The sequence below is a fragment of the Streptomyces sp. NPDC059989 genome (assembly GCF_042736975.1).
In the GTDB taxonomy this organism is placed as follows: domain Bacteria; phylum Actinomycetota; class Actinomycetes; order Streptomycetales; family Streptomycetaceae; genus Streptomyces.
The window spans coordinates 196,158-253,327 of sequence record NZ_JBHWUO010000001.1; the positions used below are offsets into that span (position 1 = coordinate 196,158).

Genomic DNA, 57,170 nt, shown 5'->3' on the forward strand with positions numbered 1-57,170 from the left:
CACGCGACCCCCTACGGCCGCCCCCTCTACGAGGAACTCGGCTTCGAGACCACGGGCCGGGCGGAGATGGTCACGGGCACCTTCCGCCCGGACCCCGCCGAAGTCACCGCCGGGGCCCTCGCGGACACGGGCCGCGTCCGGCCGGCCACCGCCGAGGACCTCCCGCGGATCGTCCGTCTGGACACCGAGGTCTTCGGTGTCGACCGGACGCACATGATCACCCGGCTCCCCGCCTTCACGGACCGGCTGCTCGTCGCCGAGGACGGCGCGGGCGACCTCACCGGCTACGCCGCCATCTGGCCCAACATGGACACCCATGTCATCGGCCCGCTGATCGCCCGCGACACGGCCGGCGCCCAGGCACTGGTGACCGCCCTCGCCGCGTCCACCGACCGGCCGCTGCGCACCGATGTCGACGTACGCCACGAGGCGCTCCTGGCCTGGCTCAAGGACCGCGGGCTGGCCTCCGTGGCCTTCAACGCCGTCATGACCCGGGACATCCCCGGCCTGCCCGGCGACTGGACCCGCCGCTGGGCACCGCTCACCGTGGCCGCGGGCTGAAAACCGTGGCCGCAGGCTGAAAGAGGAGAACCGTGCCATGACCGACGCCCCCGACCTGGCCATCCGCCCGGCCACCGAGGCCGATCTGCCCGCCATCGTCGCCATGCTGGCCGACGACCCGCTCGGTGCCACCCGGGAATCCCCGGAGGACCTGACCCCGTACCTCGCGGCCCTCAAGCGCCTGACGGAGGACCCGAACCAGCACCTGGTCGTCGCCGTCCGCGCGGACCGCGTCGTGGGCACCCTCCAGCTCACGATCGTCCCGGGCCTCTCCCGCAAGGGGTCCACCCGCTCCATCATCGAAGGGGTCCGCGTCCACGCCGACGAGCGCGGCAGCGGCCTGGGCACCCGCTTCATCGCATGGGCCGTCGAGAAGTCCCGCGCCGAGAACTGCGACCTGGTCCAGCTGACCTCGGACGCGACCCGGACCGACGCCCACCGCTTCTACGAGCGACTCGGCTTCGCCGCCTCCCACGTCGGATTCAAGCTTCAGCTCTGAGCGGCGGCACCGTGGACCGGGCCGCCGTGTCGGCGGCCCGGCCTACGATCGGGAGGATGAGCCCCAGCCTTCCCCTCGTCAGCACCGCCGAGCGCCGCCACCGGCTCGGCCGTCGCCACCGCCTGGCTCCCTCGACCCGCGCCGCCACCGTTCCCGAGGCGGCCGACGCCGTCGTCGCCCTGCACGCCACCGACGCCGCGACCGTCTTCCTCTCCGCCCGTGCCCGGCTCGCGGCGGGCGGACCCGAGACGATCGAACGGGCGCTGTACGAGGACGTCGACCTGGTCCGGCTGCTCAGCATGCGCAACACGCTCTTCGCGGTGTCCACCGGCCTCGCCCCGTACGTGGACTCCTCCACCGCCCGGGGCATCGCGCTCAAGGAACGGCGCACGCTCCTCAAGCACCTCGACGAGGACGGACAGGGCCTGGACGCGGACTGGCTGGCCCGGGCCGAGAGCGCGGCACTCGAAGCCCTCGACAGCCGTGGCGCCTCCACCGGAAGCCAACTGTCCGCGGCCGTACCCGCCCTGCGCCGCAAGATCACCATCGGCCGGGGAAAGAAGTACGAGACGCAGACCGGTGTCGCCACCCGCGTCATCCGCCTGCTGGCCGCCGACGGCCGGATCCGGCGCGACCGACCGCGCGGATCGTGGACCTCCAGCCAGTTCCGCTGGGTCCACACCGAGCCCTGGCCCGCCCTGCCCGCGGCCGAGGCCCGCGCCGAGATCGCCCGCCGCTGGCTCCACGCATACGGACCGGCCACCGAGGCCGACCTCAAGTGGTGGACCGGCTGGACCCTCACCGACGTCCGCAAGGCCCTCGCGGCCGTGGGCCCCGATCAGGTGCGCCTCGACGACGGGACCACGGCCCTCGTCGGCCCCGGCGACACCGGGCCCGAACCGGCCCCGGAGCCCTGGGCCGCCCTGCTCCCCGGGCTCGACCCCAGTGGCATGGGCTGGGCCGATCGCGGCTTCCACCTCGACCCCGCGCACCGGCCCGCCCTCTTCGACTACGCCGGCAACATCGGCCCCACCGTGTGGTGGAACGGCGAGATCGTCGGGGGCTGGGCCCAGCGCACCGACGGCGAGATCGTCTGGCGGCTGCTGGGCAGCCCCGGCCGGGACGCCGAGGAGGCGATCACCGCCGAGGCCGACCGCCTCGCCGCATGGGTGGGCGACGCCCGCATCACCCCGCGCTTCCGCACCCCTCTGGAGCGCGAACTCGTCGCCTGAGCAACGGCGTCAGCCGATGCCCCGCCAGCCCTGCGGGTCCACCCCGCCGGGCACCGGGGCCTGGGCGTCGTACGGCTCCCGCGTGAACACGAAGGACGCCAGATCGAGGTGGCTCACCGAGCCGTCCGCCCGGCGTACCGCCCGCAGCGTCTCTCCCGCGTAGTAGCCGTTCAGGCCCGTCCACGTGCCGTCCGGCTCCGCCCGGAAGCGGGCGGAGCGCCCGGTCGCCCCCACCGGACCCAGCTCCAGCGACCCGTCCGCCTTCAGCCGCACCACCTGCGGCGAAGTGCCCCAGTACCAGGGGCCGCACACCTCCAGCGGGACCCGGTCGGCTTCCCGGAAGGGCCGCCACGGCTGCGGGAACCGCGGCTCCGCGTCCGCCACGATCGCCACCAGGTCCGCGGCCACCGAGGAGGCCGGCAGTCCCGAGGTGCAGTTCGCGAGCACCACCGCCGCCACGTCGTCCGCCTCGCTCAGCCACAGACCCGCGACGAACCCCGGCAGCGATCCGCTGTGCCCCGCGAGCCGGCGCTCGCCCTGGGCCGTCAGCTGTACGCCCAGCCCGTACCCGAGCTCGGCGATGCCCGGCTCCGGCGGCGCGGCCGAGGTGCGCATCTCCCGTACGGACTCCGCGCTCAGCACGCGCGCGTCCCCGCGCAGCAGGAAGTCCGCGAACCGCGCCAAGTCCCTGGTCGTGGACCACAGCTGACCGGCCGGAGCCATCAGACCCAGGTCCTGCAGCGGCTCGGGCAGCATCACGTCCGCCCACGGGTGCACCGCCCAGCCGCCCGCGTGCGGGGCCTGCGGGAGCGCGCTCGTACGGTCCAGGCCCAGCGGCTCCAGCACCTCGGCCCGCAGCGCCTCTTCCCACGGCTTGCCGCGCAGTGCCTCGACGAGCGAACCCAGCAGCGTGTAACCGGGGTTGGAGTAGTGGTGCCGGCTTCCCGGCGTGTGCCGGAACGGCTCGTCACCCAGTACGTCGGCGAGCTCGGGGCGCAGCGCGCCCGGCGTGCGCTCCCACCACTCGCCCGGAGTCTCCGCCGCGAGACCGCCGGTGTGGGCCAGCAATTGAGCGATGGTCACCTCGCCGGCCCCGGTACCCGGCAGGTGCTTCTCCAGCGGATCGGCGAGCCCCAGCAGCCCCTCGTCGCGCAGCCGCATCACGAGGACCGCGGTGAAGGTCTTGGTGATCGACCCGATCCGGTACTGGACGTTCCCGTCCGGGCCGTGCCCCTCCACGGAGGTCCGCGAGCCCTCCCAGACCACTTCCCCGCCCCGCGCGACGGCGGCCACCACGGACGGCGCCCGCCCTTCGCTCTGCGCGACGGCAATCCGGTGCCTCAGCGCCCGCCGGGTGGCAGGGAGAAGTTCAAGATCCTCAGAAAGCTCATCCATGATCGGATGCTACGTGTTGGCCATGTCCACGAACCGCGAATAGTGGCCCTGGAAGGCCACGGTGATCGTCGCCGTCGGGCCGTTACGGTGCTTCGCCACGATCAGGTCGGCCTCACCCGCGCGCGGGGACTCCTTCTCGTACGCGTCCTCACGGTGCAGCAGGATCACCATGTCGGCGTCCTGCTCGATCGAGCCCGACTCACGCAGGTCGGAGACCATCGGCTTCTTGTCGGTGCGCTGTTCCGGGCCACGGTTCAGCTGGGAGAGCGCGATCACGGGGACCTCGAGCTCCTTCGCCAGCAGCTTGAGGTTTCGGGACATGTCCGAGACCTCCTGCTGGCGGCTCTCGGGACGGCGCGAGCCGCCCGACTGCATCAGCTGGAGGTAGTCGATGACCACGAGCGAGAGGTCGTTGCGCTGCTTGAGCCGGCGGCACTTGGCCCGGATCTCCATCATCGACAGGTTGGGGGAGTCGTCGATGTACAGCGGGGCCGCGGAGACGTCCGGCATCCGGCGGGCCAGCCGGGTCCAGTCGTCGTCCGTCATCGTGCCCGAGCGCATGTGGTGCAGCGCCACCCGGGCCTCCGCCGAAAGCAGGCGCATCGCGATCTCGTTGCGCCCCATTTCGAGGGAGAAGATCACGCTCGGCAGGTTGCTCTTGATGGAGCAGGCCCGGGCGAAGTCCAGCGCCAGCGTGGACTTGCCCATCGCGGGACGGGCGGCGATGACGATCATCTGGCCCGGGTGCAGGCCGTTCGTGAGCGAGTCCAGGTCCGTGAAGCCGGTCGGAACGCCCGACATCTGGCCGCTGCGCGACCCGATCGCCTCGATCTCGTCGAGGGCGCCCTCCATGATGTCGCCCAGCGGCAGGTAGTCCTCGGAGGTCCGCTGCTCGGTGACGGCGTAGATCTCGGCCTGGGCGCTGTTGACGATCTCGTCGACGTCGCCGTCGGCGGCGTAGCCCATCTGTGTGATCTTCGTACCGGCGGCGACGAGGCGGCGCAGGACGGCCCGCTCGTGGACGATCTCCGCGTAGTACTCGGCGTTCGCCGCGGTCGGGACGGACTGCACCAGGGTGTGCAGGTACGAGGCCCCGCCGACCTTGCTGATCTCGCCGCGCCGGGTCAGTTCGGCGCCGACGGTGATCGGGTCGGCCGGCTCGCCCTTGGCGTACAGGTCGAGGATGGCCTGGTAGATCGTCTCGTGCGAGGGCCGGTAGAAGTCGTGTCCCTTGAGGACCTCGACCACGTCGGCGATGGCGTCCTTGGAGAGCAGCATGCCGCCGAGGACCGACTGCTCGGCGTCGAGGTCCTGCGGGGGGACGCGCTCGAAGCCGCCACCGCCGCCGTCCCAGGAGCCGCCCTCGCGGCCCCGGTCGTGCTGTTCGTCCCCGCGGCCGCGGCCCTCGCTGTTGCGGCGCGGACGGGCGGGCAGACGGTCACCTGGACCGCTGTCGGCCCAGGGGTCGTCCATGGGCTCGGGCATGGTCACCGGGCCGCCTCCTCCCGTCCGCAACGCGGACCTCGCCGTGCCACTCTTTCTACGACACGGCTCTGACATTTGGGGCACCCGAATCGGCTGTCGGCGAGTCGGGCAACGCACCACGGTAGGGCCGCGAGCGGCGTCAGCCAATCTTGTTATCCACAGGCTGTGTGGATGAGGTGTGGACGACGGCGCCAATGCTGTGGGTAAGTCGCCTGAAGCTGTGCACGGACCGGGGGACGACGCTGTGGACAAAATCACCCGACCCACCCTTCCACCGCATCTGACCTGGCATTTCACGGTCCAGAGCCGGCCGACAGGAAAAATCTTGGCCACTGTCTCAAGATCACCTCCAACGGGTCGGGAGGAACGTGCAAGTCAGGGCCTCAGTAAGGATCCAAAGGACCTTGTATCTATTACCTGTGGAAGATTAGATTGAGCACATGACACAGGCCCCCGCAGCACCGAAGGCTGCGCCGAGACGGCACGACCGCGAGATATTCGCACTCGCCGTACCCGCCTTCGGCGCACTCGTCGCCGAACCCCTCTTCGTGATGGCCGACAGCGCCATCGTGGGGCACCTCGGCACCCCTCAGCTCGCGGGCCTCGGCATCGCGGCCGCTCTCCTCACCACCGCCGTCAGCGTCTTCGTCTTCCTCGCCTACGCCACCACCGCGGCCGTCTCCCGCCGGGTCGGAGCGGGCGACCTCCAGGCCGCGATACGCCAGGGCATGGACGGCATCTGGCTCGCCCTGCTGCTGGGCGCGGCCGTCATCGCCGTGGTCCTGCCGGCGGCACCGTGGCTGGTCTCCGTCTTCGGGGCCTCCGACACCGTCGCCCCGTACGCGATCACGTATCTGCGGATCTCCGCGCTCGGCATCCCGGCCATGCTCATGGTCCTGGCCGCCACCGGTGTCATCCGCGGCCTCCAGGACACCCGCACCCCGCTCTACGTAGCCGTCGGAGGGTTCGCCCTCAACGCGGGCCTGAACGCCCTCCTCGTCTACGGCGCCGGCCTCGGGATCGCCGGCTCCGCCTGGGGCACGGTCATCGCCCAGTGCGCCATGGCCGCCGCCTACCTGGTCGTCGTCGTCCGCGGAGCCCGGCGGCACGAGGCCTCGCTCCGGCCCGACCTCGCGGGGATCCGGGCCTGTGCACAGGCCGGCGCACCGCTGCTGGTCCGCACCCTGTCCCTGCGCGCCATCCTAATGATCGCGACGGCCGTGGCGGCCCGGCTCGGCGACGCCGACATCGCGGCCCACCAGATCCTGCTCTCCCTGTGGAGCCTGCTCGCCTTCGCCCTGGACGCCATCGCGATCGCCGGGCAGGCCATCATCGGCCGCTACCTGGGCGCGGGCGACACCCAGGGCGCCAAGGCCGTCTGCCGCCGCATGGTGCAGTGGGGGATCGCCGCGGGAGTCGTGCTCGGCCTGCTGGTCGTCCTGGCCCGCCCGGTGTTCATTCCGCTGTTCACCAGCGACCCGGCGGTCGAGGACGCGCTCCTGCCCGCGCTGCTCGTCGTGGCCCTCTCCCAGCCCGTCTCCGGCATCGTCTTCGTGCTCGACGGGGTCCTGATGGGTGCGGGCGACGGCCGCTACCTGGCCCGGGCGATGCTGCTGACGCTGGCCGTGTTCACCCCGGCGGCGCTCCTCGTCCCGGCCCTGGGAGGCGGCCTGACGACGCTCTGGTGGGCGATGACCCTCATGATGCTGGTCCGGATGGTCACCCTCCAGCTGCGCGCCCGCTCGGGCCGCTGGCTGGTCGCGGGGGCCACCCGCTGAGCGTCGATGTTTCACGTGAAACACCATGGCTCAGCTTGTTTCACGTGAAACATCGCCTCGGCCGACAACGGCGAAGGGCCGCACCCCAGTGGGGTGCGGCCCTTCGCGTGCAGCCCTTAGGCGGCGACGACCTCGATGCCCACGTTCGCGGCCACGTCGGCGTGCAGACGCACGGAGACCTGGTACGAACCGAGGGTCTTGATCGGGGAGCCCAGCTCAACGCGGCGCTTGTCGACCTTCGGGCCACCCGAAGCCTCGATCGCCGTGGCGATGTCGGCCGGGGTCACGGAACCGAAGAGACGACCGGCGTCACCCGCGCGGGTGGCCAGACGGACCTTCACGCCCTCGAGCTTGGCCTTGACCTCGTTGGCCTGCTCGATGGTCGCGATCTCGTGGATCTTGCGGGCGCGGCGGATCTGCGCCACGTCCTTCTCGCCACCCTTGGTCCAGCGGATCGCGAAACCACGCGGGACCAGGTAGTTGCGAGCGTAACCGTCCTTGACGTCGACGACATCGCCGGCGGCACCGAGGCCAGAAACCTCGTGGGTCAGGATGATCTTCATTAGTCGGTCACCCTTTCCTTATCGCGCGGTGGACGTGTAGGGCAGCAGCGCCATCTCACGGCTGTTCTTGACGGCCGTGGCGACGTCACGCTGGTGCTGCGTGCAGTTGCCGGTAACGCGGCGGGCACGGATCTTGCCGCGGTCGGAAATGAACTTCCGCAGCATGTTCGTGTCCTTGTAGTCCACGTACGCGGTCTTGTCCTTGCAGAACGCGCAGACCTTCTTCTTAGGCTTGCGCACAGGCGGCTTCGCCATTGTGTCTCTCCTGTGTGATCAAGAAGTGGGGATGCGAGCTGCCCTAGAAGGGCGGCTCGTCCGAGTAGCCACCACCGGAGCCGCCGGAGCTTCCGCCCCAACCGCCCCCGCCGCCGCCCTGCTGCTGCTGGCCACCGGCCGGCGCGCTGGACGCCCACGGGTCGTCGGAGGGAGCTCCGCCGCCCTGCGGCGCGCCGCCGCTGGGGGCTCCGCCCCAGCCACCGCCGCCGCCACCCTGCTGCTGCTGACCGCCGCCGTATCCACCCTGGCCACCGCGACCGGTGGTCTTGGCGACCTTGGCCGTGGCGTTCTTCAGGCTGGGGCCGACTTCCTCGACGTCCAGCTCGTAGACCGTGCGCTTGACACCCTCACGGTCCTCGTACGACCGCTGCCTCAGCCGGCCCTGCACGATGACGCGCATGCCTCGCTGGAGGGACTCGGCGACGTTCTCCGCCGCCTGCCGCCACACCGAGCAGGTCAGGAACAGGCTCTCGCCGTCCTTCCACTCATTGGTCTGACGGTCGAAGGTGCGGGGGGTGGACGCGACACGGAACTTCGCGACCGCCGCACCCGAGGGGGTGAAGCGCAGCTCGGGGTCGTCGACGAGATTGCCGACGACCGTGATGACGGTCTCGCCTGCCATGGATGAACCTCTCGGCGGGGATTGCTGCTGGGCTGCTGTGTGCTACTCGATCCCGATTACCGCTGAACCGAAGTTCAGTGGGTCTCGGGGCGAAGGACCTTGGTCCGGAGAACCGACTCGTTCAGGTTCATCTGTCGGTCAAGCTCCTTGACGACCGCAGGCTCGGCCTGAAGGTCGATGACCGAGTAGATGCCCTCGGGCTTCTTCTTGATCTCGTAAGCGAGACGACGACGGCCCCAGGTGTCGACCTTCTCGACCTTTCCGTTGCCCTCACGGACGACGGAGAGGAAGTTCTCGATCAGCGGGGAGACAGCGCGCTCCTCGAGATCGGGGTCGAGGATGACCATCACTTCGTAGTGACGCATGTGGAACCCACCTCCTTTGGACTCAGCGGCCACGGTCGTTCCGTGGCAGGAGGGTCGTGATGCGTGCGCACGGTGCCAGCAGAGCAGACACCGCGCAGCTGTACAGACTACCTGCTCGCCCCCTTCCGGTTGAAATCCGACGGCAAGGGGACACAATCTGTATCCATCGGGTGTGCTCGGTGCTATGCCTTCCGGCCCCTCGGGAGGCGGCCCCCAGCACCGCTCTGCTTCAGCCAGGAGGTGCCTTCCGATGGCACAGGCAATGCGACCGCAGTCCCAGATCTCGCTCCTCGCGACGGACGGCAAGCCCCACCCGCTCCAGGACACCCTGCTGGCGGCCACCCTGATCCTCGGCGCCGTGGCGTTCGTCACGGCGTTCTTCCACAACCTGCACCTGCTCAGCTCGTGGACCGGGCTCATCGGGATCCTGACCGGCGCGTACGGACAGTTCATCTCCGTCACGACACGCGAACGCTTCGCGCTGATCATCGGCCTTGGCGCTTCTGCCATCGGCTTCTTCCTCGGAATGGCGCACGGCGGCCTCTTCGGCGGCTGGCTGGGCTGACCGGGGGAACCTCCGCGACGGGGCGCCGGCCTCCCGCCGGCCCAGGCTCCGGCCTGTCCCCCAGATGGGTGGCGCCCCCGTCGCAGTAGGCTTCGCGCCATAGCCAGCGAAGCCGCCGGAGGAGACACCCCGCATGAGCCTGTCCCTGAGCACCATCAGCCGAGAGCAGCATCTGGCCTACCTCCAGAGCCTGCCGTCGGCTAGCCACTGCCAGGTCCCGGCATGGGCCGACGTCAAGAACGAGTGGCGCTCGGAGAACCTCGGCTGGTTCGACAAGTCCGGTGAACTCGTCGGTGTCGCACTCGTGTTGTACCGCCAGCTGCCCAAGGTGAAGCGGTACCTCGCGTACCTCCCCGAGGGCCCGGTCATCAACTGGTACGCCCCGAATCTGGAGGAGTGGATCCAGCCGATGCTGGCCCACCTCAAGAACCAGGGCGCCTTCACCGTGAAGATGGGACCGCCGGTCGTCATCCGCCGCTGGAACTCGGCCGCCATCAAGGCCGGCATCCAGGACCCGGACGTCAAGCGCCTGCGCGACGTGGAGGCCTCGGTCATCGAGCCCCGCGCCTTCGAGGTCTCGGACAAGCTGCGCCGCATGGGCTGGCAGCAGGCGGAGGACGGCGGCGCCGGATTCGGCGACGTCCAGCCCCGCTACGTCTTCCAGGTACCGCTGGCGAACCGCTCGCTGGACGACGTCCTCAAGGGCTTCAACCAGCTGTGGCGCCGCAACATCAAGAAGGCCGAGAAGGCCGGCGTCGAGGTCGTCCAGGGCGGCTACGAGGACCTGCCGACCTGGCAGCACCTGTACGAGATCACGGCCGAGCGCGACAAGTTCCGCCCGCGCCCGCTCAGCTACTTCCAGCGCCAGTGGACGGCCCTCAACTCCGAGGACCCCAACCGGATGCGGCTGTACATCGCCAAGCACGAGGGGGAGCCGCTGGCCGCCGCCACGATGCTCACCGTCGGCCAGCACGTCTGGTACTCGTACGGCGCGTCCGCCAACCACAAGCGCGAGGTGCGCCCCTCCAACGCAATGCAGTGGCGCATGCTGCGCGACTCCTACGCGCTGGGCGCCAGCGTCTACGACCTGCGCGGCATTTCTGACACGCTGGACGAGAACGACCACCTGTTCGGTCTGATCCAGTTCAAGGTCGGCACGGGCGGCGAGGCCGTCGAGTACGTCGGCGAGTGGGACTTCCCGCTCAACAAGGTGCTGCACAAGGCGCTCGACATCTACATGTCGCGTCGCTGATCCCAGCCCCACCACCCACGCACCGCTGCACCCGCAGCTTTTCAGGAGAGGTTCCGGACGGGCATGGCGCTCACGCTCTACGTCGACACCGCGCGCTGGCGTGCGCACCAGAAGCAGATCCAGGACCAGTTCCCCGGGATGATCCCGGTCTGCAAGGGCAACGGGTACGGCTTCGGCCACGAGCGCCTGTGCGAGGAGGCGACCCGGCTGGGCTCCGACGTACTGGCCGTCGGGACGACGTACGAGGCCGCCAGCATCAAGGACTGGTTCGGCGGCGACCTGCTCGTCCTCACCCCGTTCCGGCGGGGCGAGGAGCCGGTGCCGCTGCCCGACCGGGTGATCCGCTCGGTGTCCTCGCTGGACGGGGTCCGCGGTCTGGTCGGTGCCCGCGTGGTCATCGAGTGCATGAGCTCGATGCGCCGCCACGGCATCTCCGAGCAGGACCTGGGGCAGCTGCACTCGGCGATCGAGGACGTCCGGCTGGAGGGCTTCGCCCTGCACCTGCCGCTGGACCGCCCGGACGGCTCGGACGCCGTCGAGGAGGTCATCGGCTGGATGGACCGGCTGCGTGCGGCCCGGCTGCCGCTGCACACCATGTTCGTCAGCCACCTGCGGGCCGAGGAACTGGCCAGGCTCCAGCAGCAGTTCCCGCAGACCCGCTTCCGCGCCCGTATCGGCACGCGGCTGTGGCTGGGCGACCACGAGGCCACCGAGTACCGCGGCGCGGTCCTGGACGTCACGCGGGTCGCCAAGGGCGACCGCTTCGGCTACCGCCAGCAGAAGGCCGCCTCCGACGGCTGGCTGGTCGTGGTGGCCGGCGGCACCTCGCACGGTGTGGGGCTGGAAGCGCCCAAGGCCCTGCACGGCGTGATGCCGCGCGCCAAGGGCGTCGCCCGGGCGGGCCTGGCCACGGTCAACCGGAACCTGTCGCCGTTCGTGTGGGCGGGCAAGCAGCGCTGGTTCGCGGAGCCGCCGCACATGCAGGTGTCGATCCTGTTCGTGCCGTCGGACTCGCCCGAGCCGAAGGTCGGCGACGAGCTCGTGGCGCACCTGCGCCACACCACGACGCAGTTCGACCGGGTGCTCGACGCCTGATCCGCTCCGCCGCCTGATCCGCCCCCGCGCCGGCCCACGACGGGCCGGCCCGGTCAGTCCCTGGGGCTCGTGCCCCAGTCGACCCGCTGTCCCTCCGAGGGCGCCGCGTACCGCGGCGCCCTCGCCGCGTCCGACAGCACGAACACGTCCTCTGCCCCGTCCAGGACACCACCGGACGGATCGTCCGAGCCGTCCCGGCGCACGACGTCCCGCTCGGGCATCAGGATGTCGCGGACGATGACCGCGCACAGGTAGACGGTGGCCAGCAGGTGGGCGGTGATCGCCAGCTGGTAGCCCTCCACGGGCAGTCCCTGGTGCTTGTCCCCGCTGGTCGTGTAGGCCAGGTAGAACCAGATCCCGAGGAAGTACAGGACCTCGCCGGCCTGCCAGATCAGGAAGTCCCGCCAGCGCGGCCGGGCCAGCGCGGCGAGCGGGATGAGCCACAGCACGTACTGCGGCGAGTAGACCTTGTTCGCCAGGATGAACGCGGCGACGACCAGGAAGGCCAGCTGCGCGAAGCGGGGCCGCCGGGGGGCGGTCAGGGTGAGCAGGCCGATCGCCCCGCACAGCAGGAGCGTCAGCCCCGTCGCGTACGTGTTGGCGTCTTCCAGCGGGTTGCCGGAGCGCTGGGAGATCAGCAGCCACACGGAGCCGAAGTCGATGGGCCGTTCCTGGCTGAAGGTGTAGAACTTCGTCCAGCCCTCCCAGGCGGGGATCATGACGGGCAGGTTCACCACCAGCCACGCCGCGGCCGCGCCGAGCGCGGCGGAGCCGAAGGCCCGCCACTTCCCGGCCCGCCAGCAGAGCACGAACAGCACCCCGAGCAGCAGTACGGGATAGAGCTTCGCGGCGGTGGCCAGGCCGATGAAGACGCCGAAGAGGAACGTCCGGCCCCGGGACCACATGAGCATCCCGGCGGCGGTGAGGGCGATGGCCAGCAGGTCCCAGTTGATCGTCGCGGTGAGTGCGAAGGCCGGCGCGAGGGCGAAGAGCAGGGCGTCCCAGGGGCGGCGGCGGTGGGTGCGGGCCACGCACACGGCGATGACCGCGGTGCAGGCCATCAGCATGCCCGCGTTGACCATCCAGTACATCTGTTCGCGGTGCTGCATGGACCCGGTGCTCGGGGTCAGCCAGGAGGCGATCTCCATGAAGAGCCCGGTGAGCACCGGGTACTCCAGGTACTCCATGTCGCCGGGCAGCCGGTCGAAGTAGGGCGTCAGGTTGTCGGCGAAGCCGCGTACCGCGTACAGGTGCGGGATGTCGGAGTAGCAGGCGTGGGTGTACTGCGAGCCCGCTCCCCGGAACCACGCCCAGTCGTAGCAGGGCAGCTTCTGCACCATGCCCAGGGCGAACATGCCGATGGCGACGAGGGCCACCACGCGGACGGGCCCAAGCCAGTGGCCGCCCAGCCGGGCGTAACGGCCGAGCGGGCCGCCGATGAACTCACTGCCGGCCGCCGCGACCTCGTCCTGCCGGGTGGGCAGTACGGGGCGGTCCTCGTGCACCTTGGTCATGGGCTCATCCTGCCGTACCGGGCCGGACATGGGGGAAGGCCGTCGCACCTCGTGCGACGGCCTTCCCCAGCGGTGGGCGGTCCGGCTACTGGCCGAAGGTGGGCCAGCCGGTCGGGGCGCTCGGTCTGCCGCTGGGCGTCAGGGACGGCGATCCGCTGGGTCCGCCGTCCGCTCCGGTGCTGACGCCGCCGTTGTTGCCTCCCTGGTTGGTCCCGCCCGTGGGGTCGGGGCAGAGCCTCCACGGCTTGCAGGTGGGCTTGCCGCCCTTGGAGGGGGTCGGGGAGACCGGCGGGGCGGAGCTGGTCGGGGGCATCGAGGGAGTGGCGGACGGAGACGGCACGGCCGAGGGGGTGGGGGAGGGGGCTCCCGCGGAGTCGGCGGTGACGCCGATGTCCTCGGCCTCCGGGAACTGCTTGACCGGGGCGTCCTTGAGCGCCTCGCGCATGTACTCGGTCCAGATGACGGCCGGGATGTCACCACCGTGGATGGAGTCGGTGCCGCCCACGCCGTTCATGGAGATCAGCTTCTTGTCCGCCGAGTTGGGGTCGGTGCGGAAGAGGGTGACGGACGTGGAGAGCTCGGGGGTGTAGCCGACGAACCAGGCCGACTTGTTCTGGTCGGTGGTTCCGGTCTTGCCCGCGGCCGGCCGGCCCAGCTTCTTGACCTTGGTACCGGTGCCGTTCTGGACCACGTTCTCCAGGACCTTGGTGACGTTGTCTGCGACGTCGCTGTCCATGGCCCGCATGTCCTTGGGCGCCTCGAAGCCGCTCAGCGCCTCGCCGTCCTTCTCGACCTTGGTCACGGAGAAGGGCTCGCGGTGCGTGCCGGAGGCGGCGAAGGTGGCGTACGAGTCGGCCATGCGGATGGCACTCGGGGTCGAGGTGCCCAGCGCGAACGAGGCGGTGTTGTCCTTGTCCATCGAGTCGGGGAGGATCCCGGTCGACTCGGCCACCTCACGCACCTTGGCGTGGCCGACGTCGAAGACGAGCTGGGCGAACGGGACGTTGATGGACTTCTCCATCGCCTCGTTGAGGGTCACGTAGCCGTAGGCCGTGGGGCTCTCGTTCTTCTGCCGGAACGGCTTGCTGTCCGGGCCCATGAGGGGCTTGCCCGCACGGTTCTTGATCACGGTCAGGTCGTCGGCCATGTACTTGCTGTCGGTCGAGATGCCCTGGCCGTTGGAGTTCTGGGTGCCGTACTGCATCGCCGCCGCCAGCACGTACGGCTTCCAGGTCGAGCCGACCGGGACACCGATGGTGTTGGCGTTGTTGGTGAAGTGCTTCTGGTCCCAGCCGGGCCCGCCGTAGAGGGCCACGATCGCCCCTGACTTCACATCGACGGAGGCGGCGCCGAACTGCACGAAGGTGTCGTACTCGGGGCGCTTCTTCTCGTCGAGGAAGTCGTTGCGGGTGTCCTCGACCGCCTTGACCAGCGCGTCGACCCTCGGCTTCTGGAAGGTGGTGTGGATCTGGTAGCCGCCCAGGGCCATCTGCTCGGCCGTGATGTTCTTGGTCTTCATCACGTACTGCTTGGCCGTCTCGACCAGGTAGCCGATCTGGCCGGACATGCCGCGGGCCTGCTCGGACTCCACCCGGGCGGGGAAGTCGGTGGGCTTGTACTTGGCCCGCTCCTCCTTGGACATCCGGCCGACCTCGACCTCGCGGTCCAGCACCCAGGCCCAGCGCTTCCTGGCCCGGTCCTCGTTGAGGACGGGGGTGGCCGCGGCGCCGATGCCGCCGTCCGGGTTGTACAGGTTGGGGCCCTTGAGCACGGAGGCCAGGAAGGCGCACTCCGAGGGGGTCAGGTCCTGGGAGTCCTTGCCGAAGTAGGCGCGGGCCGCGGCCTGGATCCCGTAGGCGTCCCGGCCGTAGTAGGCGGTGTTCAGGTAGCCCGCGAGGACCTTGTCCTTCTCTTCCGAGACGCCCAGCTTTATCGAGATGAAGAGCTCGGTGACCTTGCGCTTGAGGGTCTGGTCGGAGTCCAGGAAGTTGTTCTTCACGTACTGCTGGGTGATCGTCGAGCCGCCCTGGGTGGAGCCGCCCGTGGCCATGTTCCACACGGCGCGGGCGATGCCCATCGGGTCGACGCCCTTGTCCGTCTCGAAGGACTCGTTCTCCGCGGCGATCACGGCGTCCCGCATCGACCGGGGGATCTTGTCGATGGTCACGATCTGCCGGTTCATAGAACCGCCGGTCGCGACCATCTGGGTGCCGTCCTGCCAGAAGAAGACGTTGTTCTGCGCCTGGGCCGCCTTGTTCGGGTCGGGCGTGCCCACCATGGCGATGCCGACGCCGGCCCCGGCCGTGATGATCGCGAAGAAGCCCAGGCACGTACCGCTGACGAGCTTCCAGGACGGCACGAAACGCTTCCAGCCGGACCTGTCGGACCGCGGGTAGTTGATGAGCCGCTTGTCCGGGCGCCCCGAGCCGCGAGCGGCCTTCGCGGAGCCGCGTCCGCGGCCCGTGGAACCTCTCTGTGCGGCCCGGCGGGCCCCGGCTCTGGTGCCCTGCGCGGAACGTTCCGCATGGGGGCCGCTGGGCGACGCGGTGGGGACGTCACGTCCGGCCCCGGCGCCCCGGCCGGGGCGCTGCTGGGCGGCCCGGCGGGCCGAGGCTCGCCCACCGCCCTCGGACTGCGGCGGTTTACGGCGGTGCTCGCTCATCGAACGACTACTCCTCGGGCAGGCGAGTGGCCTGGAAGCGGCAGATGAATTCCGGTTCCCCCGGTGTCATGGCGCACAGACTACGCACGGTCAAAACCCGAACAGTGCCGAAGTTCACCCCAAATCAGGCAACTCGACTCGTACGAATTGGTGATGTGATGCCGGTCACCACGTCACCCCTTGTCGCCGGACCCGGCCCGTTCTATCGTCTGGATGTATCGAGCCGATACATCAGCTCGGTATAAAGACTCAGAGTCGGAGGAGAGGCAGGCGGATGAGCAGACGCTCAGGCATCCTCGAATTCGCCGTCCTCGGCCTGCTTCGCGAATCCCCCATGCACGGCTACGAGCTGCGCAAGCGGCTCAACACGTCACTGGGGGTCTTCAGGGCCTTCAGCTACGGGACGCTCTATCCCTGCCTCAAGACGCTGGTCGCCAACGGCTGGTTGATCGAAGAGCCGGGCAACGCCCCGGAGGACGCTCTCGCCGCTTCACTCGCAGGGCGCCGCGCCAAGATCGTCTACCGGTTGACGGCCGCGGGCAAGGAGCACTTCGAGGAGCTCCTCTCCCACACGGGCCCCGATACCTGGGAGGACGAGTCCTTCGCCGCCCGCTTCGCCTTCTTCGGTCAGACCGAGCGAGAAGTGCGCATGCGAGTGCTGGAGGGCCGCCGCAGCCGGCTCGAGGAGCGCCTGGAGAAGATGCGCGCCTCACTGGCCCGCACGCGGGAGCGCCTCGACGACTACACGCTCGAGCTGCAGCGACACGGCATGGAATCCGTGGAGCGCGAAGTGCGCTGGCTGAACGAGCTCATCGAGAGTGAGCGGGCGGGACGGGATCGGATGCGACCCGGTCCGTCCGACGAAACTGAAAAATGAGGCCTGCATCTCGCAGACCTCGTCCGAGAACAAACAGGGAGCAACCGGAATGGGTTCGGTTCGCGTAGCCATCGTCGGCGTAGGCAACTGCGCCGCCTCGCTGGTGCAGGGCGTCGAGTACTACAAGGACGCCGACCCGGCGGCCAAGGTCCCCGGTCTGATGCACGTCCAGTTCGGCGACTACCACGTGCGTGACATCGAGTTCGTCGCCGCGTTCGACGTCGACGCGAAGAAGGTCGGCCTCGACCTTTCGGACGCCATCGGCGCCAGCGAGAACAACACCATCAAGATCTGCGACGTCCCGAACGCCGGTGTGACCGTCCAGCGCGGCCACACCCTGGACGGCCTGGGCAAGTACTACCGCATGACGATCGAGGAGTCCGCCGAGGCTCCGGTCGACGTGGTCCAGGTCCTCAAGGACCGCGAGGTCGACGTCCTGATCTGCTACCTGCCGGTCGGTTCCGAGGCCGCGGCGAAGTTCTACGCCCAGTGCGCCATCGACGCCAAGGTCGCCTTCGTCAACGCCCTCCCGGTCTTCATCGCCGGCACCAAGGAGTGGGCGGACAAGTTCACCGAGGCCGGTGTCCCGATCGTCGGCGACGACATCAAGTCGCAGGTCGGCGCCACCATCACGCACCGCGTGATGGCGAAGCTGTTCGAGGACCGCGGTGTCCGTCTTGAGCGCACCATGCAGCTCAACGTCGGCGGCAACATGGACTTCAAGAACATGCTGGAGCGCGACCGCCTGGAGTCGAAGAAGATCTCCAAGACGCAGGCCGTCACCTCGCAGATCCCCGACCGTGAGCTCGGCGAGAAGAACGTCCACATCGGCCCGTCCGACTACGTGGCGTGGCTCGACGACCGCAAGTGGGCCTACGTCCGCCTCGAAGGCCGTGCCTTCGGCGACGTCCCGCTGAACCTCGAGTACAAGCTCGAGGTGTGGGACTCCCCGAACTCCGCCGGTGTCATCATCGACGCGCTGCGCGCCGCGAAGATCGCCAAGGACCGCGGTATCGGCGGCCCGATCCTGTCGGCGTCCAGCTACTTCATGAAGTCCCCGCCGGTGCAGTACTTCGACGACGAGGCCTACGCCAACGTCGAGAAGTTCATCAAGGGCGAGGTCGAGCGCTAGCCGAACCCCCAAGGGTCCCCTGGACACCTGGACTTCGGCTGTTCTTCCGCGGAGGGTCCCCGGGCAATGTGCCCGGGGACCCTCCGCGTATGTGACCCTTTCCCACATGCCTGTCGTACGTGATCTGCGCGTACTCCTGCGCCTGCGGGACTTTCGCAACCTGCTCGCCGTACGGCTGCTCTCGCAGGCGGCGGACGGCGTCTACCAGGTCGCGCTCGCCACCTACGTCGTCTTCTCCCCGGAGAAGCAGACCTCGCCCGCGGCCATCGCCTCGGCCATGGCGGTGCTGCTCCTGCCCTACTCGGCGATCGGCCCTTTCGCCGGCGTGCTGCTCGACCGCTGGCGCCGCCGCCAGGTCTTCCTCTACGGCAACCTGCTGCGGGCCTTCCTCGCCTGTGTCACCGGCATGCTGATCGTCTCGCACGTCCCCGACTGGCTCTTCTACGCCTCGGCGCTGTCCGTGACCGCCGTCAACCGCTTCGTCCTGGCCGGGCTCGCCGCCTCCCTGCCCCGCGTCGTCGAGCCCGGGCAGCTGGTCACCGCGAACGCGCTGTCCCCCACCGCCGGAACCCTCGCGGCGACCGCCGGCGGGGGGCTGGCCTTCCTCGTCCGGCTGCTCGCCTCCGACTCCAACGCCCTCGTCATCCTGCTCGGGGCCGGGCTCTACCTGTGCGCGGCCCTGGTCTCGCTGCGCCTGGCCCCCGACCTCCTCGGGCCCGACCATCCGCCCGGCGTGCTCCACCCGTCGGTCGGCGAGGGAATCGCCCTCACCATCCGGGGCATGGCCGAAGGCCTGCGGCACCTGGCCGCCCGCCGTGAGGCCGCCCAGGCGCTCACCGCGATGACCATGATGCGGTTCTGCTACGGAGCGCTCTTCGTCACCCTGCTCATGCTCTGCCGCTACGCCTGGTCGGAAAACGAGTCGGACGGACTGGCCCTCCTGGGCGTCGCCGTCGGCGTCTCCGGAGCCGGGTTCTTCACGGCCGCCGTGATCACGCCCTGGATGGTGGGACGGCTCGGCAGGCTGGGCTGGATCACCGCCTGCTCCGCGGGCGCCGCGGCCCTGGTGCCGGCGCTCGGCCTGTCCTTCGCCCCCGGGCCGATGCTGGTCGCCGCGTTCGTCCTCGGCCTCGCCACCCAGGGCGCCAAGATCTCCACCGACACGGTGGTGCAGTCCCAGGTGGACGACGACTACCGCGGACGGGTCTTCTCGGTCTACGACGTGCTGTTCAACGTCGCGTTCGTCGGCGCGGCGGCGGTGGCCTCCCTCATGCTCCCCACCGACGGGCGCTCCGTGACCCTGATCCTCTGTGTTGCCGCCCTCTACGCCGCGACCGCGGCGCTGCTGGGCCGGCAAGGGGGGCGACGTTTCACGTGAAACATTCGATGTTTCACGTGAAACACAGCCGCCGGCACCCGTACGTCAGGCCTGAGCGGCCCACCACTCCTTGAGAGCGGCGACGGCCGCGTCGTGTCCCATCGGACCGTTCTCGAGCCGCAGCTCCAGCAGGAACGCGTACGCCTTCCCGATCACCGGACCGGGACCGACGTCCAGGACCTGCATGATCTCGTTGCCGTCCAGGTCGGGCCGGATCGCGTCCAGCTCCTCCTGCCCCTGGAGCTGGGCGATGCGCTCCTCCAGCCCGTCATAGGTGCGGGAGAGGGCGTTGGCCTTGCGCTTGTTGCGCGTGGTGCAGTCGGACCGGGTCAGCTTGTGCAGGCGCTCCAGCAGCGGACCGGCATCGCGGACGTAGCGCCGCACCGCGGAGTCGGTCCACTCCCCGTCGCCGTAGCCGTGGAAGCGCAGGTGCAGCTCCACCAGCCGGGACACGTCCTTGATCATGTCGTTGGAGTACTTCAGCGCCGTCAGCCGCTTCTTGGTCATCTTCGCGCCCACCACCTCGTGGTGGTGGAAGGAGACCCGGCCGTCGCTCTCGAAGCGGCGGGTGCGCGGCTTGCCGATGTCGTGCAGCAGCGCCGCGAGGCGCAGCACCAGGTCGGGGCCGTCCTCCTCCAGGGCGATGGCCTGCTCCAGCACGATCAGCGAGTGGTCGTAGACGTCCTTGTGGCGGTGGTGCTCGTCACTCTCCAGCCGGAGCGCGGGCAGCTCGGGCAGGACCCGGTCGGCCAGCCCGGTGTCCACGAGCAGGCCCAGGCCCTTGCGCGGGTTGGCCGAGAGGATCAGCTTGTTCAGCTCGCCCTGGACCCGTTCCGCCGAGACGATCTCGATCCGGTCGGACATGGCCTTCATGGCCGCCACGACCTCCGGTGCGACCTCGAAGTCCAGCTGCGCGGCGAACCGGGCCGCCCTCAGCATGCGCAGGGGGTCGTCGGAGAACGAGTCCTCCGGGGTGCCGGGGGTGCGCAGGACGCCGGCGGCCAGGTCCTCCAGCCCGCCGTGCGGGTCGATGAACTCCTGCTCCGGCAGAGCCAGCGCCATGGCGTTGACCGTGAAGTCGCGCCGGACCAGGTCCTCCTCGATCGAGTCGCCGTAGGAGACCTCGGGCTTGCGCGACGTACGGTCGTAGGCCTCCGAGCGGTACGTCGTCACCTCGATCTGGAAGCTTCGATCGGTGTCTCCGACGCGGGCCGCCTTCTGCGCCCCGACCGTGCCGAAGGCGATCCCCACGTCCCACAGCGAGTCCGCCCACGGCCGGATGATCTTCAGGACCTCCTCGGGCCGGGCATCGGTGGTGAAGTCGAGGTCGTTGCCGAGACGCCCGAGCAGCGCGTCGCGGACGGACCCGCCGACCAGGGCGAGGCGGAAGCCCGCCTCCTGGAACCGGCGGCCGAGCTCGTCGGCGACAGGGGCGACGCGCAGCAGTTCACTGACCGCGCGGCGCTGCACCTGACTCAGGGCACTGGGGTTGTCTTCATTGGCGTTCGGCACAACAGAAAAGGGTACGTGTCCCGCCCGGCCGGAGCTCCCCCGTTTCCCGGCGACCCCGGTACACCGGCACCCCGGGCCGGAGCCGATCATGTGGAGCAAGGCGCGGCACTCGCGCACAGCGGGCCTCGTTACCATGCGTGGACGCACAGACGACGACCACTGACACTTCGAGGGACGGGCTAGCGCGTGGCCGAGGCGGCAGACATCCTGGGGGCGTCCCCCGCCCCTGTCCGGCGCCGATGGCTGCGCAGGGCGGTGGTCCTGCTGGCCGGGACGCCCGTGCTCGCCGCGCTGGTCTACTCTCCCGCCCCCAAGGCCCAGGCCGCCCAGGCGACCGCCGTGGACGTCCAGCTGACCTCCATGGCCCCCGCCGCCCCGGTCAAGGGCGACACCCTGACCATCTCCGGCACCGTGGTGAACACCGGCTCCGAGACGATCAACGACGCCCACGTGGGGCTGCGGGTCGGGCCCGCGCTCACGGACCGGTCCTCCATCGACGACGTGGCGGAACGCAGCGGCTTCCGGGCCGGTGCCGACCCGGGCGAGATCGATCCGGCCTACGCCGTGAAGATCGCCTCGCTGCCCTCGAAGGTCCGCCAGGAGTTCACCCTGACCGTCCCGGTGAACAAGCTGGAGCTGGACAAGGACGGCGTCTACCAGCTCGGCGTCTCCCTGTCCGGGACGACCGAGAGCCGCCCCCTGGAGCAGGTCCTGGGCATCGAGCGGACCTTCCTGCCCTGGCAGCCGGAAGCCGCGGCCAAGCGCGCGCAGCTCACCTACGTGTGGCCGCTGATCTCCACCACCCACGTGACCGCGGAAACCGGCTCGGACGAGACCCAGACCCCCGTCTTCCTCGACGACTCCCTCGCCGAGGAGCTCAAGCCGCAGGGCCGCCTGTGGCAGATGGTCGCGCTCGGCAAGGAGCTGCCGATCACCTGGGTCATCGACCCCGACCTGCTCTACACCGTCGACGCCATGACGAAGGGCTACCGGGTCCGCACGCCGGACGGAAAGTCCACCCAGGGCAAGAACAAGGCCGTCGCCGAACAGTGGCTGAGCTCCCTCGAAACGGCCGTCCAGGGCAAGAAGGTCGTCGCGCTGCCCTTCGCCGACCCCGATCTCGCCTCCCTCGCCCACCACGGCAAGGACGTCTCGGGCACCCTCGGACAGCTGCGGCCCGCCACCGACAAGGCGAAGCAGGCCGTCGAGACGGTCCTGCACGTCCCGGCGTCCACCGACTTCTCCTGGCCCGTGGACGGTGCCATCGATCCCTCGATCGTCAACGTCGCCACCTCGGCCGGCGCGCACAACGTGCTCACCCGGAGCGACAGCCTGGGCGAGACCGGAAGCCTCGGGTACACCCCCTCGGCCGCCCGCCCCATCGGCGCGGGCACCACGGCCGTGGTCGCGGACGCGGAACTCTCCACCGCCTTCGAAGGCGACATGCTGAGCGCCGGGAACTCCACCCTCGCCGTCCAGCAGTTCCTCGCGCACAGCCTCGCCCTGAACCTCCAGAAGACCGACGAGCAGCGCAGCTTCGTCGTGGCCCCGCAGCGGATGCCCTCCCTCAGCCAGGCGAACAGCATGGCCGTCGCCCTGCGCGCCCTGCAGGCCGGCCGCTGGACCCAGCCCGGGGACCTCGAAACCGCGGCCGCGGCGAAGCCCGACCCGCGCGCGGCCACCCAGGTCCCCGGAGCCGGGCAGTACCCCGAGGCCCTGCGCAAGCACGAGCTGCCGGTGTCCGCCTTCGAGAAGATCCGCACCACCCAGAACACCCTCGACCACTTCAAGGTGATCCTCGCCGCACCCGACCGCGTCGAGATCCCCTTCGGCAACACCACCAACCGGGAGATGTCCACGTCCTGGCGCGGGCGCCCGGAAGAGGCCCGGGTCTACCGGGACCAGGTCCAGGACTACCTGATCGCTCTCACCGAGAAGGTCAAGGTCATCCCCAAGTCCGACGCGACCCTGTCGGGACACAGCGCCACCATCCCGGTCAGCGTCCAGAACAGCCTGGTCCAGGACGTCCACGACCTGGTCCTGCGGGTCCGGTCGGCGAACCCCAGCCGCCTGATGTTCGGCGACAGCGGCCAGGCGGAGCAGCAGGTCACCGTCCAGGGCGACCACACCCAGACGGTGAAGTTCCCCGCCAACGCCACCGCGAGCGGCCCCGTCGAGGTCACCGCACAGCTCTTCACCAAGGACGGCGTCGCCTACGGCAAGCCGCGCACCTTCACCGTCGAGGCCACCGAGATCACCCCGACCGTGATGCTCGTCATCGCCGGCGGTGTGCTCCTCCTCGTCCTGGCCGGCATCAAGATGTACGCCAGCCGCAAGCGCGTCGCGGCACGCGCGGCCGCCGAGGAGGGCACGCAGCAGAGTGACGAGTCCCCGGACACCGGACCGCAAAGCACCGACGGGTCCGGCACGGGTGAGACAGTGGACCGTTGAGCGATGCCGTGGCCGGTCGGCCTGGGGACGATGAGGTGGGGTTTCGATGAACGCGCCGTACGACGGTGACCGTGCGCAGGGCACTGGTGGGCCCGCGCCCTCCCAGGGCACTGCCCCGGGCACCCCGGTGCCCGGGCAGGTCCCCGCGCCTGCGCCCGCGCCGGACCGCGACCCGTATGTCCAGGACGCCTACGACCACGACCCGTACCGGTCCCAGGACCTGTCCGCCCAGGATCCCGTCGCCGAGGTGCTCTACGACCGGGCCTCTCACCCCCCGCCGCCGCCCGGCACCTACCGGGAGCCCGACCCGCTCTACGGGGCGCCGACCGCACCCTCGTACGCGCCCGACCCCCGTGTCTGGGCACAGACCCCTCCGCCGGAACCGGACGGCCCGTCCCGCCACCTGCCGTACGGCGACCACGCCACCACCACCCAGTTCGTCGGCGTGGACTCCCTCGTCACCAACGCGGCGGACGAGCAGCCCGAACCCGATGCCTTCGCCCACCTGTACCGGGACCAGGAGGCGGCTCCCCGCACCCCCACCGAGGAGGCCCCCGTCGCCGCCCCGGCGCCGAGCAAGCCCGCGGGACGCGCCTCCAGCCTCCTGAAGTCCAGCGCGCTCATGGCCGCCGGCACGATCGTCTCCCGCATCACCGGCTTCCTGCGGACCCTGGTCATCGCCGGTGCGATCGGCGTCGGCACCTTCAACGACACGTACCAGATCGCCAACACCCTCCCCACGATGATCTACGTGCTGGTCGGTGGCGGCGCGCTCAACGCCGTCTTCATCCCGCAGCTGGTCCGGGCCATGAAGAACGACAGCGACGGGGGAGAGGCCTACGCCAACCGGCTGCTGACCCTCGTCGTGGTGCTGCTGGCCGCCATCACCACCATCTGCGTGCTCGCCGCACCGGTGTTCATCACGATGATGTCGCCGAAGATCGCCTCTGACCCGCACCAGATGGACGTCGCGGTCGCCTTCGCCCGCTACTGCCTGCCCACCATGTTCTTCATGGGCGTCCACGTGGTCCTCGGTCAGATCCTCAACGCCCGCGGCCGGTTCGGCGCGATGATGTGGACCCCGGTCCTCAACAACATCGTCGTCATCGCCACCTTCGGCGCCTTCATCTGGGCCTTCGGCGGCTTCACCACCTCCGGCGTCAACGCCACCACCGTCACCGCCGACGGCGTCCGCCTGCTGGGCCTGGGCACCCTGCTGGGCCTCACCGTCCAGGCCCTCGCGATGCTGCCCTACCTGCGCGACGCCGGCTTCTCCCCCCGCCTGCGCTTCGACTGGAAGGGCCACGGCCTGGGCAAGGCCGCCCGCCTGGCGAAGTGGACGTTCTTCTTCGTCCTCGCCAACCAGATCGGGCTCGTCGTCGTCACCCAGTTCGCCACCTGGGCCGGCTCCGTCGCCGAGAAGCAGGGCCACCCCGGCACCGGCATCACCGCCTACAACTACGCGCTGCTGCTGTGGCAGATGCCGCAGGCGATCATCACCGTCTCCGTCATGACGGCCGTCCTGCCGCGCATCTCCCGCTCCGCCCACGACGGGGACGCCGCCGCCGTCCGCGACGACATCTCCTACGGACTGCGCACCTCGGCCGTGGCGATCGTGCCCTGCGCCTTCGCGTTCCTCGCCCTGGGCGTCCCCATGGCCACGCTGCTCTACGCCGGCTCCGGCTCCGGCGCCCAGAACATCGGCTACATCCTGATGGCCTTCGGCCTCGGGCTCATCCCGTACTCGGTGCAGTACGTCGTCCTGCGCGGCTTCTATGCCTACGAGGACACCCGCACGCCGTTCTACAACACCGTCATCGTCGCCGCCGTCAACGCGGCGGTCTCGGCGGCCTCCTTCTTCGTGCTCCCCGCCCGCTGGGCCGTGGTCGGCATGGCCGCGGCCTACGGACTGGGCTACACCGTCGGAGTCGGCGTCGCCTGGCGCCGCCTGCGCACCCGCCTCGGCGGCGACCTCGACGGCGCGCACGTGATGCGCACCTACGCCCGCCTCACCGGCGCCTGCGTCCCCGCGGCCGTCGTGGGCGGCGGCGCCGCCTACGCGGTCACCCAGTGGCTGGGCAGCGGAGTCGGCGGCTCCGCCGCCGCCCTCGTGGCCGGCGGCATCGCCCTGGCCGCCGTGTTCCTCATCGCCGCCAAGCGCATGCGGATCGAGGAGCTCAACTCGATGGTCGGAATGGTCCGCGGACGACTGGGGCGCTGATGCGCACAACCGTCGCCCCCTTTCGTGTGTCGTGCATAGGGCAAGACTGTGGGCACAATTGGCATGGCTTCGCAGACTGGCCGACAGCGCGCAACGGATGGGGAGGCGGGAACGACGGTGGCGGAACGTAGCACGGCTGCCGTCGACGTGGCCGACAACAGTGGCGACGAGCCGCTGGCCGCAGGAGCGGACAAGGTCACGGCCGACGGGGTGGACACCCAGAACGGACGAGCCGCGGACGGACCCATGGCCGACAAGGACGCCGAGCGCACGACAGCGGCCCCCGCGGCCGCCCCCGAGCTCCACAGCGGCCACAAGCTCGCCCGGCGCTACCGGCTCGAAGAGTGCGTCACCCGTGTGGACGGATTCAGCAGCTGGCGCGCGATGGACGAGAAATTGCGCCGGGCCGTGGGCGTCCACCTGCTGCCCGCCGACCACCCGCGGGCCCGCTCCGTCCTGGCCGCGGCCCGCTCCTCCGCCCTGCTCGGCGACCCCCGGTTCGTCCAGGTCCTCGACGCCGTGGAGGAGAACGACCTCGTCTACGTCGTCCACGAGTGGCTCCCCGACGCCACCGAACTCACCGCGCTGCTCGCCGCGGGCCCGCTGGAGGCCCACGAGGCCTACCAGCTCGTCAGCCAGATCTCCCAGGCCATGACCGCCGCCCACCGCGAAGGCCTCGCCCACCTGCGGCTGACGCCCAGCGCGATACTGCGCACCTCCACGGGCCAGTACCGCATTCGCGGCCTCGCCGTGAACGCCGCCCTGCGCGGGATCACCAGCGAGACCCCGCAGCGAGCCGACACCGAGGCCATCGGCGCGCTCCTGTACGCCGCCCTCACCCAGCGCTGGCCGTACGAGAACGACGCCTACGGCCTCGCCGGCCTGCCCAAGGGCGTGGGACTGATCGCCCCCGACCAGGTCCGCGCCGGCGTCCACCGGGGCCTGGGGGAGCTCGCCATGCGCGCGCTCGCCAACGACGGGGCCACCGCCTCCCGCCAGGAGCCCGCCTGCACCACCCCCGAGGAGCTGGCCAAGGCCGTCGCCGCGATGCCCCGCATCCGGCCGCCGGAGCCCGCCTTCACGGCCCCGCCGGAGTATCAGCACACCACCTACCAGCAGGGCAACTACGGCCGTCCCACGCCCCCCGGTACTCCCCCCACCCAGAACGTCACGGTCGTCCCTCCGCCGCCCCCGCTGAACGGCCGCACCGGTCGGGCCCTGAAGTGGGGCGTCGCCGCCCTGCTCATCGCCGCCCTCGGCCTCGGCAGCTGGCAGCTGGCCGACGCCCTGCTGGAGCACGGCACCCAGGGCGACAACGGCAGCAGCAACACCCAGCCCAAGGACAACGACGCCCCGAAGGAACCGGAGCGCGTCCCCCTCACCATCAGGCAGGCCGCCGAGTACTACCCGGACGGCAAGCCCCAGAACATCGACGGCGTCTCGAACAGCTACGACGGCGACCCCGATTCCTACTGGCGGACCTACGCCTTCAACGACGGCCCCGACCTGGGGATCTACAAGGAGGGCCTCGGCCTGGTCTTCGATCTGGGCTCGGAGCAGGACGTGAGCGGCGCCTCGATAGCGTTCAAGTTCGGCGGCGACCACACGAGCGCGACGATCTACGCGGCCCCCAGCATGTCCTCGTCGACGCCGGTCGGCAGCCTGCAGAAGATCATCGCCGGGACCACCTCCGACAAGCGGATCGACCTCGTCGCGCCCACCGCGGTCAAGACGCGCTACGTGGTCGTGTGGCTCACGGCCATGCCGAAGTCCGGTCCCTCCGACTACAGCGGCGCCGGCTACAAGCAGGGCATCTCGAACGTCTCGTTCTCCCGGACCTCATAACAAGACGGCGCCAACCAGGAGGGGAATCATGAGGCCTGCGGCTGACGACCCTGCCTCGGCCCAGGACCAGGAGCTCCTGGCGATGCACGCAGCCGGAGACCCCGATGCCTTCGGTGAGCTCGTGCGGCGCCACCGGGACCGCCTGTGGGCCGTGGCCCTGCGCACCCTCGGCGACCGCGAGGAGGCCGCAGACGCCGTGCAGGACGCCCTGGTCTCCGCCTACCGGGCCGCCCACACCTTCCGCGGGGAATCCGCCGTCACCACCTGGCTCCACCGCATCACCGTCAACGCCTGCCTCGACCGGGCCCGCAAGGCCGCCTCCCGCAGGACCTCCCCGCTCGACGACACGGACCGCCTGGAGCGCCTCCTGGAGCCCCACGAGTCCGCCGAGGCCCCCGCGGAACGCCAGGACCTCCACCGGCAGCTCCTGGCCGCCCTGAGCACCCTCCCGGCCGAGCAGCGGGCCGCACTCGTCCTCGTCGACATGCAGGGATACCCCGTCGCCGAGGCCGCGCGCGTCCTCGACGTCCCCACCGGCACCGTGAAGAGCCGGTGCGCGCGCGGCCGGGCGAAACTCCTCCCGATGCTCACTCATCTGCGCACGAATGCCGGGGATAACACCGCCGCCGAGCGGGGAAGGAACCGGACGCCGGGGACAGCCGTCCCACCAGCGGCAGAACCGAGTCATCCAGACCCAGACGCAGTGAAGGGCGGAGGTGGACGACCATGACCCCGGCGACTGGCATGCCCGGCACGACCGGCACGATCCGGCACCCGGACGTCTCGGAGATCTCCGACCTGACCGAAGGGCTCCTCTCCCCGTCCCGGACCGCCGAAATCCGCCGCCACCTGGGCGACTGCCCCCTGTGCGCCGATGTCCGCGCCTCCCTGGAGGAGATCCGCTCCCTGCTGGGCACCCTCCCCGGACCGGCCCGGATGCCCGCCGACATCGCGGGCCGTATCGACGCGGCCCTGGCCGCCGAAGCGCTCCTCGACTCCACCAGCCCCCGAACCCGGCCCGCGTCGGCTCCTCGGCCCCGCCCGACCGAGGGCGATGTTTCACGTGAAACGCCCCCGGCTGCCACGGGGAAGCACCCCCAGCCCTCCGCTGCCGGCGGATCCGGCGTCCACCGGCCCTCCGGTCACCCGACCGGCCCAAGCGGACCCGGCCGTCGTCGTGCCCGCCGCCGGATCGCCGTACTCACGGGACTGGCCGGGGCCGCCGCCTGCGCGCTCGGGATCTTCCTGTTCAGCGACCTGTCCGGCACATCCGACCGCCCCACGGCCCGCAGCGAGGCCGCGAGCTCCGCGGCCCGGCCTTCCGCCGAAGCAGGTGCCTACACCGCGCAGGGCCTCCAGAAGAACGTCCAGCAGCTCCTCGACTCCCAGAAGCTCGCCGGAACCGACTCCGGGCAGCAGAACAACACCTACGGGATGGAGAACACCCCGCCCGCCCAGGGGGTAGCCCCCGGCGACCTGCGGGTAGGCACCGTCCCGGCCTGCGTCCAGGCCGCAACCGGCCGCTCCGAGGCACCCCTCGCCACCGAGCGCGGCCGCTACCAGGGCACGGCCGTCTACCTCCTCGTCCTGCCGCACCCAGGTGACTCCTCCCGCGTGGACGCCTATCTCGTCGATGCCGGATGCGAGAACGAGGCCTCGGGAGCCCCCGGAAAGCCCCTGCTGACGAGCACCCATCCCCGGAGCTGACGCGTCGGGACGCACACGGGGACGGGAGGGGAATGCATGCGCCGTAGGATCCGTTGGGTGGGGTGAGAGTCCGCACCGGCCCCCGGTAGGCAGCACGCAGTCCGCAGAGACGAGGAAGAAACCCGTGAGCGACGTCCGAAACGTGATCATCATCGGCTCCGGGCCGGCCGGTTACACCGCCGCCCTGTACACCGCACGCGCTTCGCTCAAGCCCCTGGTCTTCGAAGGTGCCGTCACCGCCGGTGGCGCCCTGATGAACACCACCGAGGTGGAGAACTTCCCCGGGTTCCAGGACGGCATCATGGGGCCGGACCTGATGGACAACATGCGCGGCCAGGCCGAGCGCTTCGGCGCCGAGCTCGTCCCCGACGACGTCGTATCCGTCGACCTCACCGGTGAGATCAAGACCGTCACCGACACCGCCGGCACCGTGCACCGCGCCAAGGCCGTCATCGTCACCACCGGCTCCCAGCACCGCAAGCTCGGCCTGCCCAACGAGGACGCCCTGTCCGGCCGCGGTGTCTCCTGGTGCGCCACCTGCGACGGGTTCTTCTTCAAGGACCACGACATCGCCGTCGTCGGCGGCGGCGACACCGCGATCGAGGAAGCCACCTTCCTCTCCCGGTTCGCCAAGTCCGTCACGATCGTCCACCGCCGTGACAGCCTGCGCGCCTCGAAGGCCATGCAGGACCGCGCCTTCGCCGACCCGAAGATCAAGTTCGCCTGGGACAGCGAGGTCGCCGCGATCCACGGCGAGCAGAAGCTCTCCGGCCTCACCCTGCGCAACACCAAGACCGGTGAGACCTCCGAGCTGCCCGTGACCGGCCTCTTCATCGCCGTCGGCCACGACCCGCGCACCGAGCTGTTCAAGGACCAGCTGGAGCTCGACGCCGAGGGCTACCTCAAGGTCGACGCCCCCTCCACCCGGACCAACGTGACCGGCGTGTTCGGCGCCGGCGACGTCGTGGACCACACGTACCGTCAGGCCATCACCGCCGCGGGCACCGGCTGCTCCGCCGCCCTCGACGCCGAGCGCTTCCTCGCCGCCCTCGCGGACGCCGAGAAGGCCCACGCCGCGGTCTGACCCGGTCCGACCCCCTTACCAGCCCCCCACCCCACACCCCGCAGGAAGAAGAAGGAGGCCGCTGTGGCCGGCACCCTCAAGAACGTGACCGACGCTGACTTCGACGCCGAGGTCCTCAAGAGCGACAAGCCCGTACTGGTGGACTTCTGGGCCGCCTGGTGCGGACCGTGCCGCCAGATCGCGCCGTCCCTCGAGGCCATCGCCGCCGAGTACGGCGACCAGATCGAGATCGTCAAGCTGAACATCGACGAGAACCCGGCCACGGCTGCCAAGTACGGCGTCATGTCCATCCCGACCCTGAACGTCTACCAGGGCGGCGAGGTCGCCAAGACCATCGTCGGTGCCAAGCCGAAGGCCGCCATCCTGCGCGACCTCGCGGACTTCGTCGAGGTCAAGACCGCCTGACGGTTCGATGTTTCACGTGAAACGGGGCCGCCCCCTTCGTGGGGGCGGCCCCGTTCCGCGTTTTTGAAGGATTCAGGTTCCTGCTCACAGCGGGCGCAGCGCGGGCTCCTTGCGCGCCGCACCCAGCAGCCGGTCCAGGGCCAGCTCCACGTCTTCCTTCCACGACAGCGTCGAGCGCAGCTCGAGCCGCAGCCGCGGATGCACCGGGTGGGGCCGCACCGTCTTGAAGCCCACGGCCAGCAGGTGGTCCGCCGGCAGCAGGCACGCCGGGCCCTCCCACCGCGCGTCCCCGAACGCCTCGATGGCCCGGAACCCGCGCCGCAGCAGATCCTTCGCGACCGTCTGGACCATCACCCGCCCCAGACCCTGCCCCTGATACCCCGGCATGATCCACGCGGTGATCAGCTGAACGGCGTCCGGTGAGACGGGACTGGTCGGAAACGCGGTGGCCCGCGGCACGTACGCCGGCGGCGCGTACAGCACGAACCCCACCGGAACCTCGTCCACGTAGACCACGCGGCCGCACGATCCCCACTCCAAGAGGACAGCGGAGATCCAGGCTTCCTTCTCCAGTGCGGGCGTACCCGCCTTCACCGCGGCCTCGCCGCTGACCGGATCCAGTTCCCAGAACACACAGGACCGGCAACGACGGGGCAGGTCCTGGAGGTTGTCCAGCGTGAGCGGTACCAGCCGACGACCCATGAACGCATCGTATCCACTGACCCTCACTCTTTCGACAGCAAAAGGGCGGACCGTACCGGTTCGCACCGGCACGATCCGCCCCTCGGCGGCCGGGGGTCACTCCCCGGAAAGACCCTGCTCCAGCACCCGGCCCTCGCCCGGCGCCAGCGTCCCCAGAATCCGCTCCAGATCCTCCATCGACGCGAACTCGACGGTGATCTTGCCCTTCTTCTGGCCCAGATCCACCTTCACCCGCGTCTCGAACCGGTCCGACAGCCGCGTCGCCAGCTCGCTGAGCGCGGGAGCCACCCGGGCACCCGCACGCGGACCCTTCGGCCTCACGGCACTCGTGGGCTCCGACGCCATCAGCGTCACGATTTCCTCGACCGCACGCACCGAGAGCCCCTCGGCCACGATCCGGTGGGCCAGACGGTCCTGCTCCTCGGAGTCCTCGACCGCCAGCAGGGCCCGCGCATGCCCCGCCGACAGCACACCCGCGGCCACCCGGCGCTGAACCGAAGGCGACAGCTTCAGCAGCCGCAGCGTGTTCGACACCTGGGGACGCGACCGGCCGATGCGGTCCGCCAGCTGGTCGTGCGTGCAGTTGAAGTCCTGGAGCAGCTGGTCGTACGCCGCAGCCTCTTCCAGCGGATTCAGCTGGGCCCGGTGCAGGTTCTCCAGCAGCGCGTCCAGCAGAAGCTTCTCGTCGTCCGTGGCCCGGATGATCGCCGGAATGCTCTCCAGACCGGCCTCCCGGCAGGCCCGCCAGCGCCGCTCGCCCATGATGAGCTCATAGCGACCGGGGGACGCCTGCCGCACCACCACCGGCTGGAGCAGGCCCACCTCCTGGATGGAGGTCACCAGCTCGGCAAGGGCGTCCTCGTCGAACACCTCGCGCGGCTGCCGCGGGTTCGGCGTGATCGCGCCCATCGGAAGCTCCGCGAAGGTCGCTCCCGCCACCCCATTGGTCTCGGGCTCCGCCGGCACCGGCTCACTCACCGCCGCGACCGCAAGCGATGTTTCACGTGAAACATCGGCTTGGGCCAGCGCAGCGAGCTTCGCCGCCGCGATCCCACGCTCCGAGGTCAACACCGGCACCGCCGACGGGGACGTCGAACCGGAACCGATCACCGGCGGCGTCTTCTCCTGCGGAGCCGCGGGAATCAGCGCACCGAGCCCCCGCCCCAGACCTCTACGTCGCTCACTCACTGGATCCCCTCCGCCACATTCTGCGTGCTGTTCATACCCGCGCCCAGGTGGGCCTGCTGGGCCTCGTACTGCATTCCGACCCCTCGATACGCGATCTCCCGCGCAGCCTCCAGATAGGAGAGGGAACCACTGGAACCCGGGTCGTACGTGAGCACCGTCTGCCCGTAGCTCGGTGCCTCGGAAATGCGCACCGACCGCGGGATGCTCGTCCGCAGTACCTCCTTGCCGAAGTGCGTGCGCACCTCCTCCGCCACCTGCGAGGCCAGCCGGGTCCTGCCGTCGTACATCGTCAGCAGGATCGTCGACACATGCAGCGTCGGATTCAGGTGGGCCCGCACCAGGTCGACATTGCGCAGCAGCTGACCCAGGCCCTCCAGCGCGTAGTACTCGCACTGGATCGGGATCAGCACCTCCGCTCCGGCCACCAGGGCGTTCACCGTCAGGAGCCCCAGCGAGGGCGGGCAGTCGATCAGGATGTAGTCGAGCGGCTGCTCGTACGCCTGGATCGCCCGCTGGAGACGGCTCTCACGGGCCACCAGGGACACCAGCTCGATCTCCGCACCCGCCAGGTCGATCGTGGCCGGGGCGCAGAAGAGGCCCTCCACGTCCACCACGGGCTGGACGACCTCCAGCAGGGGCCGGCTGTCCACGAGCACGTCGTAGATCGAGGGCACATCCGCGTGGTGGTCGATGCCCAGCGCCGTGGAGGCATTGCCCTGCGGGTCGAGGTCGACCACCAGGACCCGCGCCCCGTGCAACGCCAGCGAGGCCGCCAGATTCACGGTCGTCGTGGTCTTGCCCACGCCGCCCTTCTGGTTGGCGACCACGATGACCCGGGTCTGCTCCGGTCGGGGCAGCCCCTCGCCGGCGCGCCCCAGCGCCTCGACCGCCAGCTGGGCGGCTCGGCCGATGGGTGTGTCGTTGTCTACAAGGGGCGGAGGCGATGTTTCACGTGAAACATCCTCGCCCGCCGATTCAGAGCGGGGACCGGGGACCGGATCGGCCATCGGCCCCGCGAGGTTGGCGTCGGACCGCACGGTGTCACTCTCCTCGACATCAGGCTCGCGATGAACAGAGCCTGCCATGTCACCCGGGTCGCGAACCAGCGGGGCCCGTACTCCTGTGGATGAATCCACCGATGTGGACAACTCCGTCCCCCTCACATCCTTGCGGAGGCGGGGGGACGCAGCCGCACGACCGCGGCTGATGATTCCGTGCAGCAGAGAGCGACGTTTCACGTGAAACACGATGCCCGGAGGGAGTCTCCCCGCCGCTACGACACTCCGAAATCCATACCTATAGGGCCCAACACAGGCCAAATCTCCTCGGGTACCCCGAGGATCAGAGGCTCAGCGGCGCCGGCGCGTGCGTTGCACCCGGGCAGCCTTAGCCCGCTTGGCCGCGAATCTCACCCCACCGGGGCTCTCTCCGACCTCGACCCGGACCACCGTCGACAGCGGATCGACCACGCCCTCGCCCACATGCAGCACCGAGGTCTTCACCACACCGAGCTTCGTCAGCGCCGCCTTGGCCGCCACGAGCTCTTCCTCCGCGGTGTCGCCCTTCAGCGCCAGCATCTCCCCGTACGGACGCAGCAGGGGAACGCCCCAGCCGGCCAGCCGGTCCAGTGGAGCCACCGCGCGCGCCGTCACCACATGCACCGGCTGCAGCTTGCCGAGAACCTCCTCGGCCCGCCCGCGCACCACGGTGACGTGGTCCAGGCCCAGCAGCTCCACGACCTCCTGGAGGAAGTTCGTCCGCCGCAACAGCGGCTCCAGCAGCGTGATCTTGAGATCACGACGCACCAGCGCCAGCGGGATACCGGGCAGACCCGCGCCCGAACCCACATCGCACACGGTGACGCCCTGGGGCACCACCTCCGAGAGCACGGCGCAGTTCAGCAGATGCCGCTCCCACAGCCGCGGCACCTCGCGCGGCCCGATCAGGCCCCGCTCGACTCCCGCGTCCGCCAGCAGCTCCGCGTACCGCACAGCTTCCGGGAAAAACTCACCGAACACCGCGCGCGCCTCTTCAGGCGCCGGGGGAAGCTCAGCTGCCTCCGTCACGGGGACCGTCCTTCCGTACCGCATGGTTGTTCACATGCCAGGCTGACAAACTTCGGCCCCGTCTGCGACACAGACGGGGCCGAACACGTGCGCTACCGATCAGGCCGGAAGCACAACGACGAAGCGCTGCGGCTCCTCGCCCTCGGACTCGCTCCGCAGACCCGCGGCCGCCACGGCGTCGTGGACGACCTTGCGCTCGAACGGCGTCATCGGGGCCAGCTTCAGGGGCTCGCCGGACGCCTTCACGTCCGCCGCGGCCTTGGCGCCCAGCGCCGCCAGCTCCTCGCGCTTCTTCGCACGGAACCCGGCGATGTCCAGCATCAGCCGGCTTCGGTCCCCGGTCTCCCGGTGCACGGCGAGGCGGGTCAGCTCCTGCAGAGCCTCCAGAACCTCACCGTCGCGGCCCACGAGCTTCTGCAGATCACGGCTGGCGGAGTCGCTGACGATCGACACCGCGGCCCGGTCGGCCTCGACGTCCATGTCGATGTCGCCGTCCAGGTCGGCGATGTCCAGCAGACCCTCGAGGTAGTCGGCCGCGATCTCACCCTCCTGCTCGAGGCGGGTCAGGGTGTCGCCGCCCTCAGCGGCGGCGGTGGTGGTGCCTTCCGTCACGGGAGGGACTCCTTCTTACTTCTTGGGAGAGGGCTTGGTGGGCGTCTGGCGCTTCGACTTCGTCTGCCGCTTCGGCTGCTGCCGCTTCGGGGCACCGCCGCTCGCCGCGTCCGCGTCGGCCGTGGCCTCGGCACTCTTGGCCACGGAGCCGTCGGCCTGAGCGGCCAGACCCTGCTTGGTGAGGGCCGTGATGAACTTGCGCTCGTTGTCGTTGCGGTCCGGGCCCTTGGCCACGATCGCCGCCACGATCTTCTTCTTGGAGCGGCCCTTCACGTCACCGTGCGAGCCGATGTGCTTCAGCAGACGGGTCAGGTACTGGTCCTGCGCCTTGCTGCCCGGCGTCGGGTTCTGGTTGATCACGTACATCTGCTGGCCCATGGTCCACAGGTTCGTGGTCAGCCAGTAGACGAGAACACCCACGGGGAAGTTGATGCCCATGACCGCGAAGATCACCGGGAAGATGTACATCAGCATCTTCTGCTGCTGCATGAAGGGGGTCTTGACCGACAGGTCGACGTTCTTCTGCATCAGCTGACGCTGGGTGTAGAACTGCGACAGCGACATCAGGACGATCATGATGGCGGTCACGACACGCACATCGGTGATCGAGGCGTTCAGGCTCGCGACCTTGTCGGCGCTGTCCGTGAACTTGGCGGCCAGCGGAGCCCCGAAGATGTGCGCCTGCCGGGCACTCTGCAGCAGCGACTCGTTGATGACGCCGATCGTCTTGCCGTTGGCGATGCTCGCGAGCACGTGGTAGAGCGCGAAGAAGAACGGGGACTGCGCCAGGATGGGAAGGCACGAGGAGAGCGGGTTGGTACCCGTCTCCTTGTACAGCTTCATCATCTCTTCGGACTGACGCTGCTTGTCGTTCTTGTAGCGCTCCTGGATCACCTTCATCTTCGGCTGGAGCGCCTGCATGCCACGCGTCGCCTTGATCTGCTTCACGAAGAGCGGGATCAGGCAGATACGGATCAAGATCACCAGGGACACGATGGACAGGCCCCAGGCCCACCCACTGTCCGCACCGAAGATCGCTCCGTACAGCTTGTGGAACTGGACGATGATCCACGAGACGGGTGTGGTGATAAAGCTGAACAGACTGGCAATCGTGTCCACTAATCAGGCTCCTTGAGCATTGCGAGATCTACGCAACGCACTGCGCAGCTGCTCGTGCCAACGCGGGCGTTTACGGGGTGGGACGTGGTCCACACCACCCGGGGACCACGGATTGCACCGCAGGATCCGCCAGGCGGTCAGAACCGTCCCCTTCACCGCACCATGCCGGTCGATGGCCGTGTACCCGTAGCGCGAACACGACGGGTAGTAGCGGCACACCGGCCCGAGCAGCGGACTGATGGTCCACTGGTACAGCTTGATCAAAGCGAGCAGCGGGTACTTCATCGAGCCACGCCTCCCAGGAGCCGCACCAGGGCGGCATCCAGGTCCCGGGCCAGTTCGTCGGGGCCGGCGTCACCCGCTCCGGGCAACGCACGTACCACCACCAGGCTACCGGCGGGCAGCTGGGACAGCCGCTCGCGGACAAGATGGCGCAAACGGCGCTTCACCCGGTTACGGACGACGGCGCCGCCGACAGCCTTGCTGACGACGAAACCCGCACGCGTCGAGGGATCGATCTCCCCCGACTCGTGCGGGTCCGTTGCACCGCTTGTACGTAGGTGGACGACGAGGAGCGGGCGACCAGCCCGACGCCCTCGGCGTACCGCGCTCGCGAAGTCCTCGCGCCGCCTCAGCCGATTTTCGGGAGACAGCACGACGTCACGACCTGCGTGTTGTTACGCGGAAAGGGCGGCGCGGCCCTTGCCACGACGGTTCGCGAGGATCGCGCGACCGGCACGGGTACGCATCCGGAGACGGAAGCCGTGGGTCTTGGCACGACGGCGGTTGTTCGGCTGGAAGGTGCGCTTGCTCACTCGGGGGCTCCAGAGAATGAATCGTTGTGGCGGGACATCGCCTGGCTGTCACCGTGCGCCCACGAGGAAACTCGCGTGTTCGCCCGAGTGGCACCGCTAAACGATCACAAGAAGTGATCTTCGCCCATCGGTAGGCAGGCGGCAGCAGCCATCGACAACTCGACCTCGTTACGGTACGCGCGGCTACGCCATCCGGTCAAACCGAGCCGAGGCTGCCCCACACTGTGCACAGGCTGTGGACAACGACTTGAACCGTACCCGCTGGCCTGACTACCGTTGCCTGATCCCGGATTTTTTGTCCCGACCGTCCCAAAGAACCACACATTCGTGGGACCCCTGTGAGAGAGCGTGCTCTGTGGCTGACGTACCTGCCGATCTTGCCGCAGTGTGGCCAAGGGTGCTCGAAAAGCTCCTCGGGGAGGGACAGCCGGGGATCGAGCCCAAGGACAAGCAGTGGGTCGAGCGATGCCAGCCCCTGGCACTCGTCGCCGACACCGCACTGCTGGCCGTCCCCAACGAATGGGGCAAGCGCGTCCTCGAAGGCCGCCTCGCCCCCCTCATCAGCGACGCGCTGAGCCGGGAATGCGGCCGCCCCATCCGGATCGCCATCACCGTGGACGACTCCGCCGGCGAGCCCGCGCCCCCCGCCCCGCCCGTCCAGCAGCGCGACGCCTACGAGCCCTACCCCGGCCAGCGCCCCGGCGGCGGACCGGGCGGACCCGGCGGGCCTTCCGACGACCAGCTCCCCACGGCCCGCCCCGCCTACCCGGACTACCAGCAGCAGCGCCCCGAGCCGGGTGCCTGGCCCCGCGGCGGGCAGCAGGACGACTACGGCTGGCAGCAGCCGCGCCTCGGCGGCTTCCCCGAGCGCGACCCGTACGCCTCCCCGCAGCCGGGCTACCTCCAGCAGCCCGAGCCCTCCTCATACGAGCAGGGCTCCTACGAGCAGCAGAAGTACGAGCAGTCCCCGTACGAATCCCAGCAGTCGCACCAGCAGCACCAGTACGAGCAGCAGAAGTACGAACAACAGCAATACGAGCAGCCCGCGCCGCGCCAGCCCCCGGGCCGGCCGACCGCGCCCCCGGCCCCGTCCGGCGGCTCCACCTCGGGCCCGCTCGAACCGACCGCCCGGCTGAACCCGAAGTACCTCTTCGACACCTTCGTCATCGGCGCCTCCAACCGCTTCGCGCACGCCGCCGCGGTGGCCGTCGCCGAGGCGCCCGCGAAGGCGTACAACCCCCTCTTCATCTACGGAGAGTCGGGCCTCGGCAAGACGCACCTGCTGCACGCCATCGGGCACTACGCGCGGAGCCTCTACCCCGGCACCCGCGTGCGGTACGTGAGCTCCGAGGAGTTCACCAACGAGTTCATCAACTCCATCCGCGACGGCAAGGGCGACGCGTTCCGCAAGCGCTACCGCGAGATGGACATCCTGCTCGTCGACGACATCCAGTTCCTCGCCAGCAAGGAGTCGACGCAGGAGGAGTTCTTCCACACCTTCAATACGCTCCACAACGCCAACAAGCAGATCGTCCTCTCCTCCGACCGGCCGCCCAAGCAGCTCGTCACCCTGGAGGACCGGCTCCGCAACCGCTTCGAGTGGGGCCTGATCACCGACGTCCAGCCGCCCGAGCTGGAGACCCGCATCGCGATCCTGCGCAAGAAGGCCGTCCAGGAGCAGCTCAACGCCCCGCCGGAGGTGCTGGAGTTCATCGCCTCCCGCATCTCGCGCAACATCCGCGAGCTGGAGGGGGCGCTGATCCGGGTCACGGCCTTCGCGAGCCTCAACCGGCAGCCGGTCGACCTGGGCCTCACCGAGGACGTCCTCAAGAACCTGATCCCGGGCGGCGAGGACAGCGCGCCCGAGATCACCGCCGGCGACATCATGGCGGCCACCGCCGACTACTTCGGCCTCACGGTGGACGACCTGTGCGGCTCCTCGCGCAGCCGGGTCCTGGTCACCGCGCGGCAGATCGCCATGTACCTGTGCCGGGAGCTCACCGACCTCTCGCTGCCCAAGATCGGGGCACAGTTCGGCGGCCGCGACCACACCACCGTCATGCACGCGGACCGCAAGATCCGCGCTCTGATGGCCGAGCGCCGCTCCATCTACAACCAGGTCACGGAGCTCACCAACCGCATCAAGAACGCCTGAGACGAAGGCTCTGCGGCTTCGGCAGAGCCTCTCCACACGCGAACAGAGGGCGCTCCCGGGTCATCACGGGGGCGCCCTTCTTCGTCCGCGCGCCCCTGACCTGTTCGAATACGCCCCCTGCGGGGCAAGTCATCCACAGATTCGCGGACTTTCTTCCGTCCACACCCTGGGGACGGGATCCGTCGCCCACAATTTGTCCACAGGGGTGCGGGGTGAGGCACCATCAGGGCAGGTCAACCCCCTGTGGAATTGTGCGCAAGCTTCATCCACAGCCTGTGGACAGAGAATTCGTCCACAGGGCTGTCCACCACGTTGTCCACCGACCACCCACAGGTTCCCCGATCCTGTGCACAGGATCCGATCTCTTCTCCACACCGTTGTCCACTGTTCGGCAACGCGCCACCCCTCCTCACCGCCCCGAGTGAAAGCCGTCACACCAAGGTGGACGTTTGGGTTGTGGAGTACCGGGGGAAAGCTGGGGACACACCTGTGGAGTAGTGGGGGTCCCCTGGGGACAGCCTGTGCAGAAGTTTTCGTTCTCCACAGAGACACCGTGTTGTCCACCGGTGCCACCCACAGGGTGTGGGGATAAAAAACGCGGGTTGACCTGCGAGAACGGGCTTATCCACCGTTTCCACAGGCCCTACTACTACCCCCATAGAGAGTTAGGCCGGTTTCGGTTTTCAAGCAGGTCCTGTGCACAACTCGTCGATCGGCCGCCCCGACGCCTCGCTCCCGACTTGACCGCCGGCAGCCACGACTGTCGGCGCCGTACGTCAGACTGGTCCCCGGCATCGGTCGAGGCATCGACGAGCCGACGACGAAGGCCGGCAGACGAGCGAGCAACAGCAGGAGGCGGTTCCGGTGAAGATCCGGGTGGAGCGCGACGTACTCGCGGAGGCGGTGGCCTGGGCTGCCCGTAGCCTCCCGGCCCGGCCGCCGGTGCCCGTTCTCGCGGGCCTGCTGCTCAAGGCCGAGGACGGCACGCTGAGCCTCTCCGGCTTCGACTACGAGGTCTCGGCCCGCGTCTCCGTCGAGGCGGACGTCGAGGAGGACGGCACCGTCCTCGTCTCCGGCCGGCTGCTCGCCGACATCTGCCGCGCCCTCCCCAACCGCCCGGTGGAGATTTCCACAGACGGTGTACGGGCGACCGTGGTCTGCGGTTCCTCGCGATTCACACTCCACACCCTGCCTGTGGAGGAATACCCGGCGCTGCCGCAGATGCCGACCGCGACCGGCACCGTGCCCGGTGAGGTCTTCGCCTCCGCCGCCGCCCAGGTCGCCATCGCCGCCGGTCGCGACGACACGCTGCCCGTGCTGACCGGTGTCCGCATCGAGATCGAGGGCGACCGCGTCACCCTGGCCTCCACCGACCGCTACCGCTTCGCGGTCCGCGAGTTCCTGTGGAAGCCGGAGAACCCGGACGCCTCCGCCGTGGCCCTGGTGCCGGCGAAGACGCTCCTGGACACCGCCAAGTCCCTGACCAGCGGTGACACCGTCACCCTGGCGCTGTCGGGCTCCGGTGCCGGTGAGGGCCTCATCGGCTTCGAGGGCGCCGGCCGCCGCACCACGACCCGCCTGCTCGAAGGCGACCTGCCGAAGTACCGCACGCTCTTCCCGACGGAGTTCAACTCCATCGCCGTGATCGAGACCGCCCCGTTCGTCGAGGCCGTCAAGCGCGTGGCTCTGGTCGCCGAGCGCAACACCCCGGTCCGCCTGAGCTTCGAGCAGGGCGTGCTGATCCTGGAAGCCGGTTCCAGCGACGATGCACAGGCTGTGGAGCGCGTGGACGCGAAGCTGGAGGGCGACGACATCTCGATCGCCTTCAACCCGACCTTCCTGCTCGACGGCCTGAGCGCGATCGACTCGCCCGCCGCACAGCTGAGCTTCACCACGTCCACCAAGCCGGCGCTGCTCAGCGGCCGCCCGGCCGTCGACGCCGAAGCGGACGAGGCGTACAAGTACCTGATCATGCCGGTGCGTCTGTCCGGCTGACGCTCTCGTACGTCGGGCCCGGTCTCGCAGGCTGCGGACCGGGCCCGACGGCGTTTTCCCCCGGCGCGCGGCTCCCCCGCCGTACGCCCGTCCGGGGAGCGCCCGTGGGGCCGGGCCGGGCCGCCCGGCGTAGGCTCGGAGCCTGGGTACCCCGGGGAGCCGGGGGAACCCGGCACAGACGGTCACAACGCTTAAGGAACCACCTGATGGAGCTTGGTCTCGTCGGTCTCGGCAAGATGGGCGGCAACATGCGCGAGCGCATCCGCCGCGCAGGCCACACCGTCATCGGATACGACCGCAACCCGGACCTCGCCGATGTCCACAGCCTGCAGGAGCTTGTGGACAGCCTGCAGGCCCCCCGCGTGGTGTGGGTGATGGTCCCGGCGGGCGCGGCGACGCAGTCCACCGTCGACGAGCTGGCGGAGCTGCTCTCGCCCGGCGACATCGTCGTCGACGGCGGGAACTCGCGCTGGACCGACGACGAGAAGCACGCCGAGGAGCTGAAGGCCAAGGGCATCGGCTTCGTCGACTGCGGTGTCTCCGGTGGCGTGTGGGGCCTGGAGAACGGCTACGCCCTCATGTACGGCGGCGACAAGGAGCACGTCGCCGTGGTCCAGCCGGTCTTCGACGCCCTCAAGCCCGAGGGCGAGTTCGGCGCCGTACACGCCGGCAAGGTCGGCGCGGGCCACTTCGCGAAGATGGTCCACAACGGCATCGAGTACGCCATGATGCAGGCCTACGCCGAGGGCTGGGAGCTCCTGGAGAAGGTGGACTCGGTCACCGACGTCCGCGAGGTCTTCCGCTCCTGGCAGGAGGGCACGGTCATCCGCTCCTGGCTGCTGGACCTGGCCGTGAACGCGCTGGACGAGGACGAGCACCTGGAGCAGTTGCGCGGCTTCGCCCAGGACTCGGGCGAGGGCCGCTGGACGGTGGAAGCGGCGATCGACAACGCCGTGCCGCTGCCCGCGATCACGGCCTCGCTCTTCGCGCGGTTCGCGTCCCGCCAGGAGGACTCCCCGCAGATGAAGATGATCGCCGCGCTGCGCAACCAGTTCGGCGGCCACGCGGTCGAGAAGAAGTAGCTCCACCACAGCACCACAGCTCCACAGCTCCACAGAGCACAGCAGCAGGAAGCCGGGGGAGGTCGGCGCCGTATGCATGTTTCGCATCTCTCGTTGGCCGACTTCCGCTCGTACGCCCGGGCCGAGGTTCCCCTCGACCCGGGCGTCACGGCTTTCGTGGGCCCCAACGGCCAGGGCAAGACCAACCTCGTCGAGGCGATCGGCTACCTGTCGACGCTGGGCAGCCACCGGGTCTCCTCGGACGCCCCCCTCGTACGGATGGGCGCGGACCGGGCGATCATCCGCGCGGCCGTCACCCAGGGCGAGCGGCAGCAGCTGGTCGAGCTGGAGCTGAACCCGGGGCGGGCGAACCGGGCCCGGATAAACAGGTCCTCGCAGGTCAGACCGCGGGACGTGCTGGGGATCGTACGGACGGTGCTGTTCGCGCCGGAGGACCTGGCCCTGGTGAAGGGCGACCCGGGCGAGCGGCGCCGGTTCCTGGACGAGCTCGTCACGGCGCGCTCCCCGCGGATGTCGGCGGTCCGCTCCGACTACGAGCGGGTGCTGAAGCAGCGGAACACCCTGCTGAAGTCGGCGGCGATGGCGCGTCGGCACGGCGGGCGGTCGATGGACCTGTCCACGCTCGACGTGTGGGACCAGCACCTCGCGCGCGCGGGCGCGGAGCTGCTGGCGCAGCGGCTGGATCTGATCGCGACGCTGCTGCCGCTGGCGGACAAGGCCTACGAGCAGCTCGCGCCCGGGGGCGGCCCGCTGGGGCTCTCGTACAAGTCCTCCGCGGGCGAGCCGGTGGACAGCGGTGCGGCGCGCGGCCGCGAGGCGATCTACGAGGTGCTGCTGGCGGCCCTTTCGGAGGTGCGCAAGCAGGAGATCGAGCGGGGTGTGACCCTGGTCGGTCCGCACCGCGACGACCTGGTGCTGCGGCTGGGGGAGCTGCCGGCGAAGGGGTACGCGAGCCACGGGGAGTCGTGGTCGTACGCGCTGGCCCTGCGGCTGGCCTCCTACGAGCTGCTGCGCTCGGAGGGCGCGGAGCCGGTGCTGATCCTGGACGACGTGTTCGCGGAGCTGGACGCGCGGCGCCGGGAGCGGCTGGCCGAGCTGGTGGCGCCGGGCGAGCAGGTGCTGGTGACGGCGGCGGTGGACGATGACGTTCCGGGTGTGCTGGTGGGGGCGCGGTTCGGGGTGTCCGGTGGTGAGGTGACCCGGCTGTGAGCGACCAGGAGAAGGAGCCGCCCCGGAAGACCCCCGAGGTCTCCGGCGTGGATCTGGCGCGCCAGGCGCTGGCCGCGGCGCGGGAGCAGGCGCGGGCCCGGGGGAACGCGGCGGGCGGCCGGAAGCGGCAGCAGCAGCCGGGGCTGCGGTCGGGGGCGCGGGCGGACGGCCGGGACCCGATGCCGTTGATGGCGGCGCTGGACCGGCTGCGCACGGAGCGCGGCTGGGAGATGCCGATGGCGGTGGCGGGTGTGATGGAGCGCTGGCCGGAGATCGTCGGGCCGGAGATCGCGGCGCACTGTGAACCGGAGCGGTACGAGGACCGTGAACTCGTCGTGCGGTGCGACTCCTCGGCGTGGGCGGCGCAGCTGAAGCTGTTGGCTCCGCAGCTGGTGGCGCGGCTGAACGCGGATCTGGGGCAGGGGACGGTGCGGGTGATTCTCGTGCGGGGGCCCGGGGGGCGGCCCAAGGGGTACGGGCCGTGGCGGGCGCCGGGGAGTTCCGGTCCCGGGGACACGTACGGATAGCTCTTGCGGGGGGCTGAGCGTGAGCCCGGCTGCCGGTCGGCTCCCGGCGGGGCTGAGCCCGGCTGCGCCGGGACCCGGGGCTCCGCCCCGGACCCCGCGCCTCAAACGCCGGCGGGGCTGGATGTGCCCGGCGGGGCCGGAAGTGTGCCCGGCGGAGCCGGATGTTTCCGGCGGGGCTGGAGTGGCTTGGCGCGGCTGAAGCGGGTGGTGTCCCTCACGGTAGTCGGAGGTTGACAGGCCGAAGGGCTGGATGCCCGTGTGAGCCTCTTAGAGCCCCTTCCCGGATATGGGGAGTCGGAGAGTGGCGGTTCAGGGCGGCACATGCGGACTCAGGTACCGGCAAACCCCCATTCATGTCCGTGGTACCGGTAGACTGAAGGAAATCCCGCCCTTTCGCGGGATCACGCAGACAACGCAGATCGACGCGGCCGCTCCTCCGGCGCACACGCTGGTCCGGAGTACGGGCTGCGCTGTGCCAGAAAGGGCGCTTCGTGGCCGATTCCGGCGACTCCAACGAGAAGAATTACGACGCCAGTGCCATCCAGGTCCTCGAGGGCCTGGATGCGGTCCGCAAGCGGCCCGGTATGTACATCGGCTCGACCGGTGAGCGCGGCCTGCACCACCTCGTGCAGGAGGTCGTGGACAACTCCGTCGACGAGGCCATGGCCGGGCACGCGGACACGATCGACGTGACGATCCTCGCCGACGGCGGTGTGCGCGTGATCGACAACGGCCGGGGCATCCCGGTCGGCATCGTGCCGTCCGAGGGCAAGCCGGCGGTCGAGGTCGTCCTCACGGTGCTGCACGCGGGCGGCAAGTTCGGCGGCGGCGGCTACGCCGTCTCCGGCGGTCTGCACGGCGTCGGTGTGTCCGTCGTGAACGCCCTGTCGACCAAGGTCGCGGTCGAGGTCAAGACGGACGGCCACCGCTGGACCCAGGACTACAAGCTGGGCGTGCCGACGGCCCCGCTGGCCAAGAACGAGGAGACCGACGAGCACGGCACGTCGGTGACGTTCTGGGCCGACCCCGACGTCTTCGAGACGACCGACTACTCCTTCGAGACGCTGTCGCGGCGCTTCCAGGAGATGGCCTTCCTGAACAAGGGCCTGACCCTGACGCTGACGGACGAGCGCGAGTCGGCGAAGGCCACGGTCGGCGCCGACGACCCGGAAGCGGAGTCGGCCGAGCCCGCCGCGCGGACGGTCAAGTACCACTACGAGGGCGGCATCGTCGACTTCGTCAAGTACCTGAACTCGCGCAAGGGCGAGATGATCCACCCGACCGTCATCGACGTCGAGGCCGAGGACAAGGAGCGCATGCTCTCGGTCGAGATCGCGATGCAGTGGAACTCGCAGTACACGGAGGGTGTCTACTCCTTCGCGAACACGATCCACACGCACGAGGGCGGTACGCACGAGGAGGGCTTCCGCGCGGCGCTGACCGGTCTGGTCAACCGCTACGCGCGCGAGAAGAAGCTGCTCCGCGAGAAGGACGACAACCTCGCCGGCGAGGACATCCGCGAGGGTCTGACGGCGATCATCTCGATCAAGCTGGGCGAGCCGCAGTTCGAGGGCCAGACGAAGACCAAGCTGGGCAACACGGAGGCGAAGACCTTCGTGCAGAAGGTCGTCCACGAGCACCTCAACGACTGGTTCGACCGGAACCCGGTCGAGGCCTCGGACATCATCCGCAAGTCGATCCAGGCGGCCACGGCGCGCGTGGCGGCCCGCAAGGCCCGCGACCTCACGCGCCGCAAGGGTCTGCTGGAGTCGGCGTCGCTGCCGGGCAAGCTGTCCGACTGCCAGTCGAACGACCCGACGAAGTGCGAGATCTTCATCGTCGAGGGTGACTCCGCCGGTGGTTCGGCGAAGTCCGGCCGCAACCCGATGTACCAGGCCATCCTGCCGATCCGCGGCAAGATCCTGAACGTCGAGAAGGCCCGTATCGACAAGATCCTCCAGAACACCGAGGTCCAGGCGCTGATCAGCGCCTTCGGCACCGGCGTGCACGAGGACTTCGACATCGAGAAGCTCCGCTATCACAAGATCATCCTGATGGCGGACGCCGACGTCGACGGCCAGCACATCAACACCCTGCTGCTGACCTTCCTCTTCCGCTTCATGCGGCCGCTGGTCGAGGCCGGTCACGTGTACCTGTCGCGCCCGCCGCTCTACAAGATCAAGTGGGGCCGGGACGACTTCGAGTACGCGTACTCGGACCGTGAGCGCGACGCCCTGGTGGAACTCGGCAAGCAGAACGGCAAGCGGATCAAGGAAGACTCGATCCAGCGCTTCAAGGGTCTGGGCGAGATGAACGCCGAGGAGCTGCGCGTCACCACCATGGACGTGGACCACCGCGTGCTCGGCCAGGTCACCCTGGACGACGCGGCGCAGGCCGACGACCTGTTCTCGGTGCTGATGGGTGAGGACGTCGAAGCCCGGCGCTCCTTCATCCAGCGCAACGCCAAGGACGTTCGCTTCCTCGACATCTGAGTCGGCTCAGCTGACCGCCTGAAAGGACCTCTGACCAGCAATGGCCGACGAAACCACGCCCACTGCCGAGAACACCGAGGAAGAGCAGCCCGTCGTACGCATCGAGCCCGTCGGGCTCGAGACGGAGATGCAGCGCTCCTACCTCGACTACGCGATGTCCGTCATCGTCTCGCGCGCGCTGCCCGACGTACGGGACGGCCTCAAGCCGGTCCACCGCCGTGTGCTGTACGCGATGTACGACGGCGGTTACCGGCCCGAGAAGGGCTTCTACAAGTGCGCCCGCGTCGTCGGCGACGTCATGGGCACCTACCACCCGCACGGCGACTCCTCGATCTACGACGCCCTGGTCCGCCTGGCCCAGCCGTGGTCGATGCGCATGCCGCTGGTGGACTCGAACGGCAACTTCGGCTCTCCGGGCAACGACCCGGCGGCCGCGATGCGCTACACCGAGTGCAAGCTGATGCCGCAGGCCATGGAGATGCTCCGGGACATCGACGAGGAGACCGTCGACTTCACGGACAACTACGACGGCCGCAACCAGGAGCCGACGGTCCTGCCGGCGCGCTTCCCGAACCTGCTCGTCAACGGTTCGGCCGGTATCGCGGTCGGCATGGCCACCAACATCCCGCCGCACAACCTGCGCGAGGTCGCGGCCGGCGCCCAGTGGGCGCTGGAGCACCCGGAGGCCTCGCACGAGGAGCTCCTGGACGCACTGCTGGAGCGCATCAAGGGCCCCGACTTCCCGTCGGGCGCCCTGGTCGTGGGCCGCAAGGGCATCGAGGAGGCGTACCGGACCGGTCGCGGCTCCATCACGATGCGCGCGGTGGTGGAGGTCGAGGAGATCCAGAACCGCCAGTGCCTGGTGGTCACGGAGCTCCCGTACCAGACCAACCCGGACAACCTGGCGCAGAAGATCGCCGACCTGGTCAAGGACGGCAAGGTCGGCGGCATCGCCGACGTCCGCGACGAGACCTCGTCCCGGACGGGCCAGCGCCTGGTGATCGTGCTCAAGCGCGATGCCGTCGCCAAGGTCGTGCTGAACAACCTGTACAAGCACACCGACCTGCAGACGAACTTCGGCGCGAACATGCTGGCGCTGGTGGACGGCGTGCCGCGCACGCTGTCGATCGACGCCTTCATCCGCCACTGGGTGCAGCACCAGATCGAGGTCATCGTCCGGCGGACGAAGTTCCGTCTGCGCAAGGCCGAGGAGCGGGCGCACATCCTGCGCGGCCTGCTCAAGGCGCTGGACGCCATCGACGAGGTCATCGCGCTGATCCGGCGCAGCAACACCGTCGAGATCGCGCGCGAGGGCCTGATGGGCCTGCTGGAGATCGACGAGATCCAGGCGAACGCGATCCTGGAGATGCAGCTGCGGCGCCTGGCGGCCCTGGAGCGGCAGAAGATCGTCGCCGAGCACGACGAGCTCCAGGCCAAGATCAACGAGTACAACGCGATCCTGGCCTCGGAGGAGCGCCAGCGCTCCATCGTCAGCGAGGAACTGGCGGCGATCGTCGAGAAGTTCGGCGACGACCGGCGCTCCAAGCTGGTGCCCTTCGACGGCGACATGTCCATGGAGGACCTGATCGCCGAAGAGGACATCGTCGTCACGATCACGCACGGCGGCTACGTCAAGCGGACCAAGACCGAGGACTACCGCTCGCAGAAGCGCGGCGGCAAGGGCGTGCGCGGCACGAAGCTGAAGCAGGACGACCTCGTCGACCACTTCTTCGTCTCGACCACGCACCACTGGCTGCTGTTCTTCACGAACAAGGGCCGCGTCTACCGGTCCAAGGCCTACGAGCTGCCGGACGCCGGCCGTGACGCCCGCGGGCAGCACGTGGCGAACCTGCTGGCCTTCCAGCCGGACGAGAAGATCGCCCAGATCCTCGCGATCCGCGACTACGAGGCGGCGCCCTACCTGATCCTGGCCACCAAGGGCGGCCTGGTGAAGAAGACGGCGCTCAAGGACTACGACTCGCCCCGTTCGGGTGGTGTGATCGCCATCAACCTCCGGGAGACCGAGGACGGCAGCGATGACGAGCTGATCGGCGCCGAGCTGGTGTCCGCCGAGGACGACCTGCTGCTGATCAGCAAGAAGGCGCAGTCGATCCGCTTCACGGCGACCGACGACGCGCTGCGCCCGATGGGCCGCGCGACCTCGGGCGTGAAGGGCATGAGTTTCCGCGAAGGTGACGAACTGCTCTCCATGAGCGTGGTGAGGCCGGGTACGTTCGTCTTCACCGCGACCGACGGCGGCTACGCCAAGCGGACGCCGGTCGACGAGTACCGTGTCCAGGGCCGCGGCGGTCTGGGCATCAAGGCCGCCAAGATCGTGGAGGACCGCGGGTCCCTCGTCGGGGCGCTCGTGGTGGACGAAACGGACGAGATTCTCGCCATCACGCTCGGCGGTGGTGTGATTCGTACGCGCGTCAACGAAGTCAGGGAGACCGGCCGTGACACCATGGGCGTCCAGCTGATCAACCTGGGCAAGCGCGATGCCGTGGTCGGCATCGCCCGTAACGCCGAGGCCGGTCAGGAAGCTGACGAGATCGACGAGATCGAGGCAGCCGACGGACAGGCCGCCGAGGCCGCCGAGGGCACGGAGCCCCCGGCTGGGGAGCACGAGGAGTAAGTCGTGAGTGGAGCCACGGGCGCCGGACCGGCCAAGACTGGAGAGAACGGTGCCCGTGGCCCCGCCGCGGACTCCCAGGGCGGGGGCACTCCCGCCGAAGGCAGGGGGACGATCGTGACGGATACCCGGGGATCGCAGTCGCAGGCCCAGCCGGCGCAGCCGTACCACCCGCCGCAGGCCTACGCGGCGCCCTCGGGCCCGGGCGCGCCGCGGGGCGGCGGGCAGGGCGCCGGGCAGCGCAAGCCGCGTACGGGGGCCCGTATGGCGCCCAGGACGCGCAAGGCGCGGCTGCGGGTGGCCAAGGCCGACCCGTGGTCGGTGATGAAGGTCAGCTTCCTGCTGTCGATCGCGCTGGGCATCTGCACGATCGTCGCGGCGGTGGTGCTGTGGATGGTCATGGACGCGATGGGCGTCTTCTCGACCGTCGGCGGCACGATCAGCGAGGCGACCGGCTCGAACGAGAGCAACGGCTTCGACCTCCAGTCGTTCCTGTCGCTGCCGCGCGTTCTGGTCTTCACGTCGGTCATCGCGGTCATCGACGTGGTGCTGGCGACGGCGCTGGCGACGCTCGGCGCGTTCATCTACAACCTGTCGGCTGGGTTCGTCGGCGGTGTGGAGCTGACGCTCGCCGAGGACGAGTGACCTGCGCAGACGCTCCCCGGGAACGGATTTTGGACCTACCGGGTCAGTGCGCTAACCTTCAGGAGTCAGCGCGCAGCGCGGATGGGGCTATAGCTCAGTTGGTTAGAGCGCATCCCTGATAAGGATGAGGCCACAGGTTCAAATCCTGTTAGCCCCACAGTGTCGAAGACCCCCAGGCCCAAGGCCTGGGGGTCTTTGTCGTTGGGCCAGTTGGTGGACCGCCAGGTCACCGATCGGTATCGGTCGGTGTGTATTGTTGGGCGCCAGAAGTCCCCTACGTCAACGAAAGACGAGGTCGCGCGGTGAAGAAGCTGCTCCTGGTCGCACTGGCCGCCATCGGCGGGCTCCTCGTGTACCGCCAGATCCAGGCGGACCGCGCCGAGCAGGACCTGTGGACGGAGGCAACTGACTCCGTGCCCTCTGGTTCCGGCGTGTGAGACCCGAAGGCTGATCCCATGAAGCCCCGGCTGCCGCTGCGGTCGGGGCTTTGTGCTGTTCTGTGACAAAAAGTTACGTTATGCAAAGATTTGGCTTGCGCTAGCAAACTCGGGGTGGGCGTGATGGGTCGGGTACGGAGAACTGCGCTCGCGGGGGCGGCGGCCCTGGGGCTGGCGGCCGCCGCGCTGCCCGGAGCGGCGCACGCCGAGGAGACGGCGCCGCAGCCGATGCCGACGTACCGCACGGCGGAGGGCGCCAAGGCGGTGAAGGGCACGCTCTCCACGGCGGACGCCCCGCTGATCGAGGCGGGGAGCGTCTACGCGGACGAGCTGGGCCCCGGAGAGCGCGTGTACCTGCTCAGCCTGAAGCAGGACCGGTCCGACGTGTACGTCTCCGCCGTGGCCCGGCCCGCGCCCGGCGCCAAGGTCTCCTACGGCGACGGCATCGAGGTGGAGATCATGAACACCGCCGGCCGGTCCTGCCCGGGCAGCGGCGGCCGCGCCGGCCTCAACTACGACCCGGCGCCCGTCAGCGCCGCCGGGGTCCGGCGGGGGGCGGAGGACGAGGACTGCGCCCCGGCCGGCGTCTACTACGCCAAGGTGACCCGTACGTCGGCCAAGGGCTCCGACCAGAGCCCCTGGCCGCTCGAACTGCGCGTCCAGCGCGAGCCGGGCCGGGGCGCCGGCGGTCCGACCGCCGCGCCCAGCGCCTGGCCCTCGGGGACGCCGGCCGCCCTGCCCGGCAGCGAGGCCGTTCCCCGCGCCGGCGGGACCGGCTTCAACGACGCCCGGGCGCTGCGCTCCGGCGTGTGGCGGGACGAGCTGCGGCCCGGGCAGACCCGGTTCTACCGGGTGCCGCTGGACTGGGGACAGCAGCTGGGCTTCAGCGCGGAGCTGGCCAAGGCCAGGATGACCAAGCAGTACGGCTCCGCCTCGGGCGGGCTCGTCGTCTCGCTCTACAGCCCCTACCGGGCCCTGGTCGCGGACAAGGACACCTCCTACGACGGGCAGCAGGCGGGGGTCACGCTGGGCAAGACCCCGCCGGTGGCCTACGAGAACCGCTTCGCGAGCGACAGCGACGTGAAGCCCGTGGGGGTCGCCGGCTGGTACTACATCGCCGTGACGATGGGCACGAAGGTCGCCGAGTTCACCGAGGACGCGACTCCCGTGCCGCTGACCCTGCGCATGGACGTCACCGACACCCCGGCCAAGGCGCCCGCGTACACGGAGGATCCGGCCGCGGGCGGCTTCGGGGTCGGGGCCGGGGACCGGGCCGCGGCCAAGGAGGGGCTCACCGCCCCGGAGGCCGTGGAGGCCGCCGGGAAGCACTCCGCGATGCGGGTGGTGGCGGGCGCCGGGTTCGGTACCGGGACGCTGCTGCTGCTCGTGCTGGGCGGGTGGATCCTGCTGGCCCGCCGGGGCCGCGCGGCCGCCTAGAGCCGGGTCAGGGCCCGGATGCCCGCGGCGAAGCCTCTGCCGTCCCGGCGGGGTTGCGGGGCTAGAGCTGGGTCAGGGCCCAGATGCCCACGGCGAAGCAGAGCAGTGCGGCGGCGAGGATGCCGGCCGTGACCTTCGGGGGCGGCGGGGCCAGGCCGCCGCTGCGGGCCGCGGGGGGCGCCGGGACGGGCGCAACGGGCGGGGGCAGGTGGAAGCTGCCCGTCTCCGAGAGGCCGTACGAGGGCCCGGACGAAGGCCCGTACGAGGGCCCGGACGAAGGTGCCTGGCCCGGGACCGCCGGGTAGGGGGCGGTCGAGCCGGACGCGGTCGGCGGGGCCCCGTACCCCGAGGCCGGCACCGTTCCGGCGGTGCCGCGCGGGTCGGTACGGGTGGGTTCCGCGTCCACCGTCGTGGCGGTGGACGCGGGAGCGCCCGGCGGGGCCGCGGCCGCCGTCAGCGGTCCCTGGGGGCCGAAGCCGGGAGGGAGCGGGCCGAGTTGGTCGAACACCTCCACCGGATCCTCGCCCGGCGCGGGCTGCGGCAGCAGCTCCACGGCCTCGGCAAGGGCCTTGCGGGCCCCTGTGGCCGTCTTGAACCGGCTCTGGGGATCGGGCTGCAGCAGACCGGCGATGACGTCCCAGAGCGGCGCGGGGACGCCCTCGGGGGCGCCGGGGGTGCCGTGGGCGAGGAAGTGCTCGACGAGGCCCTGGGAGTCGGGCTTGCGCCCCTGGAGCAGGTACAGGGCGACCAGCCCGACGGCGAAGAGGTCGGCGGGGAAGTCGGGCTCGGCGCCCAGTAGTTGCTCGGGGGCGAAGTAACCGGGTGTGCCGACCACGTAGTTGGTCTCGGTCAGCCGGGGCTCGCCCTTGCGCATGGAGATCCCGAAGTCGGACAGCCGCAGGTGCGGCCGTCCCGTCCCGGTGGCCTCCATCAGGATGTTGGCCGGTTTGATGTCGCGGTGGACGACACCTTCCGCGTGCACCGCCGCCAGCCCCGACAGGAGCTGGTCGAGCAGGGCGCAGACGAAGCGGGGCGGGAGGGGACCGTAGTCCCCGATCACGTGGCCGAGGGAGCCGCCGCCGACCAGGTCCATCGTGAACAGGACCTTGTCGTCGTCGGCCGCCCAGCTCGCGGGGGCCAGTACGTGCGGGTGGTCGATCCGCAGCGCCTGCTCCCGTACGAACCGCAGGAGCGTGTGGGCGTCGCTCTGGAGGAGGACCTTCGCCGCCACGTAGCGGCGGCGCCGGTGGTCCCAGGCGCGCCATACGGCGCCGGCCCCACCGCGCCCGATCGGATCGATCAACTCGTACCGACCGGCGAAAACCTCACCCATCGCTGCGCCCGTCCCCCGTCACCCGTTGTCCGCCGTCGTGCGTGTCAGTTCTGGTGGGCCTCGTAGTGGGCGACCGCGTCGGCGGTGCGGCCCGCGCCGTACACCCGGAGGAACTCTGCCAGTTCCGGGTGGCTGGGAGCGAGGGTGTCCGCCGCGTCGATGATGTCGCCGGCCGCGGAGACCGAGCGCAGCAGCGACTGGATCTCACGGACGACCCGCTTGACGGTGGGAGCGCCCGAGCCGGTGGCGGTCTGGCCGCTGTTGCTGAGGACGGAGCCTCCCTGGGTCTTCTTGATCTCGTCCATCCGGTCGGTGGCCTCCGCCGCGCTGACGCTCCCGTCGGCCACCTGGCCGGCGAGGTCCTGGAGGGCCTGGACCCGCTGCACCACGGCCGGGTTCCCGATCTTGGCGCGCTGGCCGCTCATCAGCTGGGACAGCATGGGCGCCGACAGTCCGAGGACGGCAGCGAGGCGGGCCTGGTTCAAGCCGAGGTCATCTATGAGCCGGCGGAAGAGCGCTCCCAGCGGCTCCCCGTACCAGCTGCGCTGAAGCTCTCTGGCTCTGGCCGTGGCCTCTTGTTGTACTGCGTCCACTCTTACTACTCCCCTTCGCTGGTGCGAACCTCGCGAGCATCTTACGGAGAGTGGTCGCAGGGCGGGAGTCCCTATCATTTTGCGAGATGAGGGGGTACACCCGGTACTCTGTTCTGCGGAACGGCCGCTCCTCGTACGGGGAACAGGCGTGCCCGGATCCATGGGGCCTTAGCTCAGTTGGTAGAGCGCTGCCTTTGCAAGGCAGATGTCAGGAGTTCGAATCTCCTAGGCTCCACATCCAACCCCTCTGAACTGCGGAAACGCGGGGCAGAGGGGTTTTTTGCGCGGGCCCCGTCGCGTCTCAGAGGTCGATCCAGTAGCGGCGCTTGCGGCCGATGAGCGTGTCGCGCACGTCTTCGAGCACGCCGCCGTTGCGCTCGATCGTGCGCACCGAGGCGGCGTTCCCCGGGTCGCACGTCAGCAGGACCCGGTCCATCCCCATGATGCGCGCCTCGTGGAGCACAGCGCCCAGCGCCCAGGTGGCCAGGCCGCGGCCGCGTGCCGAGGGGCGGACGCTGTAGCCGATGTGGCCGCCCGCATCGAGCAGGATGGCGTTCAGGTAGTGCCGCAGGTCGATGGCGCCGAGGTAGGTGTCGCCCTCCGCGATCCACCAGTACGTCGCGTGCACCCGGCCCTGTTCGACCGGCGCCGTGCGGTCGGCGTACCGGTGCAGGCGCTCCACCCAGGCGGCGAATCCCTCGGGGCTCTCCACGTCGTCGTCGGAGCGGAGGCCGGCCCCGTCCATGTGCGCGTCGTCGCCCCATTCGGTGCGGGCGGCGAGCCAGGAGGCGTGCAGGCGGGGGGTGGGCGTGATGAGCTCGGGCATGGTCCGGACGATAACAGCCGGGCTTTTCCCCCCTGACCCGAGCAAACAGGGGCAGGGGGGTGTGCCCGGGCTCCCGTCAGCCGTCGAGCCAGCCGCTGCGGCGCGCGTAGCTGCCGGCCTGGAAGCGGCTCTCCGCGCCCAGCTCGTTCATCAGGTCCGTGACGTGCCTGCGGTAGGTGCTGGTGGACATGGAGAGCCGGCGGGCCGCCATCTCGTCCTTCATCCCCGACTCCAGGAGCCGGACGATCGAGCGCCGCAGCTCGTCCTTGGCGGAGCCGTAGCCCACCCCGCTCGGCGCGGAGGTGAAGGGGCGGGCCGAGTCCCAGGTGCTCTCCCACGCGCGGTAGAGGTGGTCGACGAGTGAGGGGTCGCGAATGGCGATGGCGGCCTCTCCCCCGGAATTCCGGCGGTCCGCGATGATGGCGGTCTCCCAGTCGAAGAAAATGATGCGGTCCGGGATGTGACCGATAGTTCGGACCTGAGCCCCGAGAGCCACCATTTTCGTCAGGTGCTGCTGCATGTATTGATGGGCGAGCACGGAATGCGGATAGAGCGTTCGCATGACGATTCCGCGGTCTATTACCTCCGCGGTTCTCGCCAATCCCTCCTCAAGTGCTTCTTGAGGGGGAAGCCGCGGATGTGCGGCCGCCACCTCCGTCCGGGCACCGGCCGAAAGTCGCTCCAACGTGGAGCGGACGGTGTCCAAAAGTGTGAGGTGCTCGATCGGGTTCCGCATGAAATGACTCTGCCAGGATTCCTCGAATACCGACTTCATGGTCATTACATGGTTCCGGAGCCGCTCGGCCTCCCGGTGGCGCTTCTGGATCTCGGCCTCGATCGGGCCGACGAGGTGGGCGGCGGCCGCGTCCGGGCTCGCGGGCACGTAGCCCGTGGCGTCGGGGTCGGCGGCGTGATCCGGGCCGGCCGCTCCCGCGGGGTCGTCGGGCTGCCGCGGATCGACCCATTCCGGTCGCAGCAAGTGCAGTTGGGCCAAGTCCCGTACGGCCGCATCGACATCGGCCAGCGGGACGCCCATGCGCATGGCGGCCTTGGCCGGGTCCAGGCGGCCCTGCTCCAGCGCCCATTGATAGAGGGCGACGTGCAGGTCTCCGAGGGGTGGGGTGCCACTTACCTCCGAGGTGGATTTGTGCATCTTCGTACCCTTCGCGGGTGAGTGCTAGTCACTTACCACTTCTCGTCACCAGGGGTTCCCTGGCGCGCAGTACGTCAAGTCCGGCACGGTTGTCCCAGCGGCCAGAAACGGGCGCTGAAAGCAGCAGCAGCAGACTAAAAGGGGTTCGTCCGTGAAGCTCAAGTTCGTCGTACTGTCGCTCATTTCGCTCCTTTCCGTCGGCGGCCTCGGCATCGCCGCATCTCCCGCATCCGCCGCGGTTCCGACGGGTACGGGTGCGGCGGTCGCGACCGGCACGGACGACATCATTTGGCACTAGCTCCCGGTCCGCAACGGAGGGGAATACCAGAGTCCGGCTAGAGAAAGTGACGGGGAGATGAATAAGGGTTTCGGCTCGATCGCGTGGGGAAGTCTGTCCCAGTATCTGGACAAAGTCGAGGGCGTTTCAAGATCTGGACCCCAGCTTCTCGGCAGTGGAGACAGACCGTGAGTGCCCTCTCCGCCTTCGACGCCCTCAGTGGCGGCCTGCCCCCCGAGGACTGGGACGCCCTGGCCGGAAATCGGCTCTACTCCTCGTACGACTGGCTGCGGTTCTGCGCGACCGACATCGGCGGCCGGACGGCCACCGGCGCGGTGCACGCGGCCGGATCGGCCGTCAGCGTCACCGCCGTCGCGGAGGAGCCCAATCCCTTCTACCAGTGGAACACCCAGCTCACGGCGCGTGGGCTGCCCGCACCCGACGCGGCCGGCCTGCTCGTCGGCCAGCGCCGCGGCTACCAGACCCACCTGCTCACCGCCGACGGAGCCACCGCGGACAGCGCGGCTCCGGCCCTGCTCGACGGGGTCCGCTCGCTCGCCGCCGAACTGGCCGGAAGCGAACTGCTCGACGGCGCTTTCGGCGGCCCCGCGGCGGCGAACGGACCCCTGCCGTGCGTCGCGAGCTTCGTCGGCACCCCGGACGTCCAGGCCCTGCGCGCCGCCGGCGTACGGACGGCTCCGGTGCTCCTGACGACGGACGCCTGGGTCTCCATCCCCGAGGGCGGTTGGCCGCAGTGGCTGCGCGAGCTCCCCTCGAAGGGCCGCAGGGACTCGGTCAAGCAGGAGGTCAAGGCCTTCGCCGCGGCGGGCTACGAGATCACTCGAGAACCGCTCGAGGAATGCTACGGACGGGCCGCGGATTTGCTCGCGGGCACCCAGAAGCGATACGGCCATTCATACGACTTGCACATCCTGAGTGAGTCGTTCCGCCTCCAGGGCGCGGCCATGGGTGCGAAGGCCCAGGTCCTCTTCTGTGCCCGTCCCGGTGAGCCGCCGGTGGGTTTCTGCCTCTTCTACATCCACGGCGACACGCTGTTCGTCCGCGCGGTCGGCTTCGACTACGAACGGTTGATCCGTGGTGCCGCGGAGTATTTCAACCTTGTGTACTACGCCGCCGTCCGCATAGCCGCCGAGAATGGCCTGCGGTGGCTGGCCCCGGGAATCGAGTCCGCCGACGCCAAGGCGCTGCGCGGTGCGCGGCTCCGCCCGCTGTGGCTGCTCGACCTGTCGGAGCGGAGCGTTCTGCTCGGCCGTGACGACGAGGTCCGCGCCTACAACGCCGCCGAGTTGAGCCGGCTCTCCGCCATCTCCCCGGCGGTCTCCAAGGCGCTGGAGCACGACCTCTACGCGCCCTTCTGCTGAACCCGGACGGCCCCACC

50 protein-coding genes, 2 tRNA genes and 2 pseudogenes (1 of these 54 only partly in view) are annotated in these 57,170 nt (G+C 69.9%); 32 read left to right on the plus strand and 22 right to left on the minus strand.

Annotated features, from left to right (window positions below; genetic code table 11):
* The 3 genes in view from ACFWBN_RS00955 to ACFWBN_RS00965 are tightly spaced (at most 56 nt apart) and all read left to right on the plus strand, a layout consistent with a single transcriptional unit that may run on beyond the window.
* Window positions 1-561, plus strand: partial view of a GNAT family N-acetyltransferase gene (locus tag ACFWBN_RS00955; RefSeq protein WP_385168446.1) — the 3' portion only. 339 nt of this gene lie to the left of the window's left edge; only the last 561 of its 900 coding nucleotides appear in the window; its start codon lies off the left edge, out of view; its stop codon occupies window positions 559-561.
* 37 nt (window positions 562-598) lie between these two features.
* Window positions 599-1,060, plus strand: coding sequence for a GNAT family N-acetyltransferase (locus ACFWBN_RS00960; RefSeq protein WP_385168449.1), 462 nt, complete (start codon window positions 599-601; stop codon window positions 1,058-1,060).
* Between the two features lie 56 nt (window positions 1,061-1,116).
* Window positions 1,117-2,292, plus strand: coding sequence for a winged helix DNA-binding domain-containing protein (locus ACFWBN_RS00965; RefSeq protein WP_385168452.1), 1,176 nt, complete (start codon window positions 1,117-1,119; stop codon window positions 2,290-2,292).
* 9 nt (window positions 2,293-2,301) lie between these two features.
* Here the strand turns inward: ACFWBN_RS00965 and ACFWBN_RS00970 are convergent, their stop codons facing one another.
* Both ACFWBN_RS00970 and dnaB read right to left on the minus strand, forming a co-directional pair.
* Window positions 2,302-3,687: a serine hydrolase domain-containing protein gene (locus ACFWBN_RS00970; RefSeq protein WP_385168454.1), complete on the minus strand. Its 1,386-nt coding sequence runs from the start codon at window positions 3,685-3,687 to the stop codon at window positions 2,302-2,304.
* Window positions 3,688-3,696: 9 nt separating this feature from the next.
* Window positions 3,697-5,160: a replicative DNA helicase gene (gene dnaB / locus ACFWBN_RS00975; RefSeq protein WP_385168925.1), complete on the minus strand. Its 1,464-nt coding sequence runs from the start codon at window positions 5,158-5,160 to the stop codon at window positions 3,697-3,699.
* Window positions 5,161-5,612: 452 nt separating this feature from the next.
* Between dnaB and ACFWBN_RS00980 the strand changes: the two genes are divergently transcribed.
* On the plus strand, window positions 5,613-6,950 hold the full coding sequence (locus tag ACFWBN_RS00980; RefSeq protein WP_385168458.1) for an MATE family efflux transporter: 1,338 nt from the start codon (window positions 5,613-5,615) through the stop codon (window positions 6,948-6,950).
* 116 nt (window positions 6,951-7,066) lie between these two features.
* Here the strand turns inward: ACFWBN_RS00980 and rplI are convergent, their stop codons facing one another.
* From rplI to rpsF, 4 genes are all read right to left on the minus strand, one after another.
* Window positions 7,067-7,513: a 50S ribosomal protein L9 gene (gene rplI, locus ACFWBN_RS00985; protein ID WP_031156063.1), complete on the minus strand. Its 447-nt coding sequence runs from the start codon at window positions 7,511-7,513 to the stop codon at window positions 7,067-7,069.
* An 18-nt stretch (window positions 7,514-7,531) separates the two neighbouring features.
* Window positions 7,532-7,768, minus strand: coding sequence for a 30S ribosomal protein S18 (gene rpsR / locus ACFWBN_RS00990; RefSeq protein WP_005315025.1), 237 nt, complete (start codon window positions 7,766-7,768; stop codon window positions 7,532-7,534).
* A 43-nt stretch (window positions 7,769-7,811) separates the two neighbouring features.
* Entirely contained in the window at window positions 7,812-8,411 is a 600-nt protein-coding gene (locus ACFWBN_RS00995) for a single-stranded DNA-binding protein (protein ID WP_385168464.1), read from the minus strand.
* Between the two features lie 74 nt (window positions 8,412-8,485).
* Window positions 8,486-8,776, minus strand: a complete 291-nt coding sequence (rpsF, locus tag ACFWBN_RS01000) for a 30S ribosomal protein S6 (protein WP_004950685.1) — start codon at window positions 8,774-8,776, stop codon at window positions 8,486-8,488.
* Window positions 8,777-9,026: 250 nt separating this feature from the next.
* On the opposite strand from rpsF, the gene ACFWBN_RS01005 reads away from it, so the two are divergent.
* The 3 genes from ACFWBN_RS01005 (at window position 9,027) to ACFWBN_RS01015 (ending at window position 11,688) form a co-directional block, all read left to right on the plus strand.
* Entirely contained in the window at window positions 9,027-9,341 is a 315-nt protein-coding gene (locus ACFWBN_RS01005; protein ID WP_385168469.1) for a hypothetical protein, read from the plus strand.
* Between the two features lie 133 nt (window positions 9,342-9,474).
* Window positions 9,475-10,593, plus strand: a complete 1,119-nt coding sequence (locus ACFWBN_RS01010) for a peptidoglycan bridge formation glycyltransferase FemA/FemB family protein (protein WP_361750171.1) — start codon at window positions 9,475-9,477, stop codon at window positions 10,591-10,593.
* A gap of 63 nt (window positions 10,594-10,656) precedes the next feature.
* Complete coding sequence (locus ACFWBN_RS01015; protein ID WP_385168471.1) at window positions 10,657-11,688, plus strand: alanine racemase; 1,032 nt, start codon at window positions 10,657-10,659, stop codon at window positions 11,686-11,688.
* A 53-nt stretch (window positions 11,689-11,741) separates the two neighbouring features.
* On the opposite strand, the gene ACFWBN_RS01020 is transcribed toward ACFWBN_RS01015, so the two are convergent.
* Together ACFWBN_RS01020 and ACFWBN_RS01025 are read right to left on the minus strand one after the other, a co-directional pair.
* Entirely contained in the window at window positions 11,742-13,202 is a 1,461-nt protein-coding gene (locus ACFWBN_RS01020; protein WP_385168474.1) for a glycosyltransferase family 87 protein, read from the minus strand.
* Window positions 13,203-13,287: 85 nt separating this feature from the next.
* Entirely contained in the window at window positions 13,288-15,864 is a 2,577-nt protein-coding gene (locus ACFWBN_RS01025) for a transglycosylase domain-containing protein (RefSeq protein ID WP_385168477.1), read from the minus strand.
* A gap of 274 nt (window positions 15,865-16,138) precedes the next feature.
* Between ACFWBN_RS01025 and ACFWBN_RS01030 the strand changes: the two genes are divergently transcribed.
* The 3 genes from ACFWBN_RS01030 (at window position 16,139) to ACFWBN_RS01040 (ending at window position 19,251) form a co-directional block, all read left to right on the plus strand.
* Complete coding sequence (locus ACFWBN_RS01030) at window positions 16,139-16,741, plus strand: helix-turn-helix transcriptional regulator (protein WP_385168480.1); 603 nt, start codon at window positions 16,139-16,141, stop codon at window positions 16,739-16,741.
* Between the two features lie 49 nt (window positions 16,742-16,790).
* A complete protein-coding gene (locus ACFWBN_RS01035) occupies window positions 16,791-17,873 on the plus strand; it encodes an inositol-3-phosphate synthase (protein ID WP_385168483.1) in 1,083 nt (360 codons plus the stop codon).
* 106 nt (window positions 17,874-17,979) lie between these two features.
* Window positions 17,980-19,251: an MFS transporter gene (locus tag ACFWBN_RS01040; RefSeq protein ID WP_385168486.1), complete on the plus strand. Its 1,272-nt coding sequence runs from the start codon at window positions 17,980-17,982 to the stop codon at window positions 19,249-19,251.
* Between the two features lie 45 nt (window positions 19,252-19,296).
* On the opposite strand, the gene ACFWBN_RS01045 is transcribed toward ACFWBN_RS01040, so the two are convergent.
* Entirely contained in the window at window positions 19,297-20,763 is a 1,467-nt protein-coding gene (locus ACFWBN_RS01045; RefSeq protein WP_385168489.1) for a CCA tRNA nucleotidyltransferase, read from the minus strand.
* Window positions 20,764-20,949: 186 nt separating this feature from the next.
* Here ACFWBN_RS01045 and ACFWBN_RS01050 point away from each other — a divergent pair, with 186 nt between their 5' ends.
* The 7 genes from ACFWBN_RS01050 to trxA all read left to right on the plus strand — a co-directional run bounded on the left by ACFWBN_RS01050 (window position 20,950) and on the right by trxA (window position 30,476).
* Entirely contained in the window at window positions 20,950-23,214 is a 2,265-nt protein-coding gene (locus ACFWBN_RS01050; RefSeq protein ID WP_385168492.1) for a DUF6049 family protein, read from the plus strand.
* A 46-nt stretch (window positions 23,215-23,260) separates the two neighbouring features.
* Complete coding sequence (murJ, locus tag ACFWBN_RS01055) at window positions 23,261-25,435, plus strand: murein biosynthesis integral membrane protein MurJ (protein WP_385168495.1); 2,175 nt, start codon at window positions 23,261-23,263, stop codon at window positions 25,433-25,435.
* 117 nt (window positions 25,436-25,552) lie between these two features.
* The gene (locus ACFWBN_RS01060) at window positions 25,553-27,280 is read left to right on the plus strand and encodes a serine/threonine protein kinase (RefSeq protein WP_385168499.1); all 1,728 of its coding nucleotides are present in this window, start codon (window positions 25,553-25,555) and stop codon (window positions 27,278-27,280) included.
* Window positions 27,281-27,308: 28 nt separating this feature from the next.
* Window positions 27,309-28,010 carry an RNA polymerase sigma factor SigM gene (gene sigM / locus ACFWBN_RS01065; RefSeq protein WP_385168505.1) on the plus strand — a complete coding sequence of 234 codons (702 nt, stop codon included), beginning with the start codon at window positions 27,309-27,311 and terminating at the stop codon, window positions 28,008-28,010.
* The gene (locus ACFWBN_RS01070) at window positions 28,007-28,987 is read left to right on the plus strand and encodes an anti-sigma factor family protein (protein ID WP_385168510.1); all 981 of its coding nucleotides are present in this window, start codon (window positions 28,007-28,009) and stop codon (window positions 28,985-28,987) included. Before sigM ends, ACFWBN_RS01070 begins: the two co-directional genes overlap by 4 nt.
* 124 nt (window positions 28,988-29,111) lie before the next feature.
* Entirely contained in the window at window positions 29,112-30,071 is a 960-nt protein-coding gene (trxB, locus tag ACFWBN_RS01075; protein ID WP_385168514.1) for a thioredoxin-disulfide reductase, read from the plus strand.
* Window positions 30,072-30,134: 63 nt separating this feature from the next.
* The gene (trxA, locus tag ACFWBN_RS01080; protein WP_327263377.1) at window positions 30,135-30,476 is read left to right on the plus strand and encodes a thioredoxin; all 342 of its coding nucleotides are present in this window, start codon (window positions 30,135-30,137) and stop codon (window positions 30,474-30,476) included.
* Between the two features lie 84 nt (window positions 30,477-30,560).
* On the opposite strand, the gene ACFWBN_RS01085 is transcribed toward trxA, so the two are convergent.
* Window positions 30,561-31,178: a GNAT family N-acetyltransferase gene (locus ACFWBN_RS01085; protein ID WP_030707724.1), complete on the minus strand. Its 618-nt coding sequence runs from the start codon at window positions 31,176-31,178 to the stop codon at window positions 30,561-30,563.
* Here ACFWBN_RS01085 and ACFWBN_RS01090 point away from each other — a divergent pair.
* Window positions 31,177-31,554, plus strand: a pseudogene (locus ACFWBN_RS01090) (hypothetical protein); the annotation flags it as partial. The gene ACFWBN_RS01085 and the pseudogene ACFWBN_RS01090 sit on opposite strands and share 2 nt — an antisense overlap.
* Here ACFWBN_RS01090 and ACFWBN_RS01095 read toward each other — a convergent pair.
* The 8 genes and pseudogenes from ACFWBN_RS01095 to rpmH all read right to left on the minus strand — a co-directional run.
* Window positions 31,542-32,366: pseudogene (locus ACFWBN_RS01095) on the minus strand (ParB/RepB/Spo0J family partition protein); the annotation flags it as partial. The pseudogenes ACFWBN_RS01090 and ACFWBN_RS01095 sit on opposite strands and share 13 nt — an antisense overlap.
* Window positions 32,363-33,451 carry a ParA family protein gene (locus tag ACFWBN_RS01100; RefSeq protein ID WP_385168520.1) on the minus strand — a complete coding sequence of 363 codons (1,089 nt, stop codon included), beginning with the start codon at window positions 33,449-33,451 and terminating at the stop codon, window positions 32,363-32,365. The pseudogene ACFWBN_RS01095 and the gene ACFWBN_RS01100, both read right to left, overlap by 4 nt.
* A 264-nt stretch (window positions 33,452-33,715) precedes the next feature.
* Entirely contained in the window at window positions 33,716-34,432 is a 717-nt protein-coding gene (gene rsmG, locus ACFWBN_RS01105; protein WP_385168523.1) for a 16S rRNA (guanine(527)-N(7))-methyltransferase RsmG, read from the minus strand.
* 99 nt (window positions 34,433-34,531) lie between these two features.
* Window positions 34,532-35,044: a R3H domain-containing nucleic acid-binding protein gene (locus ACFWBN_RS01110; protein ID WP_365164382.1), complete on the minus strand. Its 513-nt coding sequence runs from the start codon at window positions 35,042-35,044 to the stop codon at window positions 34,532-34,534.
* A 15-nt stretch (window positions 35,045-35,059) separates the two neighbouring features.
* On the minus strand, window positions 35,060-36,163 hold the full coding sequence (gene yidC, locus ACFWBN_RS01115; RefSeq protein ID WP_385168527.1) for a membrane protein insertase YidC: 1,104 nt from the start codon (window positions 36,161-36,163) through the stop codon (window positions 35,060-35,062).
* 3 nt (window positions 36,164-36,166) lie between these two features.
* Entirely contained in the window at window positions 36,167-36,448 is a 282-nt protein-coding gene (yidD, locus tag ACFWBN_RS01120) for a membrane protein insertion efficiency factor YidD (protein WP_382635465.1), read from the minus strand.
* The gene (gene rnpA / locus ACFWBN_RS01125; protein WP_385168530.1) at window positions 36,445-36,819 is read right to left on the minus strand and encodes a ribonuclease P protein component; all 375 of its coding nucleotides are present in this window, start codon (window positions 36,817-36,819) and stop codon (window positions 36,445-36,447) included. The genes yidD and rnpA overlap by 4 nt, the downstream gene beginning before the upstream one ends.
* 21 nt (window positions 36,820-36,840) lie before the next feature.
* Window positions 36,841-36,978: a 50S ribosomal protein L34 gene (gene rpmH / locus ACFWBN_RS01130; protein WP_008741645.1), complete on the minus strand. Its 138-nt coding sequence runs from the start codon at window positions 36,976-36,978 to the stop codon at window positions 36,841-36,843.
* 355 nt (window positions 36,979-37,333) lie between these two features.
* On the opposite strand from rpmH, the gene dnaA reads away from it, so the two are divergent.
* From dnaA to ACFWBN_RS01185, 11 genes are all read left to right on the plus strand, one after another.
* Window positions 37,334-39,133: a chromosomal replication initiator protein DnaA gene (dnaA, locus tag ACFWBN_RS01135; RefSeq protein WP_385168533.1), complete on the plus strand. Its 1,800-nt coding sequence runs from the start codon at window positions 37,334-37,336 to the stop codon at window positions 39,131-39,133.
* Window positions 39,134-39,997: 864 nt separating this feature from the next.
* Window positions 39,998-41,128, plus strand: coding sequence for a DNA polymerase III subunit beta (dnaN, locus tag ACFWBN_RS01140; protein WP_136210318.1), 1,131 nt, complete (start codon window positions 39,998-40,000; stop codon window positions 41,126-41,128).
* A gap of 206 nt (window positions 41,129-41,334) precedes the next feature.
* A complete protein-coding gene (gnd, locus tag ACFWBN_RS01145; RefSeq protein WP_385168537.1) occupies window positions 41,335-42,210 on the plus strand; it encodes a phosphogluconate dehydrogenase (NAD(+)-dependent, decarboxylating) in 876 nt (291 codons plus the stop codon).
* Between the two features lie 72 nt (window positions 42,211-42,282).
* A complete protein-coding gene (recF, locus tag ACFWBN_RS01150; protein WP_385168540.1) occupies window positions 42,283-43,419 on the plus strand; it encodes a DNA replication/repair protein RecF in 1,137 nt (378 codons plus the stop codon).
* Complete coding sequence (locus tag ACFWBN_RS01155; protein WP_385168543.1) at window positions 43,416-43,946, plus strand: DUF721 domain-containing protein; 531 nt, start codon at window positions 43,416-43,418, stop codon at window positions 43,944-43,946. The genes recF and ACFWBN_RS01155 overlap by 4 nt, the downstream gene beginning before the upstream one ends.
* 470 nt (window positions 43,947-44,416) lie before the next feature.
* Entirely contained in the window at window positions 44,417-46,438 is a 2,022-nt protein-coding gene (gene gyrB / locus ACFWBN_RS01160) for a DNA topoisomerase (ATP-hydrolyzing) subunit B (RefSeq protein ID WP_385168928.1), read from the plus strand.
* 40 nt (window positions 46,439-46,478) lie between these two features.
* Window positions 46,479-49,073 carry a DNA gyrase subunit A gene (gene gyrA / locus ACFWBN_RS01165; RefSeq protein ID WP_385168546.1) on the plus strand — a complete coding sequence of 865 codons (2,595 nt, stop codon included), beginning with the start codon at window positions 46,479-46,481 and terminating at the stop codon, window positions 49,071-49,073.
* Between the two features lie 114 nt (window positions 49,074-49,187).
* A complete protein-coding gene (locus ACFWBN_RS01170; protein WP_385168549.1) occupies window positions 49,188-49,715 on the plus strand; it encodes a DUF3566 domain-containing protein in 528 nt (175 codons plus the stop codon).
* Window positions 49,716-49,798: 83 nt separating this feature from the next.
* Window positions 49,799-49,872: transfer RNA gene (locus tag ACFWBN_RS01175), tRNA-Ile, on the plus strand.
* A gap of 145 nt (window positions 49,873-50,017) precedes the next feature.
* The gene (locus ACFWBN_RS01180) at window positions 50,018-50,152 is read left to right on the plus strand and encodes a DLW-39 family protein (protein ID WP_208809277.1); all 135 of its coding nucleotides are present in this window, start codon (window positions 50,018-50,020) and stop codon (window positions 50,150-50,152) included.
* 123 nt (window positions 50,153-50,275) lie between these two features.
* Window positions 50,276-51,589 carry a hypothetical protein gene (locus ACFWBN_RS01185; protein WP_385168551.1) on the plus strand — a complete coding sequence of 438 codons (1,314 nt, stop codon included), beginning with the start codon at window positions 50,276-50,278 and terminating at the stop codon, window positions 51,587-51,589.
* 61 nt (window positions 51,590-51,650) lie between these two features.
* Here ACFWBN_RS01185 and ACFWBN_RS01190 read toward each other — a convergent pair whose 3' ends face one another.
* Complete coding sequence (locus ACFWBN_RS01190; RefSeq protein WP_385168554.1) at window positions 51,651-52,922, minus strand: serine/threonine-protein kinase; 1,272 nt, start codon at window positions 52,920-52,922, stop codon at window positions 51,651-51,653.
* A 44-nt stretch (window positions 52,923-52,966) separates the two neighbouring features.
* A complete protein-coding gene (locus ACFWBN_RS01195; RefSeq protein ID WP_356403119.1) occupies window positions 52,967-53,515 on the minus strand; it encodes a DNA-binding protein in 549 nt (182 codons plus the stop codon).
* Between the two features lie 162 nt (window positions 53,516-53,677).
* On the opposite strand from ACFWBN_RS01195, the gene ACFWBN_RS01200 reads away from it, so the two are divergent.
* Window positions 53,678-53,750, plus strand: a tRNA-Ala gene (locus ACFWBN_RS01200).
* A 66-nt stretch (window positions 53,751-53,816) separates the two neighbouring features.
* On the opposite strand, the gene ACFWBN_RS01205 is transcribed toward ACFWBN_RS01200, so the two are convergent.
* Entirely contained in the window at window positions 53,817-54,341 is a 525-nt protein-coding gene (locus ACFWBN_RS01205; protein WP_385168556.1) for a GNAT family N-acetyltransferase, read from the minus strand.
* 76 nt (window positions 54,342-54,417) lie between these two features.
* Complete coding sequence (locus tag ACFWBN_RS01210) at window positions 54,418-55,494, minus strand: hypothetical protein (protein ID WP_385168559.1); 1,077 nt, start codon at window positions 55,492-55,494, stop codon at window positions 54,418-54,420.
* 151 nt (window positions 55,495-55,645) lie between these two features.
* Here ACFWBN_RS01210 and ACFWBN_RS01215 point away from each other — a divergent pair, with 151 nt between their 5' ends.
* Together ACFWBN_RS01215 and ACFWBN_RS01220 are read left to right on the plus strand one after the other, a co-directional pair.
* Window positions 55,646-55,792 carry a hypothetical protein gene (locus ACFWBN_RS01215; protein WP_385168561.1) on the plus strand — a complete coding sequence of 49 codons (147 nt, stop codon included), beginning with the start codon at window positions 55,646-55,648 and terminating at the stop codon, window positions 55,790-55,792.
* A 167-nt stretch (window positions 55,793-55,959) separates the two neighbouring features.
* Window positions 55,960-57,153, plus strand: coding sequence for a GNAT family N-acetyltransferase (locus tag ACFWBN_RS01220; RefSeq protein WP_385168564.1), 1,194 nt, complete (start codon window positions 55,960-55,962; stop codon window positions 57,151-57,153).
* Window positions 57,154-57,170 lie beyond the last annotated feature (17 nt).

Bases quoted from the DNA above. Each gene is read 5' to 3' on its own strand.
- ACFWBN_RS00960 (WP_385168449.1), top strand. From the start codon at position 599: ATGACCGACGCCCCCGACCTGGCCATCCGCCCGGCCACCGAGGCCGAT.
- ACFWBN_RS00965 (WP_385168452.1), top strand. From the start codon at position 1,117: ATGAGCCCCAGCCTTCCCCTCGTCAGCACCGCCGAGCGCCGCCACCGG.
- ACFWBN_RS00970 (WP_385168454.1), bottom strand. From the start codon at position 3,687: ATGGATGAGCTTTCTGAGGATCTTGAACTTCTCCCTGCCACCCGGCGG.
- dnaB (WP_385168925.1), bottom strand. From the start codon at position 5,160: ATGGACGACCCCTGGGCCGACAGCGGTCCAGGTGACCGTCTGCCCGCC.
- ACFWBN_RS00980 (WP_385168458.1), top strand. From the start codon at position 5,613: ATGACACAGGCCCCCGCAGCACCGAAGGCTGCGCCGAGACGGCACGAC.
- rplI (WP_031156063.1), bottom strand. From the start codon at position 7,513: ATGAAGATCATCCTGACCCACGAGGTTTCTGGCCTCGGTGCCGCCGGC.
- rpsR (WP_005315025.1), bottom strand. From the start codon at position 7,768: ATGGCGAAGCCGCCTGTGCGCAAGCCTAAGAAGAAGGTCTGCGCGTTC.
- ACFWBN_RS00995 (WP_385168464.1), bottom strand. From the start codon at position 8,411: ATGGCAGGCGAGACCGTCATCACGGTCGTCGGCAATCTCGTCGACGAC.
- rpsF (WP_004950685.1), bottom strand. From the start codon at position 8,776: ATGCGTCACTACGAAGTGATGGTCATCCTCGACCCCGATCTCGAGGAG.
- ACFWBN_RS01005 (WP_385168469.1), top strand. From the start codon at position 9,027: ATGGCACAGGCAATGCGACCGCAGTCCCAGATCTCGCTCCTCGCGACG.
- ACFWBN_RS01010 (WP_361750171.1), top strand. From the start codon at position 9,475: ATGAGCCTGTCCCTGAGCACCATCAGCCGAGAGCAGCATCTGGCCTAC.
- ACFWBN_RS01015 (WP_385168471.1), top strand. From the start codon at position 10,657: ATGGCGCTCACGCTCTACGTCGACACCGCGCGCTGGCGTGCGCACCAG.
- ACFWBN_RS01020 (WP_385168474.1), bottom strand. From the start codon at position 13,202: ATGACCAAGGTGCACGAGGACCGCCCCGTACTGCCCACCCGGCAGGAC.
- ACFWBN_RS01025 (WP_385168477.1), bottom strand. From the start codon at position 15,864: ATGAGCGAGCACCGCCGTAAACCGCCGCAGTCCGAGGGCGGTGGGCGA.
- ACFWBN_RS01030 (WP_385168480.1), top strand. From the start codon at position 16,139: ATGAGCAGACGCTCAGGCATCCTCGAATTCGCCGTCCTCGGCCTGCTT.
- ACFWBN_RS01035 (WP_385168483.1), top strand. From the start codon at position 16,791: ATGGGTTCGGTTCGCGTAGCCATCGTCGGCGTAGGCAACTGCGCCGCC.
- ACFWBN_RS01040 (WP_385168486.1), top strand. From the start codon at position 17,980: ATGCCTGTCGTACGTGATCTGCGCGTACTCCTGCGCCTGCGGGACTTT.
- murJ (WP_385168495.1), top strand. From the start codon at position 23,261: ATGAACGCGCCGTACGACGGTGACCGTGCGCAGGGCACTGGTGGGCCC.
- sigM (WP_385168505.1), top strand. From the start codon at position 27,309: ATGAGGCCTGCGGCTGACGACCCTGCCTCGGCCCAGGACCAGGAGCTC.
- ACFWBN_RS01070 (WP_385168510.1), top strand. From the start codon at position 28,007: ATGACCCCGGCGACTGGCATGCCCGGCACGACCGGCACGATCCGGCAC.
- ACFWBN_RS01085 (WP_030707724.1), bottom strand. From the start codon at position 31,178: ATGGGTCGTCGGCTGGTACCGCTCACGCTGGACAACCTCCAGGACCTG.
- ACFWBN_RS01100 (WP_385168520.1), bottom strand. From the start codon at position 33,451: ATGGCAGGCTCTGTTCATCGCGAGCCTGATGTCGAGGAGAGTGACACC.
- yidD (WP_382635465.1), bottom strand. From the start codon at position 36,448: ATGAAGTACCCGCTGCTCGCTTTGATCAAGCTGTACCAGTGGACCATC.
- gnd (WP_385168537.1), top strand. From the start codon at position 41,335: ATGGAGCTTGGTCTCGTCGGTCTCGGCAAGATGGGCGGCAACATGCGC.
- recF (WP_385168540.1), top strand. From the start codon at position 42,283: ATGCATGTTTCGCATCTCTCGTTGGCCGACTTCCGCTCGTACGCCCGG.
- gyrA (WP_385168546.1), top strand. From the start codon at position 46,479: ATGGCCGACGAAACCACGCCCACTGCCGAGAACACCGAGGAAGAGCAG.
- ACFWBN_RS01185 (WP_385168551.1), top strand. From the start codon at position 50,276: ATGGGTCGGGTACGGAGAACTGCGCTCGCGGGGGCGGCGGCCCTGGGG.
- ACFWBN_RS01190 (WP_385168554.1), bottom strand. From the start codon at position 52,922: ATGGGTGAGGTTTTCGCCGGTCGGTACGAGTTGATCGATCCGATCGGG.
- ACFWBN_RS01205 (WP_385168556.1), bottom strand. From the start codon at position 54,341: ATGCCCGAGCTCATCACGCCCACCCCCCGCCTGCACGCCTCCTGGCTC.
- ACFWBN_RS01210 (WP_385168559.1), bottom strand. From the start codon at position 55,494: ATGCACAAATCCACCTCGGAGGTAAGTGGCACCCCACCCCTCGGAGAC.